General features: G+C 69.3%; 56 protein-coding genes, 1 tRNA gene and 4 pseudogenes (1 of these 61 cut by a window edge). 35 read left to right on the plus strand and 26 right to left on the minus strand.

Features of this window, described 5'->3' with window-relative positions; genetic code table 11:
• The first annotated feature begins 15 nt into the window (after positions 1-15).
• Positions 16-684 carry a GntR family transcriptional regulator gene (locus DTQ71_RS01350; protein WP_109562486.1) on the plus strand — a complete coding sequence of 223 codons (669 nt, stop codon included), beginning with the start codon at positions 16-18 and terminating at the stop codon, positions 682-684.
• Between the two features lie 351 nt (positions 685-1,035).
• Here the strand turns inward: DTQ71_RS01350 and DTQ71_RS01355 are convergent, their stop codons facing one another.
• A complete protein-coding gene (locus tag DTQ71_RS01355; protein WP_109562487.1) occupies positions 1,036-2,061 on the minus strand; it encodes a LacI family DNA-binding transcriptional regulator in 1,026 nt (341 codons plus the stop codon).
• Between the two features lie 240 nt (positions 2,062-2,301).
• Between DTQ71_RS01355 and DTQ71_RS01360 the strand changes: the two genes are divergently transcribed.
• The 9 genes and pseudogenes from DTQ71_RS01360 to DTQ71_RS01395 all read left to right on the plus strand — a co-directional run bounded on the left by DTQ71_RS01360 (position 2,302) and on the right by DTQ71_RS01395 (position 9,984).
• Positions 2,302-2,378, plus strand: a tRNA-Arg gene (locus tag DTQ71_RS01360).
• Between the two features lie 107 nt (positions 2,379-2,485).
• Entirely contained in the window at positions 2,486-4,705 is a 2,220-nt protein-coding gene (locus DTQ71_RS01365; protein WP_109562488.1) for a mechanosensitive ion channel domain-containing protein, read from the plus strand.
• A 166-nt stretch (positions 4,706-4,871) separates the two neighbouring features.
• Positions 4,872-5,322 (plus strand): annotated as a pseudogene (locus tag DTQ71_RS01370) (ATP-binding cassette domain-containing protein); the annotation flags it as partial.
• A 222-nt stretch (positions 5,323-5,544) separates the two neighbouring features.
• Positions 5,545-6,251, plus strand: a pseudogene (gene phnD / locus DTQ71_RS01375) (phosphate/phosphite/phosphonate ABC transporter substrate-binding protein).
• Between the two features lie 75 nt (positions 6,252-6,326).
• Positions 6,327-7,059: pseudogene (locus tag DTQ71_RS01380) on the plus strand (PhnE/PtxC family ABC transporter permease).
• A gap of 5 nt (positions 7,060-7,064) precedes the next feature.
• Positions 7,065-7,960, plus strand: a pseudogene (locus tag DTQ71_RS01385) (PhnE/PtxC family ABC transporter permease); the annotation flags it as partial.
• Positions 7,961-8,583: 623 nt separating this feature from the next.
• Positions 8,584-8,814, plus strand: coding sequence for a hypothetical protein (locus tag DTQ71_RS23310; RefSeq protein ID WP_170125258.1), 231 nt, complete (start codon positions 8,584-8,586; stop codon positions 8,812-8,814).
• Positions 8,815-8,867: 53 nt separating this feature from the next.
• Positions 8,868-9,281 carry a PEP-CTERM sorting domain-containing protein gene (locus tag DTQ71_RS01390; protein ID WP_170125259.1) on the plus strand — a complete coding sequence of 138 codons (414 nt, stop codon included), beginning with the start codon at positions 8,868-8,870 and terminating at the stop codon, positions 9,279-9,281.
• An 85-nt stretch (positions 9,282-9,366) separates the two neighbouring features.
• Positions 9,367-9,984, plus strand: coding sequence for a DapH/DapD/GlmU-related protein (locus tag DTQ71_RS01395; RefSeq protein ID WP_109562491.1), 618 nt, complete (start codon positions 9,367-9,369; stop codon positions 9,982-9,984).
• Here the strand turns inward: DTQ71_RS01395 and phnF are convergent.
• Entirely contained in the window at positions 9,975-10,709 is a 735-nt protein-coding gene (phnF, locus tag DTQ71_RS01400; protein ID WP_109563105.1) for a phosphonate metabolism transcriptional regulator PhnF, read from the minus strand. The genes DTQ71_RS01395 and phnF overlap by 10 nt on opposite strands.
• Positions 10,710-10,761: 52 nt before the next feature.
• Here phnF and phnG point away from each other — a divergent pair, with 52 nt between their 5' ends.
• From phnG to DTQ71_RS01415, 3 genes are read left to right on the plus strand one after another with little or no spacing between them, the layout of a single operon-like run.
• A complete protein-coding gene (gene phnG / locus DTQ71_RS01405; protein WP_109562492.1) occupies positions 10,762-11,190 on the plus strand; it encodes a phosphonate C-P lyase system protein PhnG in 429 nt (142 codons plus the stop codon).
• Positions 11,190-11,732, plus strand: a complete 543-nt coding sequence (phnH, locus tag DTQ71_RS01410; RefSeq protein ID WP_109562493.1) for a phosphonate C-P lyase system protein PhnH — start codon at positions 11,190-11,192, stop codon at positions 11,730-11,732. The genes phnG and phnH overlap by 1 nt, the downstream gene beginning before the upstream one ends.
• On the plus strand, positions 11,732-12,802 hold the full coding sequence (locus tag DTQ71_RS01415; protein WP_109562494.1) for a carbon-phosphorus lyase complex subunit: 1,071 nt from the start codon (positions 11,732-11,734) through the stop codon (positions 12,800-12,802). Before phnH ends, DTQ71_RS01415 begins: the two co-directional genes overlap by 1 nt.
• A gap of 44 nt (positions 12,803-12,846) precedes the next feature.
• On the opposite strand, the gene DTQ71_RS01420 is transcribed toward DTQ71_RS01415, so the two are convergent.
• Positions 12,847-13,092 carry a hypothetical protein gene (locus DTQ71_RS01420; RefSeq protein ID WP_109562495.1) on the minus strand — a complete coding sequence of 82 codons (246 nt, stop codon included), beginning with the start codon at positions 13,090-13,092 and terminating at the stop codon, positions 12,847-12,849.
• 29 nt (positions 13,093-13,121) lie between these two features.
• On the opposite strand from DTQ71_RS01420, the gene DTQ71_RS01425 reads away from it, so the two are divergent.
• From DTQ71_RS01425 to DTQ71_RS01440, 4 genes are read left to right on the plus strand one after another with little or no spacing between them, the layout of a single operon-like run.
• The gene (locus DTQ71_RS01425) at positions 13,122-13,943 is read left to right on the plus strand and encodes an alpha-D-ribose 1-methylphosphonate 5-phosphate C-P-lyase PhnJ (RefSeq protein WP_109562496.1); all 822 of its coding nucleotides are present in this window, start codon (positions 13,122-13,124) and stop codon (positions 13,941-13,943) included.
• Positions 13,940-14,716 carry a phosphonate C-P lyase system protein PhnK gene (gene phnK / locus DTQ71_RS01430; protein ID WP_245947147.1) on the plus strand — a complete coding sequence of 259 codons (777 nt, stop codon included), beginning with the start codon at positions 13,940-13,942 and terminating at the stop codon, positions 14,714-14,716. The genes DTQ71_RS01425 and phnK overlap by 4 nt, the downstream gene beginning before the upstream one ends.
• Entirely contained in the window at positions 14,713-15,396 is a 684-nt protein-coding gene (phnL, locus tag DTQ71_RS01435) for a phosphonate C-P lyase system protein PhnL (protein ID WP_109562497.1), read from the plus strand. The genes phnK and phnL overlap by 4 nt, the downstream gene beginning before the upstream one ends.
• The gene (locus DTQ71_RS01440) at positions 15,393-15,938 is read left to right on the plus strand and encodes a phosphonate metabolism protein/1,5-bisphosphokinase (PRPP-forming) PhnN (RefSeq protein WP_109562498.1); all 546 of its coding nucleotides are present in this window, start codon (positions 15,393-15,395) and stop codon (positions 15,936-15,938) included. The genes phnL and DTQ71_RS01440 overlap by 4 nt, the downstream gene beginning before the upstream one ends.
• Here the strand turns inward: DTQ71_RS01440 and DTQ71_RS01445 are convergent.
• Positions 15,920-16,555 carry a DUF1045 domain-containing protein gene (locus tag DTQ71_RS01445; protein WP_109562499.1) on the minus strand — a complete coding sequence of 212 codons (636 nt, stop codon included), beginning with the start codon at positions 16,553-16,555 and terminating at the stop codon, positions 15,920-15,922. The two genes, DTQ71_RS01440 and DTQ71_RS01445, sit on opposite strands and share 19 nt — an antisense overlap.
• Before the next feature lie 20 nt (positions 16,556-16,575).
• On the opposite strand from DTQ71_RS01445, the gene DTQ71_RS01450 reads away from it, so the two are divergent.
• On the plus strand, positions 16,576-17,718 hold the full coding sequence (locus DTQ71_RS01450; protein ID WP_109562500.1) for an alpha-D-ribose 1-methylphosphonate 5-triphosphate diphosphatase: 1,143 nt from the start codon (positions 16,576-16,578) through the stop codon (positions 17,716-17,718).
• 24 nt (positions 17,719-17,742) lie between these two features.
• Here DTQ71_RS01450 and ggpS read toward each other — a convergent pair whose 3' ends face one another.
• From ggpS to DTQ71_RS01465, 3 genes are read right to left on the minus strand one after another with little or no spacing between them, the layout of a single operon-like run.
• The gene (ggpS, locus tag DTQ71_RS01455) at positions 17,743-19,233 is read right to left on the minus strand and encodes a glucosylglycerol-phosphate synthase (protein ID WP_109562501.1); all 1,491 of its coding nucleotides are present in this window, start codon (positions 19,231-19,233) and stop codon (positions 17,743-17,745) included.
• 12 nt (positions 19,234-19,245) lie between these two features.
• On the minus strand, positions 19,246-20,022 hold the full coding sequence (locus DTQ71_RS01460; RefSeq protein WP_109562502.1) for an HAD-IIB family hydrolase: 777 nt from the start codon (positions 20,020-20,022) through the stop codon (positions 19,246-19,248).
• Positions 20,019-21,161: an NAD(P)H-dependent glycerol-3-phosphate dehydrogenase gene (locus tag DTQ71_RS01465; protein WP_109562503.1), complete on the minus strand. Its 1,143-nt coding sequence runs from the start codon at positions 21,159-21,161 to the stop codon at positions 20,019-20,021. The genes DTQ71_RS01460 and DTQ71_RS01465 overlap by 4 nt, the downstream gene beginning before the upstream one ends.
• Positions 21,162-21,528: 367 nt before the next feature.
• Here DTQ71_RS01465 and DTQ71_RS01470 point away from each other — a divergent pair, with 367 nt between their 5' ends.
• The gene (locus tag DTQ71_RS01470) at positions 21,529-22,419 is read left to right on the plus strand and encodes a UTP--glucose-1-phosphate uridylyltransferase (RefSeq protein ID WP_109562504.1); all 891 of its coding nucleotides are present in this window, start codon (positions 21,529-21,531) and stop codon (positions 22,417-22,419) included.
• Here DTQ71_RS01470 and DTQ71_RS01475 read toward each other — a convergent pair.
• Positions 22,416-23,246, minus strand: coding sequence for an amidohydrolase family protein (locus DTQ71_RS01475; RefSeq protein WP_109562505.1), 831 nt, complete (start codon positions 23,244-23,246; stop codon positions 22,416-22,418). The two genes, DTQ71_RS01470 and DTQ71_RS01475, sit on opposite strands and share 4 nt — an antisense overlap.
• Positions 23,247-23,340: 94 nt before the next feature.
• A complete protein-coding gene (locus DTQ71_RS01480; RefSeq protein WP_109562506.1) occupies positions 23,341-24,366 on the minus strand; it encodes an aldo/keto reductase in 1,026 nt (341 codons plus the stop codon).
• 72 nt (positions 24,367-24,438) lie between these two features.
• On the opposite strand from DTQ71_RS01480, the gene DTQ71_RS01485 reads away from it, so the two are divergent.
• Entirely contained in the window at positions 24,439-25,914 is a 1,476-nt protein-coding gene (locus tag DTQ71_RS01485) for an FGGY-family carbohydrate kinase (protein WP_109562507.1), read from the plus strand.
• Between the two features lie 19 nt (positions 25,915-25,933).
• On the opposite strand, the gene DTQ71_RS01490 is transcribed toward DTQ71_RS01485, so the two are convergent.
• The 6 genes from DTQ71_RS01490 to DTQ71_RS01515 form a co-directional block, all read right to left on the minus strand.
• A complete protein-coding gene (locus tag DTQ71_RS01490) occupies positions 25,934-26,236 on the minus strand; it encodes a 4Fe-4S dicluster domain-containing protein (RefSeq protein ID WP_109562508.1) in 303 nt (100 codons plus the stop codon).
• A 289-nt stretch (positions 26,237-26,525) separates the two neighbouring features.
• Positions 26,526-26,897: a nuclear transport factor 2 family protein gene (locus DTQ71_RS01495; protein WP_109562509.1), complete on the minus strand. Its 372-nt coding sequence runs from the start codon at positions 26,895-26,897 to the stop codon at positions 26,526-26,528.
• Between the two features lie 194 nt (positions 26,898-27,091).
• Positions 27,092-27,442, minus strand: a complete 351-nt coding sequence (locus DTQ71_RS24810) for an HNH endonuclease (protein WP_109562510.1) — start codon at positions 27,440-27,442, stop codon at positions 27,092-27,094.
• 268 nt (positions 27,443-27,710) lie between these two features.
• Complete coding sequence (locus tag DTQ71_RS01505; protein ID WP_109562511.1) at positions 27,711-28,634, minus strand: carbohydrate ABC transporter permease; 924 nt, start codon at positions 28,632-28,634, stop codon at positions 27,711-27,713.
• A complete protein-coding gene (locus tag DTQ71_RS01510; protein WP_109562512.1) occupies positions 28,631-29,725 on the minus strand; it encodes a carbohydrate ABC transporter permease in 1,095 nt (364 codons plus the stop codon). The genes DTQ71_RS01505 and DTQ71_RS01510 overlap by 4 nt, the downstream gene beginning before the upstream one ends.
• A gap of 242 nt (positions 29,726-29,967) precedes the next feature.
• Entirely contained in the window at positions 29,968-31,653 is a 1,686-nt protein-coding gene (locus tag DTQ71_RS01515; protein ID WP_109562513.1) for an extracellular solute-binding protein, read from the minus strand.
• A gap of 158 nt (positions 31,654-31,811) precedes the next feature.
• Between DTQ71_RS01515 and DTQ71_RS01520 the strand changes: the two genes are divergently transcribed.
• The 3 genes from DTQ71_RS01520 (at position 31,812) to DTQ71_RS01530 (ending at position 34,521) form a co-directional block, all read left to right on the plus strand.
• Positions 31,812-32,852 carry an ABC transporter ATP-binding protein gene (locus DTQ71_RS01520; protein ID WP_109562514.1) on the plus strand — a complete coding sequence of 347 codons (1,041 nt, stop codon included), beginning with the start codon at positions 31,812-31,814 and terminating at the stop codon, positions 32,850-32,852.
• A gap of 306 nt (positions 32,853-33,158) precedes the next feature.
• Positions 33,159-33,605, plus strand: a complete 447-nt coding sequence (locus DTQ71_RS01525; protein WP_109562515.1) for an RbsD/FucU family protein — start codon at positions 33,159-33,161, stop codon at positions 33,603-33,605.
• The gene (locus DTQ71_RS01530; protein ID WP_109562516.1) at positions 33,598-34,521 is read left to right on the plus strand and encodes a ribokinase; all 924 of its coding nucleotides are present in this window, start codon (positions 33,598-33,600) and stop codon (positions 34,519-34,521) included. The genes DTQ71_RS01525 and DTQ71_RS01530 overlap by 8 nt, the downstream gene beginning before the upstream one ends.
• Positions 34,522-34,667: 146 nt before the next feature.
• On the opposite strand, the gene DTQ71_RS01535 is transcribed toward DTQ71_RS01530, so the two are convergent.
• The 6 genes from DTQ71_RS01535 to dapD all read right to left on the minus strand — a co-directional run bounded on the left by DTQ71_RS01535 (position 34,668) and on the right by dapD (position 39,661).
• On the minus strand, positions 34,668-34,901 hold the full coding sequence (locus tag DTQ71_RS01535) for a 4a-hydroxytetrahydrobiopterin dehydratase (protein ID WP_109562517.1): 234 nt from the start codon (positions 34,899-34,901) through the stop codon (positions 34,668-34,670).
• The gene (locus DTQ71_RS01540; RefSeq protein ID WP_109562518.1) at positions 34,898-36,100 is read right to left on the minus strand and encodes a GNAT family N-acetyltransferase; all 1,203 of its coding nucleotides are present in this window, start codon (positions 36,098-36,100) and stop codon (positions 34,898-34,900) included. The genes DTQ71_RS01535 and DTQ71_RS01540 overlap by 4 nt, the downstream gene beginning before the upstream one ends.
• Before the next feature lie 25 nt (positions 36,101-36,125).
• Complete coding sequence (locus tag DTQ71_RS01545) at positions 36,126-36,881, minus strand: glycerophosphodiester phosphodiesterase family protein (protein ID WP_109562519.1); 756 nt, start codon at positions 36,879-36,881, stop codon at positions 36,126-36,128.
• A complete protein-coding gene (locus DTQ71_RS01550; RefSeq protein ID WP_109562520.1) occupies positions 36,878-37,336 on the minus strand; it encodes a RidA family protein in 459 nt (152 codons plus the stop codon). Before DTQ71_RS01550 ends, DTQ71_RS01545 begins: the two co-directional genes overlap by 4 nt.
• Positions 37,337-37,428: 92 nt before the next feature.
• Entirely contained in the window at positions 37,429-38,271 is an 843-nt protein-coding gene (locus DTQ71_RS01555; protein ID WP_109562521.1) for a D-alanine--D-alanine ligase family protein, read from the minus strand.
• Between the two features lie 541 nt (positions 38,272-38,812).
• Positions 38,813-39,661 carry a 2,3,4,5-tetrahydropyridine-2,6-dicarboxylate N-succinyltransferase gene (gene dapD / locus DTQ71_RS01560; RefSeq protein ID WP_109562522.1) on the minus strand — a complete coding sequence of 283 codons (849 nt, stop codon included), beginning with the start codon at positions 39,659-39,661 and terminating at the stop codon, positions 38,813-38,815.
• A 108-nt stretch (positions 39,662-39,769) separates the two neighbouring features.
• Here dapD and DTQ71_RS01565 point away from each other — a divergent pair, with 108 nt between their 5' ends.
• The 9 genes from DTQ71_RS01565 to DTQ71_RS01600 all read left to right on the plus strand — a co-directional run bounded on the left by DTQ71_RS01565 (position 39,770) and on the right by DTQ71_RS01600 (position 46,190).
• Positions 39,770-40,972, plus strand: a complete 1,203-nt coding sequence (locus DTQ71_RS01565) for a winged helix-turn-helix domain-containing protein (protein ID WP_109562523.1) — start codon at positions 39,770-39,772, stop codon at positions 40,970-40,972.
• 151 nt (positions 40,973-41,123) lie between these two features.
• Positions 41,124-41,777, plus strand: coding sequence for a thiolase family protein (locus DTQ71_RS01570; protein WP_109562524.1), 654 nt, complete (start codon positions 41,124-41,126; stop codon positions 41,775-41,777).
• A 1-nt stretch (position 41,778) separates the two neighbouring features.
• Positions 41,779-42,756 carry a 1,2-phenylacetyl-CoA epoxidase subunit PaaA gene (gene paaA, locus DTQ71_RS01575; RefSeq protein WP_109562525.1) on the plus strand — a complete coding sequence of 326 codons (978 nt, stop codon included), beginning with the start codon at positions 41,779-41,781 and terminating at the stop codon, positions 42,754-42,756.
• 8 nt (positions 42,757-42,764) lie between these two features.
• Positions 42,765-42,923, plus strand: coding sequence for a hypothetical protein (locus DTQ71_RS23315; protein WP_170125260.1), 159 nt, complete (start codon positions 42,765-42,767; stop codon positions 42,921-42,923).
• Between the two features lies 1 nt (position 42,924).
• Entirely contained in the window at positions 42,925-43,503 is a 579-nt protein-coding gene (locus tag DTQ71_RS01580) for a DUF3291 domain-containing protein (RefSeq protein WP_109562526.1), read from the plus strand.
• Positions 43,500-43,835 carry a 1,2-phenylacetyl-CoA epoxidase subunit PaaB gene (gene paaB / locus DTQ71_RS01585; RefSeq protein WP_109562527.1) on the plus strand — a complete coding sequence of 112 codons (336 nt, stop codon included), beginning with the start codon at positions 43,500-43,502 and terminating at the stop codon, positions 43,833-43,835. Before DTQ71_RS01580 ends, paaB begins: the two co-directional genes overlap by 4 nt.
• A 65-nt stretch (positions 43,836-43,900) precedes the next feature.
• Entirely contained in the window at positions 43,901-44,623 is a 723-nt protein-coding gene (paaC, locus tag DTQ71_RS01590) for a 1,2-phenylacetyl-CoA epoxidase subunit PaaC (protein ID WP_109562528.1), read from the plus strand.
• Positions 44,617-45,141, plus strand: a complete 525-nt coding sequence (gene paaD, locus DTQ71_RS01595; protein WP_109562529.1) for a 1,2-phenylacetyl-CoA epoxidase subunit PaaD — start codon at positions 44,617-44,619, stop codon at positions 45,139-45,141. Before paaC ends, paaD begins: the two co-directional genes overlap by 7 nt.
• Positions 45,141-46,190: a 2Fe-2S iron-sulfur cluster-binding protein gene (locus DTQ71_RS01600; protein ID WP_170125261.1), complete on the plus strand. Its 1,050-nt coding sequence runs from the start codon at positions 45,141-45,143 to the stop codon at positions 46,188-46,190. Before paaD ends, DTQ71_RS01600 begins: the two co-directional genes overlap by 1 nt.
• 18 nt (positions 46,191-46,208) lie before the next feature.
• Here DTQ71_RS01600 and DTQ71_RS01605 read toward each other — a convergent pair whose 3' ends face one another.
• The 3 genes from DTQ71_RS01605 to paaI are packed head-to-tail and all read right to left on the minus strand — an operon-like array spanning position 46,209 to position 48,553.
• Complete coding sequence (locus tag DTQ71_RS01605) at positions 46,209-46,820, minus strand: TetR/AcrR family transcriptional regulator (RefSeq protein ID WP_109562530.1); 612 nt, start codon at positions 46,818-46,820, stop codon at positions 46,209-46,211.
• Entirely contained in the window at positions 46,821-48,128 is a 1,308-nt protein-coding gene (gene paaK, locus DTQ71_RS01610; protein ID WP_109562531.1) for a phenylacetate--CoA ligase PaaK, read from the minus strand. It abuts the gene before it with no gap.
• Entirely contained in the window at positions 48,125-48,553 is a 429-nt protein-coding gene (gene paaI / locus DTQ71_RS01615) for a hydroxyphenylacetyl-CoA thioesterase PaaI (protein WP_109562532.1), read from the minus strand. The genes paaK and paaI overlap by 4 nt, the downstream gene beginning before the upstream one ends.
• A gap of 72 nt (positions 48,554-48,625) precedes the next feature.
• On the opposite strand from paaI, the gene paaZ reads away from it, so the two are divergent.
• Genes paaZ through DTQ71_RS01630 form a run of 3 tightly spaced genes read left to right on the plus strand, consistent with a single transcriptional unit; the run spans position 48,626 to position 51,638 of the window.
• Positions 48,626-50,647 carry a phenylacetic acid degradation bifunctional protein PaaZ gene (gene paaZ, locus DTQ71_RS01620; RefSeq protein ID WP_109562533.1) on the plus strand — a complete coding sequence of 674 codons (2,022 nt, stop codon included), beginning with the start codon at positions 48,626-48,628 and terminating at the stop codon, positions 50,645-50,647.
• Positions 50,648-50,691: 44 nt separating this feature from the next.
• The gene (locus DTQ71_RS01625) at positions 50,692-51,414 is read left to right on the plus strand and encodes a PaaX family transcriptional regulator C-terminal domain-containing protein (RefSeq protein WP_109562534.1); all 723 of its coding nucleotides are present in this window, start codon (positions 50,692-50,694) and stop codon (positions 51,412-51,414) included.
• A complete protein-coding gene (locus DTQ71_RS01630) occupies positions 51,411-51,638 on the plus strand; it encodes a DUF2798 domain-containing protein (RefSeq protein ID WP_109562535.1) in 228 nt (75 codons plus the stop codon). Before DTQ71_RS01625 ends, DTQ71_RS01630 begins: the two co-directional genes overlap by 4 nt.
• Before the next feature lie 233 nt (positions 51,639-51,871).
• Here the strand turns inward: DTQ71_RS01630 and DTQ71_RS01635 are convergent, their stop codons facing one another.
• Positions 51,872-52,414, minus strand: coding sequence for a pseudouridine synthase (locus tag DTQ71_RS01635; RefSeq protein ID WP_109562536.1), 543 nt, complete (start codon positions 52,412-52,414; stop codon positions 51,872-51,874).
• Between the two features lie 52 nt (positions 52,415-52,466).
• Positions 52,467-54,112, minus strand: the 3' portion of a protein-coding gene (gene polA, locus DTQ71_RS01640) for a DNA polymerase I (protein ID WP_109562537.1). It continues 1,144 nt past the right edge of the window; 1,646 of the gene's 2,790 nt are visible here — the last part of the coding sequence; its start codon lies beyond the right edge, outside the window; it ends in the stop codon at positions 52,467-52,469.

A 54,112-nucleotide genomic window follows, 5' to 3' on the forward strand; every position in this document is an offset into this window, starting at 1 on the left:
GGACGTGCCTGGATTATGAGCGTCGCAAGAAACCGAATCGATTCGTCGCCGGCCCGCGGCGCGCCCTCGACCCTGTCCGAGACGGCCTATCTGACGCTCTCGCGCATGATCCAGGAACGGGAGCTACCGGTCGGCCGCCCGGTGGTGGAGACGCAGCTGGCCGAGATGCTGGGCGTCTCGCGCACGCCCCTGCGCCAGGCGCTGCAACGGCTGGAGGCGGAGGGGCAGCTGCGGAAATCGGAGACCCGCTCCTATGTGGTGCGCCGAGTCGAGCTACGAGAATATCTCCAGAGCCTGAAGGCCCGCGAGATCCTAGAGGCCGAGGCCGCCGAGATGGCCATCGGCCGCATTGCGCCCGAGGCCCTGGAGAGCGCCCGCGCCCATCTCCATGCCGTCCAGCGGCGGCAGCCCTATGACATGCTGGCCCATTGGGCCTCCGACGACGAAGTTCACGACCTCTATATCGAGAGCTGCGGCAACGCCGTCATCCGCGACCTGCTCAAGTCGCTCCGGGTCACGACCAAGCTGTTCGAGATCGAGCGGCTGTCCGAGCGGTTGGAGCCCGACAGCAGCCAGCACGAAGCGATCCTGGACGCGTTGGAATCGGGGGACGGGGCAGCGGTTCGCGCCGCCGTGATCGCGCATCTGCGCTCCCTGGCGGAGTTCGCGGTGCGGGTTCTCTGAGGCGCCGCGCTCGGGTCTGCATTCCCCCCTCGCGACCCGCGCCGGCATAGCGCGGATGGACGCCGGGGTGGCCCGCTTCGACGCCGCCCCCCGCGTCGTGTCCGAGAGCGTAACCCGGAGCGTCTGCCGCTCCGCCCTCGCTTACCCACACGACATCGCCGTCAGGCGGGGCGCCGCGTCCAGCTTGCCCGCGAGGCGCCGGTGCTGCTGCGCGCGCGCGTCCAGGGGGTGCCGGCGTCGGGCCGGTGGCAGGGGTCGCGTCGTGAGTATTTTGGGCCAGAAGAAAGGGGATGGAAGACGACGGCCCGGGCGCGCCGCCCGGTCCGGCCGGGCGGGTTGGCGGGGCCGCCGTTACGCGTTGCGCGGGGGGCGCATCGTGTCCCCCGGCAGGAAGGTCGGCACCAGCTCGACCCGTCGGTCCTCGCCGTCGAAAACGTAGTCCCCGGTGATGATCCGGGCGGCGACTTGCCCGGCCTCGCGCCGGCGGCTGTCCACGGTGGCCAGCCTGCGCGGAAGCCCATCGAGCAGCGAGAAGGCATTGAAGCCCGCCAGCCCGAGCGCGCCACCCACGTCCAGACCCTTCTCCAGGCAGTAGAGCAATCCGCCCGCTCCGGTCAGGTCGTTGGTGTAGAACAGAAAATCCACGTCCGGCGCGCGCGCGAGCAGCTCCGCCGTCATCTCCCGGCCCTTGGCGAAGCCGGACCAGCCGGAATAGGCCATCTGATCGACCACCGGGATGCCCGCCTCCGACAGGGCGCGCTCCAGCCCCTCGATCCGTTTGCGGGCGCGGTGGTCGCCATCCATCTTGGTGCCGAGCACCGCGACCCGTTCATAGCCGCGGGCGGCGATCTCGGTGCCCACCTGATAGCCCGCGCGCCAATGGCTGATGCCGACGGCTGCATCGATGGGTTCTCCGTCGACATCCATCACCTCGACCACCGGCACACCGCAATTCGCCAGCATGGCGCGGCTGGCATCGGTATGCTCCAACCCCGCGACGATGACGCCCGAGGGCCGCCAGGACAGCATCTCGAATAGGGTCTTCTCTTCCTTGGCGGGGTCGTAATTGGTGGCGCCGATCACGGGCTGGAGCTCCGTGTCCTCCAGCACTTCCTGCACGCCGGCCAGCATTTCGGGGAAGACCAGGTTCGACAGCGAGGGGACGACGACCGCGACCAGGTTCACCCGGTTCGACGCCAGGGCTCCGGCGATCTTGTTGGGCACGTAGCCGAGCATCCGCGCGGCCTCCAACACCTTCTCGCGGGTCTTGGCGGCCACGTCGCCGCGATTGCGCAGCACCCGGCTGACGGTCATCTCGCTGACCCCCGACGCCTCCGAGACGTCGCGCAGGGTGAGGTGCTGGTTGCGTCTGGTCACACGCGCCTCCGAACGGGCTCGGTCGTTGGTAGCGCAACCACAGGGGAATGCACAATCCGTTGCCAGAGCGTTGGCCGTTGCCCGAGCGTTGGCTGCGGTGGGCCGGCTTTCCGTCGCTGCGGGGGCGGTCGCGCCGGCTGCGGCGGGCCGAAGACGGGCCGGGGCGTGGCATCCGGAACCCGGACCGCATGCGCCTGCCGGTGGACAAGACCCGTGCCCGGCGGATAGTCAGGCTCCGGAGGTCCCGTGGCTCAACTGGATAGAGCAATCCCCTCCTAAGGGATAGGTTGCAGGTTCGAGTCCTGCCGGGATCACCATTCCCTCATGCCCCTTTTGCAGCGCGCCGGGGGGCGGGCCGGTTTTCCTTTCGGCCCGGCTGATCTATCTCGCGCCGCGACCGACGACCTTATCGCCAGGATTTCCCATGCCGAGCTGCGCCGCGCTCCGCCGCCTTCTTGCCCCGCTTTTTCTGATCATCGCCGTTGCGGGGCTGACCGCCGCCCCGCCGGCCGGGGCACAGAGCGTGTCTGGCGAGGCCGGGTCGGCGGCCTCCGCCGACCCCTCGCCGGCGCTCACCAATCTTATCGAGGTGCTGCGCGACGAAGCGGCGCGGGAGGCATTGATCGCCGAACTGGAGGCACTGACACCCCCTGAGGCGGCGCCGGACAGCGCCGTCCTGGACGTGGAGCAGACGCTGGCGCGCCGCTTGGCGGACGCCTCGGCCCTGCTCGTCGAGGAGACGCTGTCGACCGCGCGGACGGTCTGGCGCGATCTGCTCGGCTTCGGGCGGATTGGCGAAACCCTGTCGGCGGAGAAGCTCGACGCGATCTCCGAAGCGTGGCTGCCGCTGCTGTCGACCATCCTGTCGACGGTCGGCCTGCTCTGGCTGCTCTCGCGGCTCGCTTCGGGCGTGCTGGCGCGGGCGGATTCGACCCCGGGCGGCGACACGCTGCGGGAGACCTTGCTGGCCGTGGCGCGCAACGCGGTGCTCGACGCGGTGGTGCTGGGGCTGGCCTATGCGGCGGGCTACGTACTGGCCTATTCCGTCTTCGGCAGCAGCGGGGACATCCTGGTCGAGCAGTCGCTCTACCTCAACGCCTTCCTGGTGGCCGGGGTGGTGCGTCTGGTGCTGCGCGCCTTCGTGCGCCCGGACCGGCCGGAGGAGGCGATCTCGCATCTTTCGGTACCCATCCAACGCGTCATCTACCGGAGGGTGAAGGCGCTCAGCTGGCTGCTCGTCTACGGCATCAGCGTGGGTGTTCCGCTGGCCAATGCCTGGCTGTCGTTGGGGGCGGGGCGGTCGGTGCGGGTGCTGGCCGTGACCCTGGCCGCCATGCTGGCGCTGGTCTCGATCCGCAAGGTGGCGCGGCTGATCGAGGCTGACGGCAAGGCGGCCGCCGCGCAGGCGCCGGTCGACGGCTCGGAGGCCGAGCAGGTCGTCGGCGCGATCGGCGAAGCCTCGGTCCAGGCGGCGACCTCGGCCTGGAACCGGATCTGGCCCTGGCTTGCCTCGATCTACGTCCTGGCGGTCTGGGGCGTGGCGGTGACGCGGCCGCGCCTGATGGGGGAGTTCGTCTGGGGCGCGACGTTGCGCACGCTGGTCGCCTGCGCGCTGCTGGTGCTCGCCTTCCGGCTGCTGCGGCATGCGCGGCGGGCGCGCGCGCCGCTGGCGGGCGTGGTGACGCGCGGCCTGCCGGCGCTCCAGAGCCGGCTCGACGTCTTCGCGCCCGCCGTCGTCCGCCTAGTCGCGCTGGTGCTGTCGGTCGGGGCGGTCGCGCTGCTGGTCGATGCGTGGACGGCGCTGGACCTGGGCGCTTGGCTTTCCAGCGCGACCGGCGCCGAGATCCTCTGGCGCGTGGCGAGCGCGGCGCTGATCCTCGCCCTGGTCGTGTTGACCTGGGCCGTGGTCGCGGCCTGGATCGACCAGCGCCTGGCGCAGGAGCTCGACGGGCCGCAGGTCAGCGCCCGTTCCCGGACGTTGCTCGCGCTGTTCCGCAACGCCTTCACCGTGGCGATCTTCATTTTCGGCCTGATGATCGTGCTGTCCCAGGTCGGGATCGACATCGCGCCGCTGCTGGCGGGCGCCGGCGTTCTGGGCCTGGCCATCGGCTTCGGCGCGCAGAAGCTGGTGCAGGACATCATCACCGGCGTGTTTATCCAGCTGGAGAACGCGATCAACGAGGGCGACGTGGTGACGGTCGCCGGGATCACCGGCGCCGTGGAGAAGTTGACGATCCGCTCCGTTGGCCTGCGCGACATGGGCGGGATCTATCACATCGTGCCGTTCTCTTCGGTCGACACGGTCTCCAACTTCATGCGCGGCTTCGCCTATCACGTCGAGGTCGTGGGGATCGCCTATGCCGCCGATATCGAGACCGCCAAGGCCGCCATGCAGGAAGCGTTCGAGCGTCTGCGCGCCATCCCGGAGCATGGCGAGGTGATCGTCGGCGACCTGGAGATGCAGGGGGTGATCGCCCTCTCCGAAAGCTCGGTCGATCTGCGCGCCCGCATCCGCACCCAGCCGGGCAAGCAATGGGGCGTGGGCCGGGCCTATACGGAACTGGTCAAGACGGTCTTCGACGAGCGCGGCGTGGAGATCCCGTTCCCGCATCGCAAGCTTCTGATCGAGCGCGAGGCCGACTGACCGCCCCTCGCGGCGTCCGGCCATAGGCGGGGCGCTGCGCAAAGCGGTGCTCATCCGCGTGCGGTGCGGCGCGCGCCCGACCGTCACTCAGTTTTCAAGAACCCGTTAGGTCGCCGTTGCCTCGACCCTTCAGTTGCCGCCGCAATTCGAGACCGGGGCCCGCAGCCTGCTCATCTTGGATCGCCTCACCACGCGGTTCGGCCCGGCAACGGCCGTGGACGCCGTGTCGCTGACCGTCGACCGGCCGATGAGGATCGGTGTCATCGGGCGCTCCCGCGCGGGCAAGTCGACGCTCTTGCGGATGCTCAACCTGTTGGAGCGGCCTTCGAGCGGCACGATCCGCTTCGAGGGGCACGGCGGCCCGGTCCTGGCTGGCCGAGTGCGCTATGATCTTCCAGCCGTTCAACCTCGTGCCCCGGACGGATGTGATGTCGAACCTGCTGCATGGCAGGCTCAACCGTTGGTCGACGCGGCGGGCGCTGTTCGCGCTCTGGCTCCAGGCGGATGTGCATTGCGTCCTCGACAACCTGCCCCGTCTGGGCATCGCGGATCACGCCGCCAAGCGGGCCGAGGCCCTCTCCGGCGGCCAGCAGCAGCGCGTCGCCATCGCCTGCGCAGCTGACCACCGGCGTTGCGCGCGACATCTAGGGCGTGGGGGCGGCGTTCAGCGAGGCCGCCACCTCCACCGAGATCAGCGACACCGAGACGGTGGCCGCGGCCCTGATGCACCGCGCCGAAGCGGCCGTCTGACATGTGCGCCTGCGCGGAGGCGGGCAGACGACAATCCAACCGGAGAGACCCATGACCAAGACTTTCCTGGCCCTTGCCCCACCACCGTGATGACGTCCGCCGCCCTGGCCCGAGGCCCCGTGTCCCAGTTCAATATCGGCGTGCTGGGCGGCGTGAACGCCCAGGACCGCCTGACCGTCAATCAGTGTCTGGCCGACTACACGGCCGAGGCGTTGGGCCTCGACCCGTCGGACGTCAACATCTTCACCCCCGCCGATAGCGGCATCGCCGCGCTGTCGGACGTGCAGGGCAAGGTGTTCGGCTTCGGCGATCCGAACTCCACCTCTGGCTTTCTGATCCCTTCGGTGGAGATCCCGCAAGCCACCGGCGCTTCGATTGAGTCGGGCGGCTCTTTCGGCGAGGTCACCTTCACCGGCGGGCACGAGCAGACCATCGTCGCGGTCGCCAATGGCGATATCGACGCGGGTATGACCTGGGCCGACGGCCTGGGCGATTGGGAGGACGGCTACAATTCGGGCGCGCTGCGCCGCGCCTCGGACGCGGGCACCGTCGACAAGACCGATCTGGTGGAGATCTGGCGCTCCAAGCCGATCCCCGAAGGTCCGGTCATCCTGCGCACCGGCCTGCACGAGGACGTCAAGGCCACGATGATCGACCTCGTCGCCAACCTGCACGAGACCGAGCGGGACTGCCCTATGGCGTCGCTGCGGGCGAGACCCCCGGGTTCGAGACGATCACCCACCAGGCTTACGAGACCATCATCGAGGTCCGCTGCCGCGTGATCGAGGGCGGCTGACCCCTCCGCCCCTTCCGCGCGCGGCCCCCCCCCGGGGGCGCGCGCGTCGTTCTGCCCGCCGAAAAGGGAGCCCGCATGACCGCCACCGCCGATCCGACGCCCAACGGCCTCGACACCCTGCGCGCCGCCTATGCCGCGCAGCTGCGCACCAAGCGGATCTGGACCGGCATCGGCTTGCTGGTCTTCGTGCTGCTGATGGTCGCGGGCTTCCTGACCGCGAATGACCGTAACGCGGGCGGGTTCTGGCAGGGCCTGCCCAACGTTTTCGACTTCCCCGCCGACGTGGTCTAGGAGGCGGTGGCGCGCAGCGCGGAGTTGCCCAGCCTGCTGATGCGTGCGGCGCTGGCCTTTCTGGTAACCCGGGGGCTGGGTCGTGGCGCCGATCCGGCGCCTGCTCAACACGCTGCGCGCCATCCCCGAGATCGTGATCGCGCTGCACAAGATGGGCGCCTTGGGCAAGCTCTTCTCCGAGGTGGCCGAGAACGCGCCCCTGGGCGGGGTCGAGGGACTGCGCTCGGTCGGGGCGGCATGGGGCCAGCGGATGCTGTTCGGCGTGCTGCCGCAGGTGGCGCCCAATTGGCTGAGCTATGCGCTGCTCCGCTTTGAGATCAATATCCGCGCCTCGGCCATCCTGGGCTTCGTCGGCGCGGGCGGCATCGGCTACGACCTGCGCAACGCGATGGCCTGAGGGCCGAGGCGCTTCGCCGAGGCCGCCGCGATCTTCCTGCTGTCGTTCGGAACCATCGTGATCGTCGACCAGATCGGCTCGGCCATCCGGTGCCGTCTGACCAAGGGGGTGACCCTGTGACCGACATGACCGCCGACCGCCCCGCGCTCTATGCCGTGGCCGACCGCCATTTCGCCCGCGCGCGCCTAGTACTGATCGGCCTGCCCGCGCTGCTGCTGGCCGATCTGGTCCGTATCTTCTTCGCCTTCGAGGGCCCGGCGCTGATCCGTGAGGCCGATGGCGGCAACGCCCGCGTGCTTGTCTCCGACATGGTGCGCCACAAGGTCCATATCACCCGCGACAACCGCAACGGCAGTATCGAGGTCGCCATCGAGGCCGGGCGTTTCATCGCCACCCGCGACCGCACCGAGGTGTTCCGCTATTTCGCCCGATGGGAGCTGTTCTTCTTCATCCTCGACAGCCCCTATCACGGACTGGGCCTGGGGGCGCTGACGGCGGCGGCGCTCTCGGGCGAGGCGGGCGCGATCTGGACCAACGACATGTGGCGCCACGGAGAGGTCGCCCGGGGCCTGTTCGAGACGATCCCGATGGCGTCCCTGGGCACGACGGGCGCGGCGATTCTCGCGCTGCCGCTGTCGTTTCTGGCCGTCCGCGGGTTCACGCCGCTCGCGGCGGTCAGGGTCGTGTCCCGCCGCCCGTTCGACTTTCTGCGCGGGGTGGACGGTCTGATCTGGACCATCGTACTCAGCCGCGCCTTCGGCCCCGGGCCGCTGACCGGCATGCTGGCGATCCTGATCGCCGAGGTCGGCACGTTCGGCAAGATGGTCTCGGAGGCGCTGGAAAACGTGGACCGCCGCCAGCTCGAGGGCATCCGGTCGAGCGGGGCGGGGGGCGGTGCTGCGCGCGCTTCGGCGTCATCCCGCAGCTTCTGCCGGTGCTGGTGGCGCAGGTGCTCTACGATCTCGAATCGAACAGCCGCAGCGCCACCGTCATCGGTGCCATCACCGGCGGTGGCGTCGGCGACGGCAGATCGCGGGGCGCTGAGTTGCGCCTGTGAGGCACCTGGATGATATCCGCGACCGGTGTGTTCTGGCGCGTGCGGGGCTGGCCGGCACCCGAACGGACACGAACCGCGTTCACCGCATGGCGGGGCTTTTCCGACAAGCTGTGTCTGGACGCCCCGCCGGTCCTTGCCCGATGAGCCGGTCCGAGACCGAGGGGCCGGCGCCGGAGAACATCGAGGGAGCGCGCACGGATCTGGGCGGAGAATGGTGCCACTGCGCCCTCGGGCGGATGGGACAGAGGACATGACGCTCGCCACGGAGATCCCAATCAGTGCCATCCACGGCGAACGGAGCGCACCGGCGGGAAAGGGCATATCGACCGCGCTTTCTCCCACCTGCGTGGTCCGCGACGCGGCTTTCCAAGGGCAGCCGGAGCCGTTCATCCTCGGACCGGGGCGCATGTCGCATCCGGGTCATCGGGCCCAAAACCGTTGTCAGAGGGCGCCCAGGGCGGCATCATGGTCCGCACAGGCACTCACTTGGGAACGTCCGGCCACGGATGTCCCTCCTCAGCCCGTGAGCGGCCCGCAGGCCAACGGAAGGGGGGAACTGCATGATGAGATGTGCCCGTATGAGGCGGTTGGACCGTTTCGTGACACAGGATTATCTATGGCCATTGGCGCTCACGATCACCTTGGCCAGTGGGTTCGGTCTGTTGGCCGCCGGCGCTGATGCGGCGGTGGTGTTTTCGACGGACGACCGGGCCGCATGGACGGCTGCGGCGGGAGGCGGACTGCCCGATTACGTCGAGGACTTTGCGGGCATCTCCCCAATGGAACTCTTCTGGATCCGCTTGTCCTTGGCGGATTGACCCTGCAATCGACACGGAAACCCACGGTCGTCGTTCCGGACGGAACGTCTCTGGTGACAGACGTGGACGGCAACGTCTCGGTCAACGGCAGCAGCAATGTCCTCCATCGCATGGGCAGCTTTCCCGGGCTCGACGCTTCCGTGACATATCTGTTCGACAGGCCGATCGCGGCGTTCGGTTTCGACGTGAACCCTCATCCGGACCACGTGAACAACACCGTCGATTTCGTGACCGGCACGTCCGGAGCCGGATCCTTCGTCCTCCCGGGCAGCGACATCACCGAATTTCGCGGCAGCATTTTCGATACACCGTTCACATCGATCACGTTCTCCATGAATTCCGTCAGCCGGGGTGCCTGGGGATCGGACAATGTCGCCGCTTTCGCGCCGGTGTCTCTGCCCGGGACGCTCGCCCTCCTGAGCTTGGGGCTGGCAGGGTTCGTCGTCACGCGGCGTAAGGCCGTCTGACTGCGCGATGCGGTCTGCCGGCCGGTTTCGTTGCGAACGGCCAACCGGACGCGGGACCTCCAGGCGCCAGAACAGTCGAGTTGCCATGCCCCTCCTCTCTCCGGATGCGCCCTTCCTCCACCCCGATGTCGAGATCACCGAGGATTGCCGCTTCGGCGCTTATGTCGAGATCGGGCGGGGGTCGCGCGTGGCGCATTCCAGCCTCGACGACTATTCCTATTGCGACCGCTATGCCGACATCGCCAATACGCGGATCGGCAAGTTCTCCAACATTGCGGCCCATGCCCGGATCGGCGCGACGGACCACCCGATGGAGAAGGCGTCGCTGCACCATTTCCTCTACCGCTCCGCCGACTACTGGGACGACGCGGAGGACGACGCCGACTGGTTCGCCCATCGCCGTAGCCGCGTGGTCGTGCTGGGCCATGACACCTGGATCGGCGCGCAGGCGATGGTGAAGCCCGAGGTCACGGTGGGCCATGGCGCGGTGGTCGCGGCCGGGGCGGTCGTGACGAAAGACGTGCCGCCCTATTGGATTGTCGCGGGCGTGCCCGCGACGCCGCTCCGGCCGCGCCTGCCGGAGGACATCGCCGAGCGCCTGATCGCGCTAGCCTGGTGGGACTGGCCGCATGACCGGCTGCGGGCGGCGCTGGACGACTTCCGGACCCTCTCGGCGGAGGCGTTCCTCGACCGCTACGGGTGATGCAGCGTCAGTGCGATGCGCGTACCGGCAAAGCGCGTGGTGCCCGCCTCCACCGGCGTGCCGTCCAGATCCGCGTTGATAGCCTCCGACACCAGCAGCGGCGCGCCCGGCTCCAGATGCAGGTGCCCCGCCTCGACCGGATCGGCCGCCGCCGCCGTGATCCGGGTCGAGACGCGGACGTAATCGGCCACGCCGCAGGCGCGCAGCGCGTCGGTGACCGAGCCGTCGCGGGCCAGCGCCCCGGGCAGGCCGGGCAGGCGCGCGGCCGGGAAGGTCGAGCGGAACAAGGCGACCGGCGCCCCGTCGGCCAAGGCGATCCCCTCGGCCACGTGGATCGCATCGCCTGGGGTGAGGCACAGCGGCGCCGCCTCCTCCGCCGTCGCGGGCCGCGTCTCCAGGGACAGGAGGCGCTTGCCCGGCACCCGCCCCGCCGCCTCCATCGAGCGGCGGAAGCGGGTGCGCGCGCCGATCGGGTATTCGGTCGGAGCCTCGGCCACGAAGGCGCCGGAGCCGCGGCGCGTCCGCACCAGACCCTCCTCCACCAGCGCGGCCAAGGCCCGGCGCACCGTGTGCCGGTTGACCCCAAACCGTGCCGCCAGCCGCGCCTCGGTCGGCAGCCGGTCACCGGGCCGCCGCGCGCCCTCCGCGATCTCCCGGCGGAGGAGATCGGCGATCGTGGCCCAGACCGGGCTGCCCTTTATCGAAACGTCACTGGCATCGCTCATGCGGATCGGTTTAAGGAAGGAGGTAAGATTTGTCGAGTTGTCGAGATCGCCCATGACCCGCCCCGATTGGATCGGCCTTCTTTCCCGCAGCGCACCGGACGCGCTGACGGCGCTCTGGCCCGCCGTGGGGGACCTGCCCGCGCCCGACTGGCTGCGCCGCCCCGAGACCGGCAGCGTCATGGTCCGCGGCCGGACGGGCGGGACCGGCGCGGCCTTCAACCTGGGCGAAGTCACGGTGACGCGCTGCGCGCTGCGGCATGAGGGCGTCGAGGGCCACGCCTTCGTGCAGGGCCGCGACGCCGCCCACGCCACCCGCGCCGCCTGGATCGACGCGCTGATGCAGACCGACCGGGCCGAGGCGCTCGCCCGCGACGTGCTGGCGCCGCTGGCCGAGGCGGAGCGCGCCCGGCGCGAGACCCGCGCCCGCAAGGCCGAGGCCACGCGCGTCGATTTCGAGACCATGGTCCGGGGAGAAGACTGATGCAGCCCGCTTTCGCCGACCCGCCCGCCGACGCGGCCCGTGCCTTCCGCGCGGTCATGGAGGCCATGGCACGGCCCGGCACGCTCCGGTCGGTCGCCTCCCCCGCGCCCGAGGGCTTGTCGCCCGCCGCCGCCGCCGTGCTGCTGGTCCTGGCGGACCAGACCACGCCGGTCTGGACGCGGGCGGGCCGCGACTGGCTGATCTTCCACACCGGCGCGCCGATTGCCGCGACGCGGGCCGAGGCGACCTTTGCCGTGGGCCGCTGGGACGATCTCGCGCCCCTGACGGACTGGGACGCCGGCACGCCCGACTATCCCGACCGCAGCGCCACGCTGATCGTCGAGGTTCCGGCGCTGGACGGCCCGGGCCACCGCCTGACCGGACCCGGCATCGAGACCGAGGCGTCCCTGCCCCTGCCCGACCCGCAGGCGCTGGCCGCCAACGCGGCGCGTTATCCGCTCGGCGTGGACCTGATCCTGACCTGCGGGGAGCGGCTGGCGGCGCTGCCCCGCTCCACCCGTATCGACTTGGAGACGCTCTGATGTATGTCGCGGCCAAGGGCGGCGAGGAGGCCATCGCCGCGGCCCATCGCTGGCTCGCCGAGGAACGGCGGGGGCAGGGCGCGCTGATCGACGTGGAGCAGATCGCAAGCCAACTTGCGCTGACTGTGGCGCGGGTGATGTCCGAGGGCTCGCTCTACGACCCGGAACTGGCGGCGCTGGCGGTGCGGCAGGCGCGGGGCGATCTGATCGAAGCGGTCTTTCTGATCCGCGCCTATCGCACGACGCTGCCGCGCCTGGGGGCCTCGCGCCCCATCGATACCGGGGCCATGGCCTGCGACCGGCGCGTCTCGGCCACGTTCAAGGACGTGCCGGGCGGGCAGGTGCTGGGCCCGACCTTCGACTATACCCACCGGCTGATCGACTTCGCCGAGGCCGCAGGGGCCGACCCCGCCGCCCTGGCCGCCGCCGCGCCCGGCCGGCGGCCGCGCGTGTCGGACCATCTGGGCCGCGAAGGACTGCTGCGGGACGAGCCGCGCGACGACACGACCCCGCCCGACCTGACCCGCACGCCACTGGAGCTGCCCGCCGATCGCGCGCTGCGCCTCCAGGCCCTGGCCCGTGCGGATGAGGGCTTCCTGCTGGCGCTCGCCTATTCGACGCAGCGCGGCTACGGGCGCACCCATGCCTTCGTGGGCGAGCTGCGGATCGGCACGGTCGAGGTGGAGATCGACCTGCCGGAGCTGGGTTTCGCCGTGGCCTTCGCCGAGATCACCGTGACCGAATGCGAGACGGTCAACCAGTTCACCGGCTCCAAGTCCGAGCCGCCCCAGTTCACGCGCGGTTATGGCCTGACGCTGGGCGCGTGCGAGCGCAAGGCGATCTCCATGTCGCTGGTCGACCGGGCGCTTCAATGGCGGGAGTTGGGCGAGGATTGCGTCGGCGCGCCCGCGCAGGATGAGGAATTCGTATTGGCCCATGCCGACAACGTGCAGGCGACGGGCTTCCTGGAGCATATCAAGCTGCCCCATTACGTCGACTTCCAGGCCGAGCTGGAGCTGATCCGGCGTCTGCGCCGCGAGGTGGGGCAGACGCGGGAGACGGCGGAATGAGCGCGCGGGCGGCCTGCGCTCGGCCCGAATGGGTGCTGATGACGTCAGTCTCCGCCTCCCCCGTCGCCTGCGTCGCCGCCATCCGCGTCCCCTTGTTCCTCCCGGTCCCAGCCGGGGCGGGGGTCACGGCTCGACCGGCGCTCGGAGCCGTCGAGTTCGACCCAGACATAGGCGTCTCCGTCCTGCCGGAGCGAGGCCCGGCGTCGCCGGCGCCTCCGATCGGCCCGGCTGGCGAGGACGGCGACCGCCACCGCGGCGGCGACCGCGAACAAGAAGACCATGCCGTCCATAGATCCAACCTCCGCTCCGGGGTTCTGAGATGACCGAGTACAACTTCGCCTATCTCGACGAGCCAACCAAGAAGATGATCCGCCGGGCCATCCTCAAGGGCCTCGCCGTGCCCGGCTATCAGGTGCCCTTCGCCAGCCGCGAGATGCCGATGCCCTATGGCTGGGGCACCGGCGGCGTGCAGGTGACGGCGGCCTGTCTGGTGCCCGAGGACAGGCTGAAGGTCATCGACCAGGGGGCCGACGACACGACCAACGCGGTCTCGATCCGGGCCTTCTTCGCCCGCGTGGCCGGGGTCGCGACGACCACGCGCACGCGTGAGGCGACGCTGATCCAGACCCGCCACCGCATCCCCGAGACGCCGCTCAGCCCCGACCAGATCCTGGTCTACCAAGTGCCCATCCCCGAACCCCTGCGCTTCCTGGAGCCGCGCGAGACCGAGACGCGGCGGATGCACGCCTTGGAGGAATACGGGCTGATGCACGTCAAGCTCTACGAGGACATCGCGCGCCATGGCGCCATCGCCACCTCCTACGCCTATCCGGCGCTGGTGAACGGGCGGCATGTCCTTGACCCTTCGCCGATCCCGCGCTTCGACAACCCCAAGCTGGAAAGCCCCGCGATCCAGCTCTTCGGCGCCGGGCGGGAGCAGCGGATCTACGCGATCCCGCCCTTCACCCGGGTGGTGTCGCTCGATTTCGAGGATCATCCCTTCGAGGCGTCCAAGGCCGAGGGGGCCTGTGCGCTCTGCGGCGCGACGACGAGCTACCTGGACGAGATCGTGGCCGACGATGCCGGAACCCGGCGGTTCCAGTGCTCGGACACGGATTACTGCGCGGAGCGGCGGGCATGAACGCGGAAACGATGAGCGAGGCGCCGCTCTTGTCGGTGCGTGGATTGACCAAGCGCTATGGCGGGCGGATCGGCTGCGCCGAGGTCGACCTGGATCTCTGGCCCGGCGAGGTGCTGGGCATCGTGGGCGAGAGCGGATCGGGCAAGTCGACTCTGCTGGCCTGCCTCGCCGGGCATCTGGAGGCCGATGGCGGCACGGCGCGTTACGACGGTCGCGACGTGCTGACCCTGCCGGAGCCGGAGCGGCGGCGGCTGGCCCGCACCGATTGGGCCTTCGTGCATCAGCACGCGCGCGACGGGCTGCGGATGAACGTGAGCGCCGGCGGCAATGTCGGTGAGCGGCTGATGGCCGGGGGCGCGCGGCATTACGGCGACATCCGCGCAACCGCCGAGGACTGGCTGGCCCGGGTGGAAATCGACCCCGCGCGGATCGACGACCGGCCGTCGCAATTCTCCGGGGGCATGCAGCAGCGGTTGCAGATCGCGCGTGGGTTGGTGACGGGCCCGCGCCTCGTGCTGATGGACGAGCCGACCGGCGGGTTGGATGTCAGCGTGCAGGCGCGGCTGTTGGACCTCTTGCGCGGGCTGGTGCGGCGCATGGGGCTGGCGGCCATCGTGGTGACGCATGACATCGGGGTCGTTCGGCTCCTGGCGGATCGGCTGATGGTGATGAAGGATGGGCGCGTGGTGGAGGCTGGCTTGACCGACCGGGTGCTCGATGACCCGCAGCACGGCTATACGCAGCTGCTCGTGTCCTCGGTGCTTCCGACATGATCCAGGTCGAGGGATTGGCGAAGGATTTCGTCCTGCACAACCAGGGCGGCGCGCGCATTCCGGTGCTGCGCGCCGCGAGGCTGGAGGTCGCGCCCGGTGAATGCGTTGCGCTCACCGGCGCGTCGGGGGCGGGCAAGTCGACGCTTCTGCGCCTGTTGCAGGGGAACTACGTCCCCGGCGGCGGGACGCTGGTGGTGGCGGGGCTGGACCTCGCCACGGCCTCGGCGCGCGAGGTGGCTGCGCTGCGGCGCGGGACGCTGGGCTATGTGTCGCAATTCCTGCGCGTCGTGCCGCGCGTCCCCGCGCTGGACGTGGTGGCCGAACCGCTGCTTGCGCTGGGCGCGCCCGAGGACGCGGCGCGGGCGCGGGCGGCGGAGCTTCTGACCCGGCTCAACCTGCCGGAGCGGCTATGGGGCCTGTCCCCCACCACCTTTTCGGGCGGAGAGCAGCAGCGGGTGAACATTGCGCGCGGCTTCGCACATCCCTATCCGGTGCTGCTGCTCGATGAGCCGACCGCCTCGCTGGACCCGGTGAACCGGGCCGTGGTGCTGGACCTGATCCGCGAAGCGAAGGCGCGGGGCGCGGCCATCGTGGGCATCTTTCACGACGCCCCCGCGCGCGCCGCTGTCGCCGACCGGGAGGTCGATGTGACGGCCTTCTCCCCCGGGGCCGCGCCGTGACCGGGCCGCGCACGCTTGCCGTGGTCGGGCCCTCCGGCGTCGGTAAGGACAGCCTGATCGCCGGGCTGGCCGCGCGCGGCCCGCGCCTGCGTCCGTTGCGCCGCGTCGTCACCCGTCCGGCGGACGAGACCGAGCCGTTCCTTTCCGTCGATCCGGCGTGCTTTGCCCGGATGGAAGCGGCGGGCGCCTTTGTCCTGAGCTGGGACGCCCATGGCCTGCGCTATGGCGTGCCGCGTGCGGAGGTAGCCGCGTTGGGCCCCGGCCAAACCGGGCTCGTCAACTTGTCCCGCGGCGTGCTGGACCGGGCGGCGGCGGTGCTGCCGGGCCTCGCCGTATTGTCGGTCACCGCGCCGGCCGATGTCCTGGCTAGGCGTCTCGCAGGGCGCGGCCGCGAGAAGGCGGCTGACATTGCCGCGCGCCTGGCAAGGCCCGCGCCCCCGATACCCGCCGGCCTGCCGGTGCTGGAACTCGACAATGGCGGGGCGCTGGAGGCGTCCGTGGACCGGGTGCTGGACTGGCTGGCTCAGGCGGCCCCTGAATGAGCGCCGAGCGGCAGATCCTCGATCAGGTGGAAGCGGCCTTGGTCGTTTTGCCCGACCAGCGAAAGCGCGGACAGCGTATGCGGTCCCGCATGCGGGCCGAACACCGCTTCGGCCTCCGCCAGCCGCCCCTCGGCCGGGTCGGGTCCGGTCAGGGTGAGGTGCATGCGGAATTCTTCCATTACATACGGATAGCCCCAACGTTGCAGCAGGGCGTCCTGCGCCGGGCTCAGTCCCGAGGCGCGGCGGCGGGCCAGGTCCTCCGCGCCGGGCGGGGCGCGGAAGGCGTCGAGCCCTTCGACCATGGCGGCGGCCAGACCGGCCGGGTTGTGCTCTGGTGTGAGCGCCAGGAACCGGCCCAGCCGGGCGGGGCGCAGATGACCCAGCGCGACGGGCGCCAGCCGCGCCGCGAGATCCCGCGCCGCCTGAACCAGCCCGTCGGCCTCCGTCCCCGCGGCCAAGCGGAAGGGCGGCTTGATCGTGGCGTGAAAGCCGTAGCGTGCCGGGCTATGCTGCCCCTCGCCGCGACCGGTCCGGGCGTCCCAGCCCAGCCATTCCGCGCCCGCCCGGCCAAGCGGCCCGTCCGGCAGCCAGTAGATCGCGTATCGCGCCCAATCCATTCCGTCCTCCGGAGCCGCCCATGACCGAAACCGTTCTGACCAATGCCCGCCTTATCCTGGACGACGAGGTGATCTCGGGTACGGTGGTCTTTGCCGAGGGGAGTATCGTCAGCGTCGAGACCGGGTCAACGCGCGTCGCCGGTGCGGTGGATTGCGACGGCGACCTGGTGATGCCCGGCCTGGTCGAGCTGCATACCGACAACCTGGAGCGGCATATCCAGCCGCGCCCTGCCGTCGACTGGCCCCATGCCGCCGCCATCCTCGCCCATGACCGGGAGCTGGCCTCCTGCGGGATCACGACCGTTTTCGACGCGCTGCGGGTGGGCACGCTGCGCTCGTCCACGGGGGTCGGCTATGGCGCCTATGCGCGGGCCCTCGCGACCGAGATTCTGGCGATGCGGGCGGCTGGGGCTTTGAAGATCTCCCATCACCTGCACCTGCGGGCCGAGATTTGCAGTCAGAACCTGGTGGACGAGCTGGACAGTTTCGCGCCCGAGGACCGGGTGGGGCTCGTCAGCCTGATGGACCACACGCCGGGCCAGAGGCAATTCGCCGATACGGACAAGCTGCGCGCCTATATCCAAGGGAAGAAGGGTCTGAGCGCCGATCAGTTCGACATCTATTGCGAAGAGCTGCGCGGCTTTCAGGCGGCCCATGGCGCCGCGCATGAGGCCGCCGCCGTCGCCGCCGCGCGCCGATTGGGCGCGGCGCTGGCCAGCCATGACGACACGACCGAGGGGCAGGTCGCCACCAGCGCGGGCCACGGTGTGGCCCTGGCGGAGTTCCCGACGACCGTCGAGGCCGCCCGCGCCTGCCGGGCGCATGGGGTCGCGGTGATGATGGGTGCGCCCAATGTCATTCGGGGCGGGTCGCATTCCGGCAACGTGGCCGCGATGGATCTCGCGGAGGCGGGCCTGCTGGACATTCTCAGTTCGGATTATGTGCCTGCCGCCCTGCTGCTCGCGGCGATGCGTTTGGGAGAGCGCTCGGGCGACATGGCCGCCGCGGTGGCGACGGTGACCGCAGCGCCGGCGCGGGCGGTCGGTCTGACGGATCGGGGCCGGATCGCGCCGGGGCTGCGCGCGGATCTGATCCGCGTGCGGATGCGCGAAGGTTTCCCGGGGGTCGAGGCGGTCTGGTCGGAGGGCGCGCGCGTGGCGTGACCCACGCGCGCGGGTGTCACGACGTCACTCGGCGGCGACCGGGCTCAGCGAGCGCTCGATCGAGAGCCGTCCGGGGCCCCAGCACCGCACGTCGTTGGTGGTCACGGCCTCCCGCAGGCGGCGCATCCGGTCCCGGCGCGCTTCCTCCGGCATCGACAATGCGGCCAGGATCGCATGGTCCATCGCCTTGTGGGAGAACGGGTTGGTGATGACCGCGTCCCCCAGCTCGACCGCGGCGCCGGCGAATTCGGACAGAACCAAGACGCCGTCCCCGTCGAGGCGCGAGGCGATGAACTCCTTGCAGACGAGGTTCATCCCGTCCGCCAGCGGCGTGATCCAGGCCACGTCCGCGGCCTGATAGTAGGCGACCAGCTCGACGAAGGGGATCGCGCGGGAGATCAGCGCGATCGGCTGCCATTCAAGCGTTCCGAAGCGGCCGTTGATGCGCCCGGCGATCTGCTCGATCTCGTTCTGGATCTCACGGTAGGCGGTCATGTTGCGGTTGGCGGCCACCGAGACATGCATCAGCCGGATCTTGCCGATGAGGTCGGGATTGGCCTCCAGCACACGCTCGAAGCTCTCCAGCTGCTGCACGCCGCCTTTGGTGTAGTCGGTTCGGCCGACCGAGAGGATCAGCTTCGCGTCGCCCAGATCCCGCCGGATCTCCTCGACGGAGGTGGCGGCCTCATCGCTCTCCGCGCGCTCCTCGATGAAGCGCACATCGACGCCCAGCGGCGTGTAGCTCACCGAGACCTCGCGATCCTCGAAGGCAAGGCGCGTCGGTACGGAGCGCTCGGTCAGGGCCGTGCCTTCGGTGATCCACTTTTCGGGCACCTTCTCGCGCTCGATCACGTCGACCTCGAAGAGGCTGCGCGCGACCGAAACGAAATTGGCGGCGAAGCGCGGGATGTGGAAGCCCACGTCGTCGCAGGCCAGTAGGCTGCGGACGATTTCCTTGCGCCAGGGCAGCACGTTGAACATGTCCGCCGCCGGGAAGGGCGTGTGGTGGAAGAAGGCGATGCGCACGTCGGGGCGCATCTCCCGCAGATAGCCGGGCACGAGCCACAGATTGTAGTCATGCACCCAGACGAGCGCGCCCTGCGCCGCCTCGGCGGCCGCCGCTTCGGCGAAGCGACGGTTCACGTCCCGGAAATTGGCCCAGTCCACCGGGTCGTAATTGTACTGCTCCTTGAAGGAGTGGAGGATCGGCCAGAACGCCTCCTTGGAGGTGACGTGGTAGAATTCGCTGACCTGCTTGGAGGTCAGCGGCAGGCGCGAGACCGTGTAGTCGCCATAGGCGTCCGAGATCTCGATCTTCTGCTCGAATTCCGGGTTGTTCGGGTCGTCGGCGAGCTTCCAGGCGATCCAGGCCCCGTGATCCACGCTTCCGAAGAAGCTCTTGAGCGTGGGCACGATGCCGTTGGGGCTCTTGTTCTCTTTCAGGACGATCTTGCCGTCCTCTTCGACCTCCTCGTAGGGCTGCCGATGGTAGACGATGACGAGTTCCGATGACATGAGCGGTCTCCTTCAGCTGGCCGAGAGAAGCTTGTGCGCCAGAATCGCCTCTGCGATGCCCGACACGCCAATGCCCTTGGCGATATGGACATGATCCTCGCCGTCGAGCTTTTCGATCAGGGCCGGCTCGGAGCCGCCGACGGCGACGGCCGGCAGGCCCAGCGCGAGCATCGACAGGTCGTTGAGCGTGTCGCCCGCGACCAGGGTGCGCGCATTCTCGACCTCGAGATGCGCCAGCAGCCGAAGGAGCGACGGCCCCTTGCTGACATCCTTGGGCAGTACGTCGAAGAAGCGGTTGTCGGAGACGAGCGCGTCGAGCCCGAGCCCCGCCACGATGTCCAGCGCCCGGCTGTCGAACCGCTCCGGGTCCATGTCGTAGCTGACGCGGTAGCGGAAACCGGTGGATTGCAGCTTGAGTCCCGAGACGGAATGCAGCGCCGCCTGGACGCGGCCGCTGGCATCGCCCCAGCGCTCGGAGATCTCCGATTCCAGCGCATCGATCGGCCGGAGCATGCCGTCGGGTTCGACTTCGGCAATGGTCGTGCCGACATCGCCGACGACATAGTCGGGCCGCGGCACGCCGCGCTTGGTGGTCAGCTCCCGGATGAAGCCCGGATCGCGCCCGGTCACGAAGATCAACCCGACACTGTCCCGGTTGGCCTGGATCCAGGAGTAGAATTTCGCGCACTCCTCGTCGGTGCCACCCAGGAAGGTGCCGTCGAGATCGGTGGCGAGCACCATCTCCTTGTCTTTGATTGCCTTGAAGGGGAAGGTTTCGTGACGGGTCATGAGATCCTTTCTGCAAGCGTTGCAATGGCTTGATCTGTTGCTGGGTGGCTGAACGCGAGATCCATTGCCCGCGGCTCAGCCTCGAGGGGCCGCGCCCAGAGCGCGGCAAAGGCGGCGCCGAGATCGGCACCATCGTGAAGGATGTGGCGCACCGTCTCGCAGATCGGCATGGAGACGCCGAGACGGCGCGCCAGATCGGTGACGGAACGGGCGTTGACCTCGCCCTCGACCACGACGGGCCTGCCGTCGAAACAGTCGGCCCGAGAGATGCCCTGGCCCAATTGCTGACCGAGCGACATGTTGCGCGAGGTCGGGCTGGAGCAGGTCAAACATAGGTCGCCAATGCCGGAGAGGCCAGTCACCGTCTCGCGGCGACCGCCCAGCGCCTCGGCCAGGACCTTCATTTCGTCGACGCCGCGGGTGATGAGCGCGGCGCGGGTGTTCTCGGCAAAGCCCGCGCCGGTCATCATCCCGCAGGCGATGGCGATCACGTTCTTGACCGCGCCGCCGATCTCGACGCCCACGAGATCGTCGGAGACATAGGCCCGGAAGCTCTCGGTCGAGAGCGACACGGCCATGCGGACGGCGGGGCTGTCTTGCGGCGAGAGGCGGTCGGCATAGGTGAAGGGGAACGCGACGGTGGCCGAGGTCGGGTGGCCCAACGCCGTCTCCCGCGCGAAGGTCGGCCCCGAGACGCAGCCGATCGGGTGGCCGGGCAGTTCCTCTTCGGCGACCTGCGACATCAGCAGGCCGGTTTCGGCCTCGATCCCCTTGGCGCAGACCGCGATGGGGATCCCCGCGGGCGCATGCTCCGCGACCTGGCGGGACACGCTGCGGATGCTGCGCGAGGGCACGACGATCAGCGCCGCGTCGGCATTGGCCAGGGCGCCCGCCATCTCGCGCACGGCATGGAGCGTCTCGGGCAGGTCGACGCCCGGCAGCATCTCTTCGTTGCGATGCTCGCGGTTGATCGCGTCCACGACCGAAGAGTTCCGGCCCCAGAGCCGCACCGACACCCCGGACTGCGCCAGCGTCGCCGCCAGCGCCGTTCCCCAGGAGCCGGCTCCGATCACGGCGACGCGCTCGTATTTATGCGCGGGATTGGGCGGCGTGTGTCCTGAGATCGGGTGATGCTTCATGGTCGGCCTCGACGAAGATGTGAAACGGGAGGGTGCGGTCGGGAATGGGGTGGCGACACGCAGGGAGGCCGGGCGCATCGCCCGGCAGGGTCCGAAAGGACCGGAGGGAACTTACTGAGTAGCCACGAATTGAACATGCGTAGCCTAACGCAGAGATCAATGCGGCGGTTGCAAAGGAATCGCGAAGGAAAGGGTTCGGATCGGTATTTTCTGCCCTCAGTTGTTCATATGCACAAAAAACAGGCTAACTTGCCTGAGGATTCCGCGCAACCAAGTTCGCAAACGACAAGGATGTGTCGCTTTTTGACTATTCCGCCATCTGCTGTAGGTTCTGCACCGCAGCGTCAACAAAAGAGGATTACGCCACATGACCCACCGCGTCCGTACCGCGATCTTTCCCGTCGCCGGCCTTGGCACCCGCTTCCTTCCCGCCACCAAGGCAACCCCGAAGGAGCTCTTGCCGGTCATCGACACGCCTCTGATCCAATACGCGATCGACGAGGCGCGGGACGCGGGCGTCGAGCGGCTGGTATTCGTGAGCCATCCGTCCAAGTCTGCGATCGAGCGCCATGTGATGGACGATGCCAAGCTGCGGGCCGACCTGCGGGCGCGCGGAAAGGCCCAACTTGCGGACGACCTGCAGGCGGCGGCCTTCTGCCCGGAAAACGACGATGTCGTCTTTACCATGCAGGAAGAGCCCCTGGGCTTGGGTCATGCCGTGCTCTGCGCCCGGGAGGCCGCTCTGCCCGGTCCCGTCGCCGTGGTGCTGCCCGACGATCTGATCCTGGGCCGCGGCTGCCTGGGCGAGATGGTCGAGGCCTATGGGACGGGCGGCGCGCGCCACATGGTCGCGACCATGACCGTCGCCCAGGAGGAGACCTCGAAATACGGCATCCTCTCGGCCACGGGCGCCAACGGGCCGCTGATCCAGGCCGATGGCATGGTCGAAAAGCCCGCGCCCCAGGACGCGCCCTCCCGCGAAGCGGTCGTGGGCCGCTACATTCTGGACGAGTCGATTTTCGACGATCTCGCGCGCCAGGACCCCGGGGCGGGCGGCGAGATTCAGTTGACCGACGCGATCTCCCGCGGGATCGAGCGGGTCGGACTGTGCGGCTTCCGGTTCAGCGGTCAGCGGTTCGATTGCGGCTCCAAGACCGGGATGCTGCGCGCGATCCTGCACCTCGCGGCGGAGGACGCGGAGTGCTGCGCCGTCCTGGAGGAGCAGGGCATGCTGACCGCCCAGGCCGACGCGGCCTAAGCGGCGATCCGGTAAAAACGTGCCGCCGTGCCGCCGAAGATGGCGGCGCGGTGCTCTTCCGGCCTGTCAGCCGTTATCGCCTCGGCGGCGCCCAGCCAGGCGTCATACTCCGCCCGCAGGCGGCAGACCGGCCAGTCGGAGCCCCACATCACGCGGTCCGGCCCAAAGACGTCCAGCACATGCGCCGCATAGGGGCGCAGGTCGTCCAGGGTCCAGCCCTCGGCGGCCTCGGTGACGAGTCCCGAGAGCTTGATGCAGGCCGACGTGTCCCGGGCCAGCCGGGCGATGCCCGGCGCCCAAGTCTCGAAGCCGCCGCCCGCGATGTCCGGCTTCATGCAATGGTCGATGACCACGCGCATGTCGGGATGGCGAGTGAGCAGGCGGTGGAAATTCTCGAGATGCCGGGGGAAGCCCAGCGCGTCGAAGGTCAGGTCCAGCTCGGTGACGGCGGAATAGCCCCAGGCCACGTCGTCGCGGAGCATCCAGTGGTCATCGGGAATGTCCTGGATCATCGGGCGGACGCCGAGAAACTTCGGATGGCGCGAGAGGCGCTCCAAGGTGCGGCGCTGGCTTGGGTCTTCGAAGTCGACCCAGCCGACGACCCCCGCGATCCATTCGGTCGCATCGGCGAGGCCCAGCATGTATTCCGTCTCGTCGGTCGTGGCGGCCGCCTGGACCAGCACGGTGCGGTCGATCCCATGGCGCCGAAGGATCGGCGCCAAGTCGGCCGGCGCATATTGCCGGTCGAGGATCGGATCGCCGTCCGGCATCCAATCGTGGTCGCCCCGCAATGGCTGCCAGAGGTGGTGATGCGCGTCTATTCGCATGGCGTTTCCCGGTTGGGAGGGCCGGGGGCTCTGCCCCCGGACCCCCGAGGTATTTTCGGCAAGATGAGGGAGGAGCCTGTGGCGCCGAGCCCTGTCATGTCGGCGCGTCTTCTCGCATCAGGCCCTCGGATTTGAGGTCGGACCACAGGGAGGCGGGGATCTCGGCCCGCGCGGCCTGAAGGTTGCCCTCCATCTCGTCGGTGCCCTGGCCGCCGGGGATGACCGAGACGGTGGCCGGATGCAGCAGCGGGAACTGGAAGGCGGCGTCGACGAGGCGCACGTCATGGGACTGGCAGACCCGCTCGATGGCGGCGACGCGGTCGAGCACCTCCTGCGGGGCGATCTCGTAGTTGTAATAGGCGCCGGGCTTCGGGCCGGTGGCGAGGATGCCGCTGTTGTAAGGTCCGCCGGTCACGATGCCGATGCCGCGCGCCTCGCAGAGCGGCAGGAAGGAGGTCAGCGCCTCCTGCTCCAGCAGCGTGTAGCGGCCGGCCAGCAGGAAGAGGTCGAAATCGCCGTTCTCGGCCAGTTTCTGGCAGACTTCCCATTCGTTGACGCCCGCGCCGAAGGCTTTGATCGCGCCCTCCTTCCGCATCTTCTCGACGGCGTGGTAGCCCGAAGAGAGCAATTGGTGGACCTTGGCGTCGACATTGGCCCGCGAACCCTGATTGGGCACGTCGATGTCGTGGAAGAACAGGACGTCGATGCGGTCGACGCCGAGGCGCTCGAAGCTGGCCTCCAGCGAGCGCATCACGCCGTCGTAGGAGTAGTCATAGACTTCGTTGCGGGCCGGCACCTCGAACCATTTGCCATGGCCGTCGCGGGTCGCTTCGGTCGCGGGGACGAGGTAGCGGCCGACCTTGGTCGAAAGCACATACTCGTCCCGTGGCTTGTCGCGCAGAAAGCGGTTGAGCCGCGTCTCGCTGAGGCCGAGCCCGTAGAGCGGCGCGGTGTCGTAATAGCGCACCCCGGCTTCCCAGGCGCGGGCGAGGATGGCATCGGCCTCCGCATCCGTGATCGCGCGGTAGAGATTGCCCAGCGGCGCCGTCCCGAAGCCCAGTTCGGTGAAGGTCAGGCCCCCATTGCCGAGGCGGTCCCAGTGTCTGGTCTTGAGCGTCATGCGTGTCCTCCTGGCTGACATGCTAGAATGTCGTGCGCCGGGAAGCTAGCGTTCCCGACAGGGAGGACGCGCATGACCTATCTGCTCGGGATCGATATCGGGACCTTCGAGGCGAAGGGCGTCCTGGCGCGGCCCGATGGGACGGTCGTGGCCCAGGCGACCCGGGCCCACCGGATGGAGGTGCCGCGGTCCGGCTGGGCCGAGCACGACGCGGAGACGGTCTGGTGGGACGGGCTGGTCGCGCTCTGCCGGGAACTTCTGGCGGGGCGCGACGCGGCGGAGGTGGCCTGTCTGGCGCTGAGCGGGATCGGGCCCTGCGTGCTGCCGGTGGATGCGGCGGGCGATCCGCTGGGGCCGGCGATTCTCTATGGGGTGGATGCGCGCGCTGGGGATCAGATCGCGGCGATGACCGAGCGGTTGGGCGCCGAGGCGATGCTGGAGCTGTCCGGCAACGTGCTGACGACGCAGTCGGTGGGGCCGAAGGTGCTGTGGCTGCGCCAGGAGCGGCCGGAGCTCTGGGCGAAGACGGCGGCGATCGAGACCTGCACGACCTTTCTGGTGCGGCGGTTGACCGGGGAACGGGTGCTGGATCACCATTCGGCGGGGCAGTGGACGCCGTTCTACGATGCGCGCGCCGGGGCATGGTCGGCGGAGATGTGCGCGGGCGTGGTCGATCCCGCCATGTTGCCGCGCCTGATCTGGACGACGGAGATCGCGGGCGAGGTGACGGGCGCGGCGGCCGAGGCCACGGGCCTCGCCCCCGGAACGCCGGTCACGGCGGGGACCATCGACGCGGCCGCCGAGGCGGTCAGCGTCGGCGTGCGGGATTCGGGCGACATGATGATCATGTACGGCTCCAGCATGTTCATGATCCAGGTCACGCCGGACCGGCTGGTCGCCCCCTCGCTCTGGTCGGCGCCCTGGCTGTGGCCTGACAGCTGGTGTGCGATGGCGGGGCAGGGCACCTCCGGCACGCTGACCCGCTGGTTCCGCGACCTCGCCGCGCGGGAGTTGGGCGACAACGCCTTCGCGCGGCTCGTGGAGGAGGCCGAGGCGGTGCCGCCCGGCGCCGAGGGGCTGCTTTGCCTGCCCTATTTCTCGGGGGAGCGGACGCCGATCCAGGATCCTCTGGCCAAGGGGTGTTTCTTCGGACTGAACCTGACCCACGGGCGGGGGCACATGTTTCGCGCCCTCTGCGAAGGCGTCGCGATGGGCACGGCCCATGTGCTGGAGACCTATCGCGCGGGCGTCGCGGACCCGGCGCGTGTGCTCGCCGTGGGCGGCGGAGTGCGCAACGCGGTCTGGTTGCAGGCGACGTCGGATTTGGGCGGGGTGGCGCAGTCCCTGTGCAGGTCGAGCGTGGGGGCGTCCTTGGGCGATGCCTTTATCGCCGGATGCGCGGTCGGAGCCTGTGCGCCTGCGGATGTGGCCGCGTGGAACCTGGTCGAGCGGGAGGTGAGGCCAGTGGCGCGGGAGGTCTATGCGCGCGCCTATCCCCTCTGGCGGGAGCTGTATGAAGGGACGAAGGCGGTGGCGCATCGCCTGTGATCCGTGCGGCAGACGCCCGTCAGTCGCGCGCGTCGTCCTCGTCCTGGGCGGCGTCGAGTCCGCGGCGCGTCGCGGCGGTCAGCTTGATCGCGCCATGCATACAAACATCCGCGCAGAGGCCGCAGCACACGCAATCGACGCCATCGATCATAACTGGGTAGCCAAGCAGGTCCCAGGCGATGGCGCTTTGCGGACAGACTTCCACGCAGTCGCCGCAACTCACGCAAGCATCCAGCAGCGCATCGAAACGCAGGGTGCCGGGCGGCCTTCGAGCCGCGCGGGGCGGGCGGAGTGGAAAGGCGATGACCTTGGCAGTCAGCATGGGGTGCTCCGGAGCACATGCGAGAGATAACCCCGAAGGGCCGTTGAGGCCGCCCGCGATCCACGTCTCCAGCGTCGATCGCCCGCAGGAAAGCCAGTCCTCGTTGGTATGCCCGTACAGACCTGCACGTCGTGGCGACAAGGGGTCGTGGGGTGTGGACCGGACCGCGGGGTGTCCCTGGAAGGACACTAGACCGGACGTCGTCTCTTGTCTCGCGTCCTCTGTCGCTTGTTTGACGCCCGCTACCGTGGGGGCAGGGCGCCGGCGGATGACGCGGCTGTGCTGCGCCCTAACGCGCGGAATGATCGAAGAAGGCCTTCATGACGATCTGCCAGTCGCCCTCATGCTTGATGATCGTCAGGTAGTCGGAGAATCGCGTGCCGAAGCACTCATCCGCGACCTTCACCACCGCGACATCGCCGGTCAGGTCGATGGAGAGGATTTCCGAGACATAGGGTGTCCCCGGCTCCGCCGCTTCCTCGCCTTCGAGCGATCGAATGAAGGTCTCCCGGTCGAAGAACTCATAGGTCCCGTTGAAGTGGCCGGCCTGCATGCATTGCGGATGCATCGCGCGCTCCAGGAGCGCCCGTTGGCCGTAGATCATCCCCTCCAGGTAGTCCTTGACCACGCGCTCGATCGCGTCCCGTTCGTTCGTCGTCATCGATATGAGTCCTTCGACAAAGCCTCCGGGTTGGGGGCGGCGGAAGTGTAGAAACCCCGTGCCCGTCGCTCAATCCTTGGGTTTCCGGGGCCGATCCGTACCGGGTGCGCCGGTTGGACGAGGACCGGGGGGCAGCGTCTGAGGGCGCCGGTCCAAACCGAGCCGTTTCGACGGAACGCGCGGTGGTTGGCGCATTATCGAAAAGAGCGCGCGATCTCGCGCATGCGCGCGTCCATCCACCGGCCGTGGGCCATCCGTCCCATGACATGAGCCCTGTGGCCCTCTGGGCATCGCGCGGTTTTCCCCTGGTGGCGGGCGCGGTTGCAGAAGAAGTGAGCCGCCACGATGTTGTCGGCGCTGTCGGCACCCCCGGCCGATCTGGGGCGGAGATGCTCCGCGGTGCAGCGCAGCCGGATCGGGTAACGCCCCTGTGCGGCTTTTCCACTGATCCTCATCCGTTCCGACCACATCGGGAGGCCGCAATAGTAGCACCGCCCTTTCTGTACCCGCATTTTCCGGTCGCGGATGGCCTTGATGTTCGGCATCTCGCCTCACTCCTCGTGCTGTTCGAAGAAGCGATGACGCGATGCCCGAAGGCACTCCCCGGAAAGAAGCTAAAGCTCGCGCGCTGCCCGATAGGTCGTGGCTACGCAGGCCGGTCCGAGCGGCCGAAGGGCTCGCGCGGATGTAGTCAAGCTACGGGGATGATGCTGGGCGCGGGGGGGCTCCCGTGTCAACTCATTCCGAGTGGATCGAACGCGACGGGCCGTGCCCTCTGCATAGGTGACGGTGAAAGACCGTCGGTCCCGGAGGTCACTTCACCGCGCCCGCTGCCATCCCCTTGATGATGAACCGCTCCAGCACGATCCCGATGATGATGAGCGGCAGGATCGCCGCGAAGCTGAGAGCCGCCATGGACCACCAGGAAATCCCCTGCGATCCCGTCTGCGACGCCACCATCACCGGCAAGGTGTTCGCGTGGGTCGAGGTCAGAAGGGCCGCGAAGAAATACTCGTTCCAGGTCAGCACCAGCGACAGGATGAAGGCCGCGACCATGCCCGGCAGGGCGATGGGCAGGATGATCGTCAGGAACGCGCCCCAGATGCCGAGGCCGTCGACCATCGCGGCCTCTTCCAGCTCGGTCGGGATGGCGGCGAACTGGTCGCGCATGATCCAGATGACGATGGGGAGCACGGTCAGCGTATAGAGCAGGATCAGGCCGATGCGGCTGTCGAGCAGGTCGAGCTCCCGGTAGAGAATCAGGAAAGGCAGGGCCAAGACGACCGGCGGCAGGATCAGCTGCGACAGGAAGAAGAACGAGATGTCGTCGTTCTTCATCGGCCCGAACCGGAAGGAAAAGCGCGACAGCCCATAGGCCGCGCAACTCCCCAGGACGACCGCCAGCAGCGAGGCGGAGACCGAGATGATGGTGGAGTTCCAGAACCGGCGCAGGAATTCCTCTCGCGGGGTCGAGATCTGGCCGATCGTCTCGGGCGAGAGGCCGAGGGCGCGCCAGCCCAGCCACTTGGGCTCGAAATCGACATAGGGGATCATATTGCCCTGCATGACGTCCGGCGCGGCTTTGAAGCTGGTCGTGATGGTCCAGTAGATCGGGAACAGGCAGATGATGGCCCAGGCGATCAGCAGTGCGTAGATCGCCACCTTGGAGAGCGCGAAGGGCGCGCGATAGGCGCGGTCGGATTCGCCGTCGCGGAAGATCTGGGTCTCGGTGGTCATGTCTGCGGGCGGCTCCAGCGGGCGGTGACCTTGATGAGGACCGTCATCGCGACGACGATCACCACCAGATAGATGAAGGCCAGCATCGTGCCGTAGCCGACATTCGAACGGTCCCGGTATTCCCGGAAGATGAAGCTGGTAACGGTGTCCGTCGCGCCGCCGGGCCCGCCCGAGGTGATGTTGATGACGATGTCGGCCAGCTTCAGCTTGAAGATGACGCGGATCAGGATCGCCGTGATCGAGACCGGCAGCATCAGCGGAAACGTCACCTCCCAAAAGCGGCGCCAGGGCGAGGCGCCGTCGACCTCGGCGGCTTCGTGCAACTCCCGCGGGATGGCCTGGAGGCCCGCGAGCAGCATGATCATCATGAAGGGGATGTAGGTCCAGGCATCCATCATCATCATCATCAGCCGCGCGATCTCGGGCGAGCCGTAGAAGGACGGGTTCTCCCAGCCGAGTTCGCGGGCCAGCCGCGCCATCGGGCCGAAGCGGGGCTCGAACATCGACTTGCCGATCATCCAGGAGACCGCGACGGGGCTGAGCATGAGCGGCAGCAGGAACGCCACGCGGAAGAATTTGCGCGCCCGGATATCGGCGTTGAGCAGCAGCGCGAGGCCGAAGGCGATGACGTATTCGACCAGGATCGCCGCCGTATAGAGCACCATGTTCCAGAGCGCGTTGAGGTAGAACGGGTCCTCCATCGCCTGCCAGAAATTGTCGAACCCATTGAATTTCCTGCCATCCGGCGAGGCGAGGTTCCAGTCGCTCATCGCGATGCCCGCGCCGAAGATCAGCGGGAAGATGACCAGCGCCCCGACGAAGAGCGCGGCGGGCAGCACGAAGAGCGTCCGCTTGCCCTGCTCGCCATAAAGGACGACCTGCGCCCAGCAGAGCAGGGTCGAGAAGACGCAGAAGGCGTAGAGCGTGGGCCGCCATGTCTCCAGGCCCAGAGACAGCAGGCCGGTCTGGTCGGCGGTCTGGACCAGGGCGGTCACGACCAGAAGCCCAAAGCCGCCCCAGATCATCATCTTGCCGCGCCGCTCGCGTGCCGGTGAAATCTCGTCGTCGGTGACGATGTGAAGTTCTGACATGACTGACATGCTAGTCATGTCAGTGCGCCATTGGGAAGAGGGATCGACGTGCGATGCCCATGAAATCGGACATGTGATCCGGGGGGCGGACGGGGGACCGCAGCGGATGGTCGGGGGCTTGGCGCATCCCGAGGTTTCCCGCTCGAAAGGACGGGGACATCACCGGGCCAGCCCCCGCGCCCCGAAGACGAAAAAAGCCCCGGCGGAGCGATCCGCCGGGGCCGTCGCGCGGGGTCAGCCGGTCACAGACCCAGCGACGCCTTGTAGAGCGCGATCTGGCTGTCGCGCCCGATCTGGTCGGTGATTTCCTCCCAGGCGGCGGCGATGGCGTCCGCCGTCTCTTGCGCGCTGCCGTATTGCCCGGCGAGGCCGCGCACCAGCAGATCCTCGGCGATCGAGTAGTACTGGAAAATGCCGGGGATGCGCGGCTCGATGGCGGCGTTCGGGTGGTTGTAGCTGTCCAGGTTGGAGCCGAGATAATCCTCGATGAAGTCGCGATCGTAGCCCGCGGCCTCCCACTCCTCGTACTGGAACTGGCTGTTCCGGTAGGGCTGGTAGCCGGACGGATAGGCCGACATCCACAGCGCGATGTCCTTGCCGCCCAGATGCGCCGCCGCTGACCAGGCCGCCTGACGGCGCAGGTCGTCATCCTGGACGCGGTTGGTCACATAGATGCCCCAGCCGATATAGGCGTTGTTGGGCGCCTCGTTGGGCGTGTTCTCCCAGGCGCCGGCGGCGGCGTTGTAGACCCGCTCCGAGCCGGGGATCGTCGAGAAGCCGACCACGTCGCCCACGACCGAGGTGTCCGAGGTGCGCGCGTTCGAGCCCACATCGCCCCACCACGCGATCAGACCGCCGGTGCCGGCCAGGAACTGCTGGAAGGCGGTCGTGTTCGGATCGGCGTTGATCTGATCGGTCGGATAGGCGCCCTCGACCTGCATCAGGTCCATGACGTCCTGGATCGCCTGCACCCAGCCCGGATTGTTGATACGCGGCTTCATCGTGTCGGGGTCGAAGAGCCAGGCGGGATCGTCGGAATGCTTGACGTAAGGCGCCGCCCGGTCGGCCAGGAAGTAGAAGCCGAAGCCGCCCCAGGTGTATTTCAGCGGATCGAGGAAGCCGTGGGCGGGCAGCCCGGTCAGCGGGTCGGTCTTGCCGGCGAGGAAGCGCGACTGGGCGTTCACCTGCTCCCAGGTGGTGGGCGGCGCCCAGTCGGAGCCGTCGCCTTCCGCGGCCCAAGCCTCGGCGAAGTCGGCGTTCTCGTAATAGTCGTTGCGGTAGACCAGGGTATGGCAGTCGCCGTCGATGGAGACGCGGTAGGTCTGCCCGTCCCAAGTGCCCACTGGCGCCTTCAGGTAGTCGACATAGTCGTCCATCTCGATGTCCTGCGCGACCCAGTCGGGCATCGGGTCGAGCAGGCCGCGGCCGGCGGTGTCGCCCTCGAACGGCGCGCCCATGGCGAAGACGTCGAAATCGACCGTGCCGGTGGCGATGGCCTGCTGGAGGCGCGGGTTGTAATCGGCCTGGGCGAGGTCGATCCAGTTGATCCTGGCGCCGGTATATTCCTCCCAGGAGCGCAGGAAGCCGCGGAACAGGATGTTGTGCTGGCCCTGGTTGTTGAGGCCCATGAAGGTCAGTTCGACACCCTCGAAGGCGCCCGGCTCGAACCGCTCCCGCGTGGTCCCGAGGCAGAGCTCGCCCACCCGCTGCCAATCGGCATCGGTGGGGCTGCCCATGCCGACGCCGGGGATCTGCAGGATCTGGGCGCGCAGTGCGGCATGGGCGTCCGCATGGGCGGCCCCCGCGCCAAGTCCCGCCGAGAGGCCGCCAAGCGCGGCAAGCCCGCCCGTCGCCGTCGCGCCGCGCAGCACGCCGCGGCGGCTGATTTTCCCATGCCGCAGCATGTGCTCGTAAATATGCGTCTTCATCGTCGCTGGTCCTCCCTTCGGGCCACCCCTCCCCGGGCGCCCTTAATGCCTGGACAGTCGCCGCCCGTGCCCCGACCTGTCAACTGGCATGTTAGCATGTCGGTGGTGACAGGCGCCTCCGACCCGGCTAGCTTCCGCCAGAGGAAGAAGGGGAGCCCATGGCCAACGTCACGATCCGCGACCTGCGGAAGTCCTATGGGGACACTCAGGTCATTCATGGCCTCGATATCGACATTCTCGACGGGGAGTTCGTGGTGCTCGTCGGTCCCTCGGGCTGCGGCAAGTCCACGCTTTTGCGGATGATCGCGGGTCTGGAGGGGATCACGGGCGGGACCATCGCCATCGGCGACAAGGTGGTGAACAACCTCGCCCCCGCCCGGCGCGACATCGCGATGGTGTTCCAGAACTACGCGCTCTACCCGCACAAGACGGTCCGCGCGAACATGGCGTTCAGCCTGCGGATGAAGCGCATGGACAAGGCCGAGATCAAGGAGCGGGTGGACCGCGCCGCCGCGATCCTCGGTCTGACGGACTACCTGGATCGCTATCCCCGGGCCCTCTCCGGCGGGCAGCGGCAGCGGGTGGCCATGGGCCGGGCCATCGTGCGCGACCCGCAGGTGTTCCTCTTCGACGAGCCGCTCTCGAACCTCGACGCCAAGCTTCGCGTCCAGATGCGCGCCGAGATCCGGGAGTTGCATCAGCGCCTCGCCACCACCACCGTCTACGTCACCCATGACCAGATCGAGGCCATGACCATGGCCGACAAGATCGTGGTGCTTCAGGGCGGGCGGATCGAGCAGATCGGCTCCCCGCTGGAGCTTTACGACAAGCCGGCCAACGCCTTCGTGGCCAGCTTCATCGGCTCGCCCTCGATGAACCTGATCCCGGCCATCGGCACCGGGGACGGCGCTCGCATCGGCGATGCCGTGCTCGCCGTTCCGGGTGTCGCGGCGAATCGGTCCGTGACGCTGGGGATGCGGCCCGAGGATCTGACTCTGTCCGACGCTGGGCTGCCCGCCACCGTCTCGGTGGTCGAGCCCACCGGCTCCGAGACCCATATCGTCGCGCGGCTGGGCGACCGCGACGTGACCGCCGTCACCCGCGACCGGCCCAGCGTGCGCCCCGGCGAGACGATCCACCTCGCCCCCGTGCCAGGGCGCGTGCATCTGTTCGACGCGGAGAGCGGCGCGCGCTTGTGACGCCTGCCGCCCGGCGGCAGCGCGAAAGGCGAGGGGCCGGGGCCGCGGGCGGTCGTCTGCGGTCACGTCCAGGCGCGTCGCGCGCGACCCCGCGGCGCCCCTCTGCACCGGTGCCGACCCTACATGTCTCGGACGGCCCCGATCCCCGGCCCCGGACACGCCGCGTCGTCTGAGATCGTCCGCGGGTCGTGACGCGCGGCGCAGGACCGCGCTAGGCTGCGGATGCGGGACCGGGCGCTGATTCGGTGCCGCTCCGCTTCCCGGTGTCGGGGGCGGGACGACGCTTCGACCATCTGGACCCATCCCATGCTCAAGGGCATCGACCCCATCCTCAACGCCGACGTGCTCTATGCCCTCCGGGCCATGGGCCACGGCGACATGCTGATCCTGGCCGACACCAACTTCCCCTCCGACGCCATCGCGCAGGAGACGGTGCATGGCGAGCTTTTGCGCATCGACCGCCCCATGGGCGAGGTCGCGCAAGCGGTGCTTTCGGTGATGCCGCTCGATACCTTTGTGGAGGATTTCGCCGGCCGAATGGAGATCGTGGGCGACCCCGATACCGTGCCCCCCGTCCAGCAGGAGGTGCAGGACGCCATCGCCGCCACCGGCGAGGCCCGGCCCATGGTCGGGATCGAGCGCTTCGCCTTCTACGACCTCGCCCGCGAGGCCTATGCCGTGATCCAGACCGGGGAGCGACGCTTCTACGGTTGCATCATGCTGCGCAAGGGGGTGATCGGTCCCGATGAGTGATGTCGTCATCCTCGGCGTCTTCGTCGCCGACACCGCCTATCGCGCCGACCGCCAGCCCCGGATGGGCGAGACGATCCTGGGGCGCAGCTTCGCGCTGGGACCGGGGGGCAAGGGCTCCAACCAGGCGGTCGCCTGCGCCAAGGCCGGTGCCGATATTGCCTTCGTCAGCCGCATCGGGCGCGACCCGTTCGGCGACATGGCCATGGCTGCTTGGGAGGGGGCCGGGGTCGATGCCTCCGCCGTCGAGCGCTCCGACGAGGCGACGGGCGCGGCCTATATCTTCATCGACGATGCCACCGGCGACAACGCCATCATCATCGCGCCGGGGGCCGCGGGCGGGATCGACGCGGGCTTCGTCGAGGCGCAGGCCGACCTGATCCGCGGGGCCAAGGTCTTCGTCACCCAACTGGAGCAGCCGATGCCGGCGGCGGTCCGCGCACTGGAGATCGCGCGGGATGGCGGGGTAACGACCGTGCTCAATCCCGCCCCGGCAGCGAAATTGCCCGAGGGCATGCTGGCCCTGTGCGACTGGGTCACGCCGAACGAGAGCGAGGCGGAAGCGTTGACCGGCGTGTCCGTGGCCGATTTGGACGGCGCGCGGGCGGCAGGGGACGCGCTGTTGGCGGCGGGCGTAGCGAAGGGGGCCGTCCTGACGCTGGGCGGGCAAGGCGCGCTTTTACACATGGCGGATCGCTCGATCCACGTGCCGGTCTTTCCGGCCGGGCCGGTGGTCGAGACGACGGGCGCGGGCGACGCGTTCAACGGCGGCTTCGTCGCGGCCCTGGCCGAGGGGCGCGACCCGGAAGAGGCGGTCCGCTTCGGCTGCGCCACCGCCTCGATCAGCGTGACGCGGGCGGGGACGGCGCCGTCCATGCCGTCGCGCGCGGAGATCGACGCGCTCTTGGCCGGGAGCTAGGAGAAGCCTGGCTGCGCGCGGGTCGGAGGTGCTCCGTCCTGCGCGTCGTGGTTCTGGCCTGCGTCGTGTCGTGAGTATTTGGAAACCCGTGATGAGGGGGTAGGTGCCTCGATCCATCTGGTTCGGGGTGCGGCCGCTTGAGGGTGTCAGAGCAGCGCGTCGATGGCGGCGGCCAGGGCGCGGTCCTTGTCGGTCAGGCCGCCCGCGTCATGGGTCGTCAGGCGGATGGAGACCTTGTTGTAGACGTTCGACCATTCGGGATGGTGATCCGCCTTTTCGGCCAGCAGGGCCACGCGGGACATGAAGCCCCAGGCCTCGATGAAATCCTTGAAGGCGAAGTCCCGCTCAAGGCCCCCGTCGCGTTCCGTCCAGTCGCTCATTCCTGCTCCTCAAGCTGTCCGCGTTTGAACGGCCCATAGGCCGTCAGGATCTCGATATCTTCCTCGACGGCCTCCGCCTCGGCCTCCAGGAACTGGGCGATGGCGGCGCGAAAGCCCTCGTTCGGGATGTGGTGCAGCGAGTGGCAGGTGACGGGCAGGTAGCCGCGCGCCAGCTTGTGTTGGCCCTGCGCGCCCGCCTCCACGCGGCTCAGACCGCGCGCGATGGCGTGGTCGATGGCCTGGTAGTAGCAGAGCTCGAAATGGAGGTTGGAGTGGTGCTCGGTGCAGCCCCAGTAGCGGCCATAGAGCACATCGCGCCCGATGAAGTTCAGCGCGCCCGCGACCGGCACCCCGTCGCGCTCGGCCAGGACCAGCAGCACATCGTCGCGCATACGTTCCTGCACGAGGTCGAAGAAGGCGCGGGTCAGGTAGGGCTGGCCCCATTTGCGCCGCCCGGTATCCTGGTAGAAGCGCCAGAAGGCGTCCCAGTGCTCGGGGCGCAGATCGTCGCCGGTATAGGCGCGGATCTCGCCGCCGAAGCCCTGCGCCTCGCGCCGTTCCTTGCGGATATTCTTGCGCTTGCGCGAGGAGAGCGCGGCGAGGAAGCCCTCGAAATCGGCATAACTGTCGTTGAACCAGTGGAATTGCTGGCTGGAGCGGTCGAGCAGGCCCATGGCCGCGCCCTCCCGGCGCTCTTCCTCGGTGCAGAAGGTGATGTGCAGCGAGGACAGCCCGTTCTGCTCCGTCACCTGCACGGCGGCCTGGACAAGGGCCTGCATGCCCAGGCCTTCCCAGCCGGGCTTGACCAGGAAGCGGCGGCCGGTGGCGGGGGTGAAGGGTACGGCGAGTTGTAGTTTGGGGTAGTAGTCGCCCCCCGCCCGCTCCCAGGCATGGGCCCAGTTATGGTCAAAGATGTATTCGCCTTGGCTGTGCCCCTTGGCGTAAAGCGGTGCGCAGGCGATGGCCTCGCCCCCCGCGCGGGCGACCAGGTATTGCGGCTGCCAGCCGGTGCGCGGGCCGACGGAATGACTGTCCTCCAGCGCGCGCAGGAAGCGGTAGGTGGTGAACGGGTCGGCGGGCGGACCGCCATCGGCGGCCTCCGGGCAGGCGCAGGCATCCCACTCGGCGGCCTCGATCTGGTCGAGGCTCGGCAGGACGTGGATCTCGATGGACTGGTCGGCGGCGGTCGCGGCGGTCATGGCCCATAGGTGGGGCCTGACCGGGTCAGGGCAAGTAGCCCTCGAAGGTGACGGCATCGGCCACGGTCCGCGCGATGCGTTCCTGTTCCTTGCTGCGGATCGTCCAACACAGGATGGGCAGGCCCTGCGCCTTGATCTCGGCCACGCGGGGCATCGTCAGCGCGTCGCCCTGGTGGCTGATGAAGGCGGCCCCGACGCGGTCGAGGTCGGGGATGCGGGCCAGCCGCTCCCGCGTCTCAGCAGGCAGGTCGGGCCAGTCCTCTGCGTCGAAGGCGGAGGTGGTCAGGCCGCGGGGCAGATGCGGCGCCTTGGTGGCCATATGGGCCACGGAATGCGGGTTGAAGGACATCAGCGCGACATCCCCCTCGTAGCCGTCGAGCGCGGCGAGCACCGCATCCTCCAGCGGGCCGACATTCGGCCCCATCGCGCCGTCCTGGTCCTTTACCTCGATCAGGACGGGGACCCGGCCGGCGATTTCGGCGAGGGCCTGGGCGAGGGTGGGCACGCCTTCGTCCCCGCCCAGCAGCGGAACCTCCGCCAGCGCGGCGGCGTCCAGATCCGCGATCTGACCCGCGCGCCCGGTCAGCCGCTCCAGCTTGTAGTCGTGGAAGGCCATCGCGACGCCATCGGCCGAGCGCTGGACGTCCAACTCGATGCCGACGCCGAGTTCGATGGCCGCGCGGAACGCGGCCAGGGAGTTTTCGGGCCGCCCCTTCTCGCGGTCGTGCAAACCGCGATGGGCGAGGTGACCCTTTAGGAAGGAGGCGGGCAGCGGTATCATTTGACGCGGAAGATGCCTTCGATCTCTACCATGACGCCGAAGGGCAGCGACCCCGCCGAGACGGCCGAGCGGGAATGCTTGCCCGCGTCGCCCAGGATTTCGACCAGCAGGTCGGAGGCGCCGTTGACCACCTTGGGCTGGTCGCCGAAATCGGGAGTCGAGTTGACGAAACCGGTCAGCTTCACGACCTGCTCCAGCCGGTCGAGGTCGCCGTCGCAGGCGGCGCGCACCTGGGCGAGCAGGCTCAGCGCGCAGGTGCGGGCGGCGGCGACGCCTTGTTCGAGCGTGGCATCAGCGCCGAGCTTTCCGACCATCAGGCCGTCGGCATCGGCGCTGACCTGACCCGAGACGAAGAGCAGATCGCCCGAGCGCACGGCGGGCACGTAATTGGCGGCGGGCATCGGCGCGTCGGGCAGGGTGATGCCAAGCTCGGTCAGGCGGGCGGTATGGGACATGGGGCGGACTCCGTCGAATGGTTGCGGTTGACGTTGTCATGCCCGGGCCGCGCGGGAAAGGGAAGGGAAGCCCCGCTTGACGCGTCCGCGCCTCAGGCGGCCTTGGGGGCCGCGCCCGCCCCGGCGACCTCGGCCCAGAGCGCGCCATCGAAGAGCGCGTAATGTCGGGCGCCCAAAGCCCGATGCGCGGCCGTCGCGGCTTGGGTGAGCGCGCGGGCGAGATCGTCATCCAGCTCGGCCGGGCAGATCGGCTGGGCCTCGTCCCGGGTCGATTGCCGCAGCGCGCCGCCCGCGCCCTCCAGCTTGTCGGCGACGTCGCGGATGGGGCGGTCCTCGCTGACCGGAGTTTCGATGAAGGGGGGCACGATCAGATCCCCCTCGCGTTCGATCACGGCGGCGCGGATCTCGCGGCCGGGGATGAAGGCCTCGGCCATGGCGGCGGGCGTGTCCGCCGGGTCGCGGATGATGGAGATCCCACGCGAGTTGTTCTCAGTATCGGGCCTGACGACATAGGGAGCCGGCAGGTCGCGTCGGAGGCCCCCCTCGATCCGCCGGGCCTCGGCGACGGGCACGCCACCCGAGGCGGGGACGTCGCGGGTCCAGAGCTTGGAGGTGGCGAGTCCCGTGACCGGCGCGGGCGAGCCGACCAGCGGCAAGCCCAGCACGTCCTCGACCAGGGCGCGGTAGGCGGTCATCCCGGCGGGGTAGAACATGTGCCGCACGATCACGTCTGGCGTGCCGATCTCGTCCAGCGGTTCGGGCAACGTGCGGTCGGAGCCCATCTCGTCCGGCGCGGCACCGAAGCACCAGGCCCCGCCAGGGGTCACTTCGGCGAATCGGTGGTGTGTGCCTGCGAGGCGCGGGACCGTCGCCGCGCATATCCGCGACAGGTCGGCGTAGAACGGCTCCTTGGTGGATCCGAACCGGTGCCGCACGTCCAGGCGTCTCTCCTACCTGATGTGGAGGGGAGGTGAGCCAGACGTCGCATGGGACGAGGAACCGCCTCCGCCTGCTCGGATCGGTCGCGCGGCGGCTTTGCTGCGGAGACGCGGCGCAGCTGGTGGGCCGGTTCGGGGGAGGGCGCCGCGACAGCCGGTGCACCGAGAAGCGGAACCGATCCGCCCCGGAGCCGGTGGCACGAATGGAGAGGCGGTCGATGTCACAGAGGCGGGGCTTGAGGCGCGCGGGTCTCCGAAGCTGCGAAGGATGGAGCGCGTGGGTCCGACGATACCCGGGACGCGGTTCCGCCCTGGCGCGGAGGCCAGGGCAGCGATGCTCCCATCCCCTTGGGTTGGGACGTTCAGAAGGCCAGCTGACCTAGAACTGTCCCCAGGGCGGGGCTTTGCGTCGACCGTGTCCGTCCTGACGCCGGGCCCCGCGGAGTGCGGCCGCGGGGCGCAGGCCGCCGCAGGCGTGCCGCGCGGTTCCGAGCGGCCCCGGCTCCCCGGAGGCCGACGGACCCCGCCTGGCCTTCACTCAGTCCCGCAGAAGCTCGTTGATCGAGGTCTTGGACCGGGTCCGCTCGTCCACCTGCTTGACGATCACGGCGCAATAGAGGTTCGGCGCCGGCTGGCCGTTTCCCATCACCGAGCTGCCGGGCATCGAGCCCGCCACGACCACCGAATAGGGCGGCACCTCGCCATAGGTGATCTCGCCGGTGGCCCGGTTCACGATCTTCGTGGACTTGCCGATGAACACGCCCATGCCCAGCACCGAGCCCTCGCGGACGATGCAGCCCTCGACCACCTCGGAGCGGGCGCCGATGAAGCAATTGTCCTCGATGATCGTCGGACCGGCCTGCATCGGCTCCAGCACGCCGCCGATGCCGACGCCGCCCGAGAGGTGCACGTTTTTGCCGATCTGCGCGCAGGAGCCGACCGTGGCCCAGGTATCGACCATGGTCCCCGAATCGACATAGGCGCCTAGGTTCACGAAGGACGGCATCAGCACCACCCCCGGCGCGATATAGGCCGAGCGGCGCACGATGCAGTTCGGCACCGCGCGGAAGCCGGCCTGCTCCCACTTTCCGGAGTTCCAGCCGTTGAACTTGCTGTCGACCTTGTCCCACCAGGACCCGCCCTGGGGGCCGCCCGCCTGGAGCTCCATGTCCTTGAGGCGGAAGCCCAGCAGCACCGCCTTCTTGGCCCATTGGTTCACATGCCATTCGCCGGACTCGGCGCGCTCGGCCACGCGGAGGCTGCCTGTATCGAGCGCGTCCAGGGTCTGTTCGATGGCGTCGCGGGTTTCGCCCGTGGTCTGGGGCGAGATCGTCTCGCGGACTTCCCAGGCGGCTTCGATGGCGGCTTCGAGCTGGTCGTTGGACATGGGGCGCGGCCTCTGGCGGTGTGTCGGTTCCGCGCTCCTCTAACGGCGGGGGGGCAAGGGGGCAATGCCGGGGCTTGCCCGGGGCCCCGCCTCTGGTAGCGGTGGCGCATGTCCGCGCGCCCCCAGATCGACCTCCGCACCGCCCGCGCCCTGTTCCTGCATCGCCACGGTCTGTCGGATGCGCCGTCTGGGCCGGGGCGGGGGACGGATCTGGCGGAGGTGATCGACGGACTGGGCTTCGTCCAACTCGACAGCATCGCCACGGTCGCCCGGGCCCAGCACATGATCCTGCACGCCCGCCGCACCTCCTATCGCGCCCCCGCGCTGGCGGCGCTGCACGACCGTGACCGGCTGCTCTTCGAGCACTGGACCCACGATGCGAGTGTCCTTCCGATCCGCTTCTTCCCCTATTGGCGGCTGAAGTTCGCCCGCTATGCCGACCCCGAGAACCGCCGCTGGCGGCACTGGCATGACGGGTTCGAGCACAAGTTGGAGGAGGTGACGGAGCGGATCGCGCGGGACGGCCCCTGTTCCTCCTCGGATGTGGGAGAGGACGAGGGGCGCAGCGCGGGCGGCTGGTGGGAGTGGCATCCCTCGAAGGCGGCGCTGGAGTATTTGTGGCGCTGCGGTCGGATCACGGTGCTGCGGCGGCAGGGGTTCCGCAAGGTCTACGACCTGACCGAGAACGTGGTCCCGGCGGAACATCTCAACGCCTTCGTCCCGGACGAGGCGGTGATCGACTGGGCCTGCGGCGCGGCGCTGGACCGGCTGGGCCTGGCCACCTCCGGAGAGCTGGCGGCGTTCTGGGACTTGGTGACGCCCGCCGAGGCAAGGGACTGGGTCACCGCGAAGGCCGGACGCGGCGAGATCGTCGAGGTCGAATTTCTCTGCGCCGACGGCCGCCTCCGCCGCTGCTGGATGCGGTCCGCGACGCTGGAGGAGACGCCGCCCGACCCGCCCGGCCGGATGCGCGTGCTGTCGCCCTTCGATCCCGCCTTGCGCGACCGCAAGCGGGCGGAGCGGCTGTTCGGCTTCTCCTACCGGATCGAGATCTTCGTCCCCGAGGCGCAGCGCCGCTACGGCTACTACGTCTTTCCGCTGCTGGAGGGCGACCGGATCGTCGGGCGCATCGACATGAAGGCCGAGCGCGACGCCGATCGACTCGCCATCCGCGCGCTATGGCCGGAGCGGGGCCTCCGCTGGGGCGCGGGGCGGCAAGGCCGTCTGGAGGCGGCGCTTGACCGGACGGCGCGGCTTGCGGGCGTGTCGGAGGTGGATTTCGCGGCGGGATGGCTGCGGGAGGCGGGGTGACCCCCGCCCTACGGATCGAGCCGGCGTAGGGCGGGGATGTCCCCGCCTCTCCATTGTGTTACAAATATTAGATCGACATCGCATTTCGTAACATATCGTTGTGACGGACATCTCGGCATGGTATGATCCACTCCGTTTTCGGGAGGGTTCCTTGGACGCGTTCATCTGCGACGGCCTGCGCATGCCCATCGCCCGCTTCGGCGGCGTCTTGTCCCCGATGCATGCGGACGCTCTCGTCGCCCATCCGGTCCGCGCGCTCCTGGCGCGGCGGGCCTTCGGGCCTGCGGCCATGGAGGAGGGCGGTCCGGGGGATGTCGGCCAATCCCTCGTGCGTCATGCCGTGGCCGCTGGGGCGGGGGGAGTGGAAGGAGAGAGCGCACCGGTCGAGATCTCGCAGCGCAAGGGCCCGGAATTGATCTTCGACAGGAATGCGGACACACCGGCCAGGCTTCGCGGGGGCAACGGGCTCGACCTGACGGTGACGGCGGGCCAGGACTCGGGCGTGAATGCCGAGGCGGCGGCGCACATCGCCTCTGGCGAGGCTCTGCGCCAGCAGGATCTGACCCCGATGCCGCGCCTAGACGGCACCGTCTCGGTGGGGCGCACCATCGCCGAGATGGGCGTGATCGCGTTCAGCGAGTCCTTGGCCCCGCGGGCCTCTGTCGGTGGCTCGCGCGCTCGGCCTGCCCGACGATGCCCCCCATCTGAACGGCCACGGCGGCGCCATCGCGACGGGCCAGCAGCCGGGCATGTCGGGCGCGCGGCTCTGTCTCGCGGCGCCGCGACGGTCCTGGAGTGGAGCTGACATGTACGCGCAGATGATCAAGTCGGAGGCGACCCGGGACGACCCCGAAAAGCTCGCCGCCTTTCAGGCCCGCATCGACCGGGGCGAGAAGATCGAACCCAAGGACTGGATGCCCGAGGGCTACCGCAAGACGCTGATCCGCCAGATCGGCCAGCACGCCCATTCCGAGATCGTGGGCCAACTGCCCGAGGGCAACTGGGTCACCCGCGCGCCCACCCTGGAGCGCAAGGCCATCCTGCTCGCCAAGGTGCAGGACGAGGCGGGGCACGGGCTGTATCTCTATTGCGCGGCCGAGACACTGGGGGTCAGCCGCGACGCGCTAACGGAGATGCTGCTGGACGGGCGGATGAAATACTCGTCGATCTTCAATTACCCCACGCTGACCTGGGCCGACATGGGCGCGGTGGGTTGGCTGGTCGACGGCGCCGCGATCATGAACCAGGTGCCGTTGCAGCGCACATCCTACGGGCCCTATGCCCGCGCCATGGTCCGCATCTGCAAGGAAGAATCGTTCCACCAGCGCCAGGGCTTCGACATCATGATGAAGATGGCGAACGGCACCGAGGCGCAGCGGCGCATGGCGCAGGATGCGCTGAACCGCTTCTGGTATCCGTCGCTGATGATGTTCGGTCCGTCGGACAAGGACAGCACGCATTCCGCGCAGTCGATGAAATGGCGGATCAAGATGAACACCAATGACGAGCTTCGGCAGAAATTCGTCGACCAGACCGTGCCGCAGGCCGAGTATCTGGGCCTCACCGTGCCAGACCCGGACCTGCGCTGGAACGAGGAAACCGGGCATTACGACTTCACCGAGCCGGATTGGTCTGAATTCATGGAGGTGATCGCCGGCAACGGGCCTTGCAACCGCGACCGTCTGGAGGCGCGCAACCGCGCCTGGGACGAGGGCGCCTGGGTCCGCGAGGGGCTGATGGCCCATGCCGAGAAGCGCCGCGCGGCGCAGGTCGCGGCGGAGTGAGCCTGCGGATGCCCTTGTGCGCGGAAGTTCCAGGGGGCAGGGACATCCGCCTGATCGTCGTGACCGAGATCGAGCGGATGTCGGGCAACCTGGGCGATGTGCCGGACGGGGGCGATCTGGTCGCCCTGATCTCCGAGCCGCCCCCTCCCGGCTGGAAGGAGTGCTGACATGCGTTCTCCGAGCCCTTCCATCTCCGCTAGAGCCCAGGGTGAGGCGCATCGGTCGGCGCGCCCCGCCTTCCTGCTCCCGCAAGGCCGCAGTCAAGACAGGCCCGGCTCGACCCTCGCGGAGCCGGCTGTCGGCGATACCCGCCCCCCGCTCGACGACGCGCGGATGGCGGGGTTCATGGAAACTCCCGACCGGACCAATGCCCTGGCCGAGCGAAACCCCGGCTTCGTTTGGCGCATGCGGCCGGAGGGCGGGAGCGCCGCCGAGATCGCGCTGCCGGGCGATGCGGAGGTGATTCCCAACCTGTCGGTCCGGACCGGTATCGGCTCCCCCGCCGCCTCTGTCTTCAATGCCCTCCCTGCCCGTTCCTCCGAGATGCGCGCGGCTTGCTTCGACCCCATGGCGCCGCCGCCTCTCCTACTGTGGTCTCTCCCCGAGAGGCATGTCCCGACGCGTGAGGACGCGATGGACCGTCTTTCGCAGCCGCGCGCCCCCGGCGCGACTGATCACGCCTTCGGTCGGGACGCGGTCGAGACGAGCGCCTGCCGGATCTGCACCTTCGAGGAGGTTGCCCCATGAGCGATCACGCCAGCCAGCCCGGCCCCGAAGCACCCGAAGGCCGGACGGCCCGCCGCGAATGGCCCCTCTGGGAGGTCTTCATCCGCGGCCAGCACGGGATGAGCCACCGCCATGTCGGCTCGCTCCACGCACCGGACGCGGAGCGGGCGATGCGCGCGGCCCGCGACGTCTATACCCGCCGCCATGAGGGGGTCTCGATCTGGGTGGTGCCCTCGGTGCAGATCACCGCGTCGGCCCCCTCCGAAAAGGGGCCGATGTTCGACCCGGCGGATAGCAAAACCTACCGGCACCCGACCTTCTTCGACATTCCCGACGATGTGGGGGCGATGTGAGCGCGACCGACCCCCGTCCCCCCGCGTCGCAGCCTGCGGCAGAGCTCTTCGAGTTCCTCTGCCGCATGGGCGACAATACGCTCGTCCTGGGCCATCGCCTGTCGGAATGGTGCGGCACCGCGCCCGCGCTGGAGGAGGATATCGCGACGGCCAACACCGCGCTGGACCTGATCGGACAGACGCAGATGTGGCTGGGCCTCGCGGCCGAGACCGAGGGCGCGGGTCGCAGTGCGGACGATCTGGCGATGACGCGCGATGCCTGGGATTTCCGCAACCTCCTGCTGGTCGAGCAGCCCAACGGGGATTTCGGCCGCACGCTGATGCGCAGCTTTCTGTTCGACGCCTGGCACCGGCTGATGCTGGAGCGGCTCACCTTGTCCGGAGATCCGCGCGTCGCCGCCATCGCGGCCAAGGCGGTGAAGGAAGTCGCCTATCATGCCGACCGCTCCGCCGAGCTGGTGGTGGCGCTGGGCGACGGCACCGAGGAAAGTCACGGGCGGATGCAGGCCGCGCTGGACCGGCTCTGGCCCTATGCGGGCGAGATGCTGGCCGATGACGCCATCGACCGCGCCATGGCGGAGGCCGGGATCGCGCCGCTCCCCTCCGCGCTGGCGGATCCCTGGGAGGAGAGCGTGCGGACCACGCTGACCCGGGCCACGCTGACCGTGCCGGAGGGCGCGTTCGCCCATCGCGGCGGCAAGGATGGGGCGCGGCATTCGGAACATCTGGGCCATATGCTGACGACGATGCAGTGGCTTCAGCGCGCCTATCCGGGGGCCAGATGGTAGCCCGGCCCGCCCCCGCCCCCGTCCCCGGTGCGCTGGCCGACCGGCCCGTGCGCCGTGACGGCCCGCCGCCCGCCACGGAGGGGGACGTCTGGGCCTTGCTGTCGCAGATCCCGGACCCCGAGATCCCGGTGATCTCGATCACCGATCTGGGGATCGTGCGGGAGGTCGCGCTGGACGGCCGCGCCGTGCGCGTCGCCATCACCCCGACCTATTCCGGCTGCCCCGCCACCTTCGTCATCGCCATCGCCGTCGAGGCCGCGCTGCTCGACGCTGGGCTGACACCCACCGTCACCTCCCGCATTGACCCGCCCTGGACGACCGACTGGCTGACCGAGGCCGCGCGCGAGAAGCTGCGCCGCTACGGCATCGCCCCGCCCGCCACCCGCGGCCCCGAGGCCTGCCCCCATTGCGGCGCCACGACGGTCACGCAAGTCAGCCGCCATGGCTCCACCCCGTGCAAGGCACAATGGCGGTGCGACGCCTGCGCCGAGCCCTTCGACTATTTCAAGTGCCACTGATGCCGTTCCAGCCTCTCACCGTCGCCGCTGTCGAGCGCCTGACCCGCGACGCGGTGGCCGTCATCTTCGAGGACGCGCCCGGTTTCGACTTCGTGCAGGGCCAGTATCTGACCCTGCGCCGCGACTTCGACGGGACCGAGATCCGCCGCAGCTATTCGATCTGCGCCGCCCCGGGGGAGCCTCTGCGCGTCGGCATCAAGAGGGTCGAGGGCGGGGCGTTCAGCACTTGGGCGCAGAATCTCGCCCCCGGCGACACGGTCGAGGCGATGCCGCCCATGGGCCGCTTCCATAGCGCAATCGCCCCCGATGCGGAGCGCCATTACCTGCTGGTGGCGGCCGGGTCCGGGATCACCCCGATCCTGTCCATCGCCCGCACCGTGCTGGAGCGGGAGCCGCGCTCTCGCGTGACGCTGCTCTATGCCAATCGGGCGGTGAACACGATCATGTTCCAGACCGAGCTCGACGATCTGAAGTCCCGCTTCCTGGCCCGGCTGGCCATCGTTCACATCCTCAAGCAGGACGCGCAGGACATCCCGCTTTTCACCGGGCGGATCGACGCGGCGAAGTTGGATGCCCTCTTCGACAGCTGGGTGCAGGTCGACACGGTGGACGAGGCGTTCATCTGCGGGCCGGAGGGGCTGATGGAGACCGTGCGGGAGCGGCTCGGCGCCCATGGGCTGCCCAAGGACCGCATCCATGTGGAACTCTTCGCCGCGGCCCAGCCGGGCCGTTTGCCCCAGCGACCGCGGGACGCCGCGGAGGCCAAGCCCACCGTCGCCACGATCCGCATCGACGGCGCGGCCCATGAGATCACCATGGAGCGCGACCAATCCCTGCTCGACGCCGCCCTGGAGAACGCCATCGATGCCCCCTATGCCTGCCGGGCGGGGGTCTGCTCCACCTGCATGTGCCGTGTGGTCGAGGGCGAGGTCGAGATGGTGCAGAACCACGCGCTGGAGGATTACGAGGTCGAGCGGGGCTATGTCCTGGGCTGCCAGTCCTACCCGGTGAGCGCGCGGGTCGTGATCGAATACGATACCGGCCACTGACGATGCGCTCGTCTGTCGCTATGCGCCCTCGTCGCCGCACGATGTCCCGAGCGCGCCGACGCCGCCCAGCGCGAGGTCGGTCACCGTGCGGGCGTAAGCGTGGCGCGCGGCCGCATCCGCGCCGGGCGACCACATGTAGAACCAGTTGAGCATCCCGAACACGCTCATCACCGCTTCGCGCAGCCGCTGTCCCTCCAGCGCTGGCGCTGCGCGGCGCAGCACATCGGCCATGCGTGCGACCATGTCCCGCTGGTAGCCCTTCAGCACCCCGGCCTGGGCGGGCGGCAGCACCGCCATCCCTTCGGTCTGGATCCGGTGTTCGTCGTCCATCCCCTCATAGGCCAGCAGGGCCTCGGTCGTCAGCGCCAGCAACGCGCCGCGCGGGTCTGCCGGAAGGGGCAGATCGCAGAGCCGGTCGCGCAGAGAGGACAGATACCCGTCCAGGATCGCAAAGAGCAGCGCGTCCTTGCTGTCGTGGTAGTGGTAGAGGTTCGCCTTCGACACCCCGCATTCCCGTGCCACTCCCGACATGGAGGCGCGGGCGATCCCCTCGCGCGCGAAGACGCGGGCGGCGCCTTTCAGGATCGCGGCGCGCTTGGCGTCGTGGTCATGGGCGCGGGGGCGGGCCATTCAGGCGCCCGGCCCGGTCCCGCGATTGTCGACGACGCGGCGGGCCTTGCCCTGGCTGCGCTCCACCCCGCCCACTTCGGCCAGGACGATCTCGCAGGTGATCCCGATCCGCTCCTTGATCTCCAGCGCGAGCGCGTCGCCACAGGCCGCGCCATCGGCGCCCGGCAGCGCCTCCACATGGACGCGCATCGCGTCCATATGGCCGGACCGAACCAGTTCGATCTGAAAATACGGGGCGAGGCCCGTCACGCCCAGCACCCGCTCCTCGATCTGGGTGGGGAAGACGTTGACGCCGCGCAGGATGATCATGTCGTCGGACCGCCCCGTCACCTTGGCCATCCGGCGATGCGTCCGCGCGGTCCCCGGCATCAGCGTCGTCAGGTCCCGCGTGCGGTAGCGGATCACCGGCATCCCGCGCTTGGTCAGGGTGGTAAAGACCAGCTCTCCCTCCTGCCCGTCGGGCAGCACGTCGCCGGTCTCGGGATCGATGATCTCGGGCAGGAAGTGATCCTCCCAGACATGCAGCCCGCCCTTCGCATCGACGCATTCCTGCGCGACGCCGGGGCCCATCACCTCACTGAGGCCGTAGATGTCGACGGCATGCATGTCGAAGGCCGTCTCGATCTCGGCGCGCATGGCCGGGGTCCAGGGCTCGGCGCCGAAGATGCCGACCTCCAGCGGGCAGGCGCGCGGGTCGCGCCCCTGGCGGTGATATTCCTCCAGGATGTTCAGCATGTAGCTGGGCGTCACGCAAATCGCCTTGGGGCGGAAATCCTCGATCAGCTGGACCTGCCGCGCGGTCATGCCGCCGGAGACGGGGACGACCGTGGCGCCCAGTTTCTCGATCCCCGCATGGGCGCCCAGCCCGCCGGTGAAGAGGCCATAGCCATAGGCGTTGTGCACCATGTCGCCCGGGCGCACGCCCGCCGCCCGGAGGCAGCGCGCGACCAGATCGCCCCAGATCTCCAGGTCTTCGGCAGTGTAACCGACGACCGTGGGTTTGCCCGTCGTGCCGGAGGAGGCATGGATGCGCGCGATCTTTTCGCGCGGCACGGCGAACATGCCGAACGGGTAGGCCTGGCGCAGATCGTCCTTCACGGTGAAGGGAAATCTGGCCAGGTCGGCCAGGGTCTCCAGCATATCGGGCGTGACCCCCGCCGCATCGAACTTCGCGCGATAGGTGGGCACGTTCGCGTAGGCATGGCGCAGCGTCTCGCGCAGGCGGTCCAGTTGCAGCGCCTCCAGCCGGTCCCGGGGCATCGTCTCCGCCGGGTCGAGGGTCGCGGGGTCCGGGGTCAGGTCCTTCATGTCTCCTCCTCGAAGAGCTGTCCGCGCACCTGGCGCGACATGCCGCGGAACTCCGCGACGGTGCCCGCCGGGCCGGTGACGCACACGTCGTAGATGCCGTTCCGGCCCTGTTGGTGGACCTCGCGCGCCTCGGCGGTCAGAAGGTCGCCCGCGCGGGCGGGCGCGGTGAAGCTGACCTGCGCGTGCTGCGCCACCGTGGCCGCGTTGCGGGAGTTGCAGGCGAAGGCGAACGCGCTGTCGGCCAGAGCGAAGATCACCCCGCCATGGCAGGTGCCGTGGCCGTTGCAGTGATGGGCCGCGACCCGGAGCGTCAGCACGGCGCGCCCCTCGGTGACGGCGCCCAACTCCATCCCCAGCCATTTCGACGCTTCATCCGTCGCCCACATGGCGGCGGCGGCGCGCGCGGCGCGTTCATCCGGTGTCATCGGAATCCTCCCGGACCGGACGCTTGCATAAACCGACCGGGCGGTCAATTAATCAGCGAGGGAGGATCGCCGATGACCCTGATGCAGGTGCATAGCTTCGCCGAAGGCCGCTGGGTGCCGCCGGGCGCCGAGGCCCGCGAGATCGAGAGCGCCGTCACCGGAGACATCATCGCCCGGGCCGGGGGAGCGGCGCTGGACGCGCAGGGGATGCTGGACCACGCGCGCCGGGTCGGCGGCCCGGCTCTGAGGGCGCTGACCTTCCACGACCGGGCGCGGATGCTGAAGGCGCTTGCCCTGCACCTGACCGAGCATAAGCAGGCGCTCTACGACATCAGCTATGCCACCGGAGCCACCACACGCGACCATGCCTTCGACATCGATGGCGGCATCGGGACGACCTTCGTCTACGCCTCCAAGGGCCGCCGCGAGATGCCGGACGCGCGGGTCTATCTCGACGGCGCGCCCGAACAGCTGAGCCGGACCGGAACCTTCCTGGGCCAACATGTCTGCGTGCCGCTGCAGGGGGTCGCTGTCCATATCAACGCTTTCAACTTCCCCGTCTGGGGCATGCTGGAAAAGCTGGCGCCGACCCTTCTGGCCGGGGTCCCGGCCATCGTGAAGCCCGCCACGGCCACCAGCTATGTCACCGAACTGGCGGTGCGGCTGATCCTCGACTCGGGCATCCTTCCCCCGGGCGCGCTGCAATTCGTGGCGGGCGGCTTGGGCGATATGCTCGACCGGCTGGGGCCTCAGGACGCGGTGGGGTTCACCGGCTCGGCGGCGACGGCGCTGACGCTCCGGTCCAACCCCAACCTGCTGGCGAACGCGGTCCGCTTCGTGGCCGAGCAGGACAGTCTGAACGCCTCGATTCTGGGACCGGACGCCGCGCCGGGCACGCCTGAATTCGACCTGTTCGTAAAAGAGGCCGTCCGCGAGATCACCACCAAGGCCGGCCAGAAATGCACCGCGACCCGGCGGCTGATCGTGCCCGGGGCACTGGCCCAGGCGACCATCGAGGCGCTGTCCGGGCAGCTGGCGAAGACAAGGGTCGGAGAACCGCAGGATGAGCGCACGCGGATGGGGGCGCTGGTCAGCCGGGAACAGAGGCAGGACGTGCGCGCCAAGATCGCCACGCTCGAAACCGAGGCGGAGCGCGTCCACGGCGACCCGGACGCCTTCGCGGACCGGCCGGGTGCCTTCCTCCCCCCGATCCTGCTGCATTGCGCCGACCCGGACGCCGCGCGGCGCCTGCACGACACCGAAGCCTTCGGCCCCGTCTCGACCGTCCTGCCCTATCGCGACCTCGACCACGCCGTCGCGCTGGCCAATCGCGGCGAGGGCAGCCTCGTCGCCTCGATCATCACCCACGACCCGGAGGTCGCGATGCAGGCGGTCGCGGGCATGGCCGCCTGGCACGGGCGGCTTTACTTCAACGACCGCGAGTCGATGAGCGAAAGCACCGGCCACGGCGCGCCGATGCCGCATATGGTCCATGGCGGGCCGGGCCGCGCCGGGGGCGGGGAGGAGCTGGGCGGCGTGCGGGGCGTGCTGCACTACATGCAGCGCACGGCGGTGCAGGGCAGCCCGACGATGCTCCAGGCCATCGGCGGGCGTCACGTTGCCGGGGCGGCCACGAGGCCCGGCCCGGTCCACCCGTTCCGCCGGACCTTCGACGACCTCGCCATCGGTGACACGCTCACGACCGAGGAGCGGGTTATCCGCTCCGAGGACATCGCCCATTTCGCGGAGTTCACCGGCGACACGTTCTACGCCCACATGGACGACGCGGCGGCCGCGCGGAACCCGTTCTTCCCCGGCCGGGTCGCTCATGGCTACCTGATCCTGAGCTTCGCGGCCGGTCTCTTCGTCGCGCCCGAGGAGGGCCCGGTTCTGGCCAATACCGGGCTGGACGATCTGCGCTTCCTCAAGCCCGCGCCGCCGGGCACGGCCATCCGCGTGCATCTGACCGTCAAGGGCAAGACCCCCCGCACGTCCGACTACGGAGAGATCCGTTGGGCGGTGCGCGTGGTCGATGGGGCGGGCGAGGCCGTCGCCGAATACGACCTGCTCACCATGGTCGCGCGCGGGGGGTAGCGAGGGTCGTTCCGCTTCCCGCCGGCCCGCGCTAGAGCGAAGGCATGACCGCGCCGCATCCCCATGTCCTGATCCTGACCGATGGCACGCCGCCGCGGACTTGGTCGGTGATCGTGACGATCTTCGGCGACCTTGCCCGGGCCGAAGGCCAGGAGATCGACAGCGCGACGCTCGCCCGGCTCTGTGAGGCGATGGGGCTCAGGCCCGAGGCTTTGCGCACGGCGCTGCACCGGCTCCACAAGGAAGGCTGGCTGGAGCGGCGACGGGCCGGGCGGCATTCCGTCTACCGGCTCAGCGCGCAGGGTCGCGCGGAGTCTGAGGCCGCGCAGCCCCGCATCTACGGACCCCAGCCCGTCACGCGCGCCTATGTCGTCCTGGGACCGGACGCAGAGGGCCACGCCGTGGCCCCCGGGATCCGCGTGGCCGCTTCGCCGGTCGAGGGGCCCGAGACGCTCACCTATCCGCTGGACCGGGCGCCCGATTGGCTGCGGTCCGCGCTGCTGCCGCCCGAGACGGTGGCGCTGATCGGGGCCACCCGGGCGCGGTTCGACCGGCTGGCCCAGGCGCTGGAGGCGGACCTGCCCCAGGACGCGCTGACACGCGCCGTGCTCCGCGTGCTCTGCGTCCATGCCTGGCGGCGCATCGCCCTGCGCCTGCCCGACCTGCCCGACCTGATCCTGCCCGCCGGGGCCGATCTGGCCCGCACGCGCGCCCGTTTTGCCGATCTGCGGGAGGCCTTGCCCGCTCCGTCCCTGGAGGCCTTATGATCCCCGCGCGCTTTGCGCCGATCCTGTTCGGCCTGATCCTCTCGGGCCTGATGTCGCTCCTGGTGTCGGGGATCGCCATGATCCGCGCCGTGGGGCTGACCGAGGGCGCGCAGATCCTCTGGAGCGGCAATTGGCCGTCGAGCTGGCTCGTGGCTTTTCCCGCAGTGCTGTTGGTTGCGCCCCTGACCCGCCGCGTGGTGGCACGGCTGGTGCGGTCGGAGTAGCGCCGGACCGGCCAGGGGGCAGCCCTCGGCCATCCTGATCCTTGCGCGCGGCCCGCGCGTGACCGCGCGGGCCAGCCAGCCAGGACGGGTCGGCGGACCACGGCCAAGACCTGGGACAGATCGTCAGGCACGCATCGGGCCGAGAAACACCCGCGGTCCGTTTGCCTGTGCCACCGCGATGGCGGCCTCCCCCGGGTGTCGCATTCGGTCGTTCTCGGCGCGGGGGCGCCATCCTAGCCTGCCGGGGAGACCTCGCGCCATTCCCCGGGGGCGAGCCCGTTCAGGGACCAGGGGCCGATGGCCACGCGGATCAGGCGCAGGGTCGGCAGCCCGACATGGGCGGTCATGCGCCGGAGCTGACGGTTGCGCCCCTCGGTGATCGTAAGCTTGAGCCAAGCATCCGGCACGGTCTTGCGCACCCGCACCGGCGGGTCGCGGGGCCAGAGCCAGGCGGGGGCGGGCACCTCCTCCACCCTGGCGGGTCTCGTCGGCCCGTCCTTGAGCGTCACACCCCGGCGCAAGGCATCGAGGGCCTCGGCGGTGGGCGTGCCTTCCACCTGGGCGAGATAGGTCTTGGGCATCTTGGCCTTGGGGCTTGCGATGCGCGCCTGGAGCTTGCCGTCATCGGTCAGCAGCAGCAGCCCCTCGCTGTCCCGGTCCAGCCGTCCGGCGGCATAGACGCCGGGCATATCGATATGGTGCTTGAGGCCGGGCCAGCGCCCCTCGTCGGTGAACTGGCTGAGCACGTTCATCGGCTTGTTGAACGCGATGAGCATCGGCGTCAGCCGGGCGGTCCGACGCGGACGCGGCGGCGGGCCCGGGCGTGCATCAATGCGCCTCGGCCCAGTTCGCGCCGCGCCCGTCATCCACCGTCAGCGGCACCGAGAGGTCGACCACGGGCATGTTCGCGCCCTCCATCACCTCGCGGGCGCGCACGACCAGAGCGTCCACATCGTCCTCGGCCACCTCGAAGATCAGTTCGTCATGGACCTGGAGCAGCATCTTTGCGTCCAGGTCCGCGATGGCATCGTCCATGCGGATCATCGCGCGGCGGATGACGTCCGCCGCCGTGCCCTGGATCGGGGCGTTGATCGCCGCCCGCCGGGCAAAGCCCGCGCCGGGGCCCTTGGCGTTGATCTCGGGCGTGTGGATGCGGCGGCCGAACAGGGTTTCGACGCGGCCATGCTCCTTCGCGAAGGCCACGGTGTCGTCCATATAGGCGCGGATGCCGGGGAAGCGCTCGAAATAGGTGTCGATGAAGGCCTGCGCCTCCTCGCGGGGGATGCGCAGGTTGCGGGCGAGGCCGAAGCCCGAGATGCCGTAGATCACGCCGAAATTGATCGCCTTGGCCTGACGGCGCACCTCGGGCGTCATCTGGTCCAGCGGCACGCCGAACATCTGGGACGCGGTGATCGCATGGATGTCCTGGCCGTCCTTGAACGCCTGCTTCAGCGCGTCGATCCCGGCGATATGGGCCAGGATGCGCAGCTCGATCTGGGAGTAGTCGAGCGAGACGATCACCCGCCCCTCCGGCGCGACGAAGGCCTCGCGGATGCGACGGCCCTCCTCGGTGCGCACCGGGATGTTCTGGAGGTTGGGGTCGGTCGAGGCGAGGCGCCCCGTATTCGCCCCGGCGATGGAATAGGAGGTGTGCACCCGGCCCGTGTCCGGGTTGATATGCTCCTGGAGCGCGTCGGTATAAGTCGATTTCAGCTTGCTGATCTGGCGCCAGTCCAGGACCAGCCGAGGTAGCGTGTGCTCGGTCGCGAGATCCTCCAGCGCGTCGGCGCTGGTCGACCACTTGCCGGCCTTGGTCTTCTTGCCGCCGGGCAGGCCCATCTCGCCGAACAGGATCTCGCCCAGCTGGGAGGGCGAGCCGACATTGAACGGCTGACCGGCTGCTGCGTGGATCTCCTCCTCCAGCGCGGCCATCTTCTGCGCGAAGGCGCCGGACATGCGGCTGAGCACCCCGCGGTCGACCTGGATGCCGTGCCGCTCCATCCGGGCGAGGACGGGGACCATCGGGCGCTCCAGCGTCTCGTAGACCCGTGTGACCTTGTTGAGGTGCAGCCGCGGCTTGAACAGGCGGTGGAGGCGCAGCGTCACATCCGCGTCCTCGGCGGCATAGGGCGCGGCCTTGTCGATGGCGACCCGGTCGAAGGTGATCTGCGACTTGCCGGAGCCGATCAGCTCCTTGATGGGGATCGGTTGGTGGTTGAGGTAGCGGTCGGACAGCTGGTCCATCCCGTGCCCGTGCAGGCCGGCATTCTGCGCGTAGCTCAAGAGCATCGTGTCGTCGATCGGGGCGACGTCGATCCCTTCGGACGCGAAGATCTTCACGTCGTATTTCATGTTCTGCCCGATCTTGAGGACGGCAGGATCCTCCAGCAGGGGCTTGAGCAGCGCCAGCGCCTCGGCCTTGTCGACCTGCCCCTCGGCCAGTGCGTCCGCGTCGAACAGGTCGCCGCCGCCCG

Origin of the sequence: Jannaschia seohaensis, assembly GCF_900116765.1 — a bacterium.
Taxonomy (GTDB): Bacteria; Pseudomonadota; Alphaproteobacteria; order Rhodobacterales; family Rhodobacteraceae; genus Jannaschia; species Jannaschia seohaensis.

Bases quoted from the DNA above. Each gene is read 5' to 3' on its own strand.
- DTQ71_RS01350 (WP_109562486.1), top strand. From the start codon at position 16: ATGAGCGTCGCAAGAAACCGAATCGATTCGTCGCCGGCCCGCGGCGCG.
- DTQ71_RS01365 (WP_109562488.1), top strand. From the start codon at position 2,486: ATGCCGAGCTGCGCCGCGCTCCGCCGCCTTCTTGCCCCGCTTTTTCTG.
- DTQ71_RS01395 (WP_109562491.1), top strand. From the start codon at position 9,367: ATGCCCCTCCTCTCTCCGGATGCGCCCTTCCTCCACCCCGATGTCGAG.
- phnF (WP_109563105.1), bottom strand. From the start codon at position 10,709: ATGAGCGATGCCAGTGACGTTTCGATAAAGGGCAGCCCGGTCTGGGCC.
- phnG (WP_109562492.1), top strand. From the start codon at position 10,762: ATGACCCGCCCCGATTGGATCGGCCTTCTTTCCCGCAGCGCACCGGAC.
- phnH (WP_109562493.1), top strand. From the start codon at position 11,190: ATGCAGCCCGCTTTCGCCGACCCGCCCGCCGACGCGGCCCGTGCCTTC.
- DTQ71_RS01415 (WP_109562494.1), top strand. From the start codon at position 11,732: ATGTATGTCGCGGCCAAGGGCGGCGAGGAGGCCATCGCCGCGGCCCAT.
- DTQ71_RS01420 (WP_109562495.1), bottom strand. From the start codon at position 13,092: ATGGACGGCATGGTCTTCTTGTTCGCGGTCGCCGCCGCGGTGGCGGTC.
- DTQ71_RS01425 (WP_109562496.1), top strand. From the start codon at position 13,122: ATGACCGAGTACAACTTCGCCTATCTCGACGAGCCAACCAAGAAGATG.
- phnK (WP_245947147.1), top strand. From the start codon at position 13,940: ATGAACGCGGAAACGATGAGCGAGGCGCCGCTCTTGTCGGTGCGTGGA.
- phnL (WP_109562497.1), top strand. From the start codon at position 14,713: ATGATCCAGGTCGAGGGATTGGCGAAGGATTTCGTCCTGCACAACCAG.
- DTQ71_RS01445 (WP_109562499.1), bottom strand. From the start codon at position 16,555: ATGGATTGGGCGCGATACGCGATCTACTGGCTGCCGGACGGGCCGCTT.
- DTQ71_RS01450 (WP_109562500.1), top strand. From the start codon at position 16,576: ATGACCGAAACCGTTCTGACCAATGCCCGCCTTATCCTGGACGACGAG.
- ggpS (WP_109562501.1), bottom strand. From the start codon at position 19,233: ATGTCATCGGAACTCGTCATCGTCTACCATCGGCAGCCCTACGAGGAG.
- DTQ71_RS01460 (WP_109562502.1), bottom strand. From the start codon at position 20,022: ATGACCCGTCACGAAACCTTCCCCTTCAAGGCAATCAAAGACAAGGAG.
- DTQ71_RS01465 (WP_109562503.1), bottom strand. From the start codon at position 21,161: ATGAAGCATCACCCGATCTCAGGACACACGCCGCCCAATCCCGCGCAT.
- DTQ71_RS01470 (WP_109562504.1), top strand. From the start codon at position 21,529: ATGACCCACCGCGTCCGTACCGCGATCTTTCCCGTCGCCGGCCTTGGC.
- DTQ71_RS01475 (WP_109562505.1), bottom strand. From the start codon at position 23,246: ATGCGAATAGACGCGCATCACCACCTCTGGCAGCCATTGCGGGGCGAC.
- DTQ71_RS01480 (WP_109562506.1), bottom strand. From the start codon at position 24,366: ATGACGCTCAAGACCAGACACTGGGACCGCCTCGGCAATGGGGGCCTG.
- DTQ71_RS01485 (WP_109562507.1), top strand. From the start codon at position 24,439: ATGACCTATCTGCTCGGGATCGATATCGGGACCTTCGAGGCGAAGGGC.
- DTQ71_RS01490 (WP_109562508.1), bottom strand. From the start codon at position 26,236: ATGCTGACTGCCAAGGTCATCGCCTTTCCACTCCGCCCGCCCCGCGCG.
- DTQ71_RS01495 (WP_109562509.1), bottom strand. From the start codon at position 26,897: ATGACGACGAACGAACGGGACGCGATCGAGCGCGTGGTCAAGGACTAC.
- DTQ71_RS24810 (WP_109562510.1), bottom strand. From the start codon at position 27,442: ATGCCGAACATCAAGGCCATCCGCGACCGGAAAATGCGGGTACAGAAA.
- DTQ71_RS01505 (WP_109562511.1), bottom strand. From the start codon at position 28,634: ATGACCACCGAGACCCAGATCTTCCGCGACGGCGAATCCGACCGCGCC.
- DTQ71_RS01510 (WP_109562512.1), bottom strand. From the start codon at position 29,725: ATGTCAGAACTTCACATCGTCACCGACGACGAGATTTCACCGGCACGC.
- DTQ71_RS01515 (WP_109562513.1), bottom strand. From the start codon at position 31,653: ATGAAGACGCATATTTACGAGCACATGCTGCGGCATGGGAAAATCAGC.
- DTQ71_RS01520 (WP_109562514.1), top strand. From the start codon at position 31,812: ATGGCCAACGTCACGATCCGCGACCTGCGGAAGTCCTATGGGGACACT.
- DTQ71_RS01525 (WP_109562515.1), top strand. From the start codon at position 33,159: ATGCTCAAGGGCATCGACCCCATCCTCAACGCCGACGTGCTCTATGCC.
- DTQ71_RS01530 (WP_109562516.1), top strand. From the start codon at position 33,598: ATGAGTGATGTCGTCATCCTCGGCGTCTTCGTCGCCGACACCGCCTAT.
- DTQ71_RS01535 (WP_109562517.1), bottom strand. From the start codon at position 34,901: ATGAGCGACTGGACGGAACGCGACGGGGGCCTTGAGCGGGACTTCGCC.
- DTQ71_RS01540 (WP_109562518.1), bottom strand. From the start codon at position 36,100: ATGACCGCCGCGACCGCCGCCGACCAGTCCATCGAGATCCACGTCCTG.
- DTQ71_RS01545 (WP_109562519.1), bottom strand. From the start codon at position 36,881: ATGATACCGCTGCCCGCCTCCTTCCTAAAGGGTCACCTCGCCCATCGC.
- DTQ71_RS01550 (WP_109562520.1), bottom strand. From the start codon at position 37,336: ATGTCCCATACCGCCCGCCTGACCGAGCTTGGCATCACCCTGCCCGAC.
- dapD (WP_109562522.1), bottom strand. From the start codon at position 39,661: ATGTCCAACGACCAGCTCGAAGCCGCCATCGAAGCCGCCTGGGAAGTC.
- DTQ71_RS01565 (WP_109562523.1), top strand. From the start codon at position 39,770: ATGTCCGCGCGCCCCCAGATCGACCTCCGCACCGCCCGCGCCCTGTTC.
- paaA (WP_109562525.1), top strand. From the start codon at position 41,779: ATGTACGCGCAGATGATCAAGTCGGAGGCGACCCGGGACGACCCCGAA.
- DTQ71_RS23315 (WP_170125260.1), top strand. From the start codon at position 42,765: ATGCCCTTGTGCGCGGAAGTTCCAGGGGGCAGGGACATCCGCCTGATC.
- DTQ71_RS01580 (WP_109562526.1), top strand. From the start codon at position 42,925: ATGCGTTCTCCGAGCCCTTCCATCTCCGCTAGAGCCCAGGGTGAGGCG.
- paaB (WP_109562527.1), top strand. From the start codon at position 43,500: ATGAGCGATCACGCCAGCCAGCCCGGCCCCGAAGCACCCGAAGGCCGG.
- paaC (WP_109562528.1), top strand. From the start codon at position 43,901: ATGGGCGACAATACGCTCGTCCTGGGCCATCGCCTGTCGGAATGGTGC.
- paaD (WP_109562529.1), top strand. From the start codon at position 44,617: ATGGTAGCCCGGCCCGCCCCCGCCCCCGTCCCCGGTGCGCTGGCCGAC.
- DTQ71_RS01600 (WP_170125261.1), top strand. From the start codon at position 45,141: ATGCCGTTCCAGCCTCTCACCGTCGCCGCTGTCGAGCGCCTGACCCGC.
- DTQ71_RS01605 (WP_109562530.1), bottom strand. From the start codon at position 46,820: ATGGCCCGCCCCCGCGCCCATGACCACGACGCCAAGCGCGCCGCGATC.
- paaK (WP_109562531.1), bottom strand. From the start codon at position 48,128: ATGAAGGACCTGACCCCGGACCCCGCGACCCTCGACCCGGCGGAGACG.
- paaI (WP_109562532.1), bottom strand. From the start codon at position 48,553: ATGACACCGGATGAACGCGCCGCGCGCGCCGCCGCCGCCATGTGGGCG.
- paaZ (WP_109562533.1), top strand. From the start codon at position 48,626: ATGACCCTGATGCAGGTGCATAGCTTCGCCGAAGGCCGCTGGGTGCCG.
- DTQ71_RS01625 (WP_109562534.1), top strand. From the start codon at position 50,692: ATGACCGCGCCGCATCCCCATGTCCTGATCCTGACCGATGGCACGCCG.
- DTQ71_RS01630 (WP_109562535.1), top strand. From the start codon at position 51,411: ATGATCCCCGCGCGCTTTGCGCCGATCCTGTTCGGCCTGATCCTCTCG.
- DTQ71_RS01635 (WP_109562536.1), bottom strand. From the start codon at position 52,414: ATGCTCATCGCGTTCAACAAGCCGATGAACGTGCTCAGCCAGTTCACC.